Origin of the sequence: Roseovarius sp. MS2, from assembly GCF_051447875.1 — a bacterium.
Lineage (GTDB): Bacteria > Pseudomonadota > Alphaproteobacteria > Rhodobacterales > Rhodobacteraceae > Roseovarius > Roseovarius mucosus_A.
On record NZ_JBKHVF010000001.1, the window covers coordinates 2976668 to 3033198 of the forward strand.

Genomic DNA, 56531 nt, shown 5'->3' on the forward strand with positions numbered 1-56531 from the left:
GTTCCACAGCTGCAGTCGCAGAAATCGATTTCAGCTCAGCTTCCGAGGTCGAAGGTGGCATTTGATCCAAAACCCAGCGCCGATAGCCGGAAAAAAGTTGATCAACGGGCACGAGTTGTCCAAGCTGCATCGCGAGGTGATCCGTAAGCATCCAGTTGATGCGCGAGGTCTTTTGCCTTCCGCGCGAGGCGGTCTGCTGCCAAAAAGGTCTATCCAGCGGCAACCAATGTTGCTTGTAGAGCTTATCAACGTTGAGGCTCGCGTCTTGCTGCCCCAAACCAGTGGCGCGCTGAAAGATGAAATTGCGCATCAGATCAGCGGGTGTCAGTTCGATACCGCGGCTATTCAGGGTCTCGAAGATCGTTTGCGGATCATCCCCTGCCTCAAGTTCTATCGAAACAATGGCAAGACCGTCTTTCAGAGCTTCGTAAAGAATGTCGAACTTAAACTCTATGGTTTCAGGGTCGTCGGCTTGTACATGATCTGCAATCTTTGAGCGGAAAAAGTCATAGGCGCTTTGAGCAAGTGTGACTGGGTCCACCGCCTCGTCAACAAGATCAGGGATATCGGTGACGTCCGCCTCAGGTTCAATTATCGCGATAAAGGCCCGACGATCAGTCAGGGTTGGCCATAGCTTGTACCGTTCGACGGCATGCCGCTCCATAACACCTTCATTTAAAAGAAACTTCGTCGCCTCATTCTCGTATTTCGACTTATGCTTTTTTGCTACATCCCGCAACGCGGCCAGAAGTAATTGAAAAGTGGTCAGGCGCTGCTGGCCGTCGATGACTTCATACGCCTGCACTTGCATTCCATAGGTTTTCACCTGATTGATGACCATCGCCCCCATGAAGTGAGGCGTCAGCGATGATCGATCAACGTGCAACTTGCCAACTGCCCTGATGATGTCATCCCACAGCAGTTCAAGATTGGCCTGTCGCCACGCATATTTTCGCTGATAAAGAGGGATCAGATAGCGTCTTTTGCTGTCGAAAAGGTCAATGATTGATCGTGTAAAGGGCTTCACTGCATACCTCCGTTCCTTGTATCTCGTTCGCTCTTGTCAGCCTTGCGATTTCATCTGCAATTAAGCCTCTCGCCGCCGTCTACGCCGAGCGGCTGGTTGACCCAGTCTATCTTCGCGGATGCGGGCGAGTAGGGTTTCGGCGGATTCGTCATTCGGGTCTTGGGGGACGAGGTCGCCTGCGAAGGCTTTGGCTAGAATGCGCTGGTCGAGGTGGCCCAGCAGTTTCACGGCCTTTGCGGCCTCGGCTTTGAGCCGGTCGATCTTGGCGAAGGCGGTTTCGATGCGGCGGACGATTTCGCGTTGTTCTTCGAGAGGGGGTAGCGGAACTGGCACCCTCCGTACATCTCTGAGGTTGAGCCCCGGCATGTCAATTCCACGATACTTGGCGTGCAACCACGACTGAGCAGTCTTGCTTGATAGCCAATGAGCTAGGAACTCCGTAGAAATCACACAAGAGGGCCTAAACCGCGCCGTTCCCTGAGTAATGTTTGCTCCCTCAATCTCAGGCGGCACGATTGCAACTTTGGTGGCTCTGATGATCCCAAGCAGAATATCGTTGCCGTTCAAAGAGGCCCGTTCGTACTTTTGGGCAATCTCGGGGCTTGTTTTCAAGAGTTGGCCAGTTTGAATAACACCGTTCACAATATCCATCCCGCGAACATATGGGATACCGTTTTCTAGTTTCGGTCCAGGTTGAACGATACCATAGACGATCTCTGCGCCTGGCTCGACTATCTCTTCGGCAGCCGCCCAAGTCCAAGTTTGCGGAACTCCATGGGGCTGATCGGTTTCGGCGAGCCGCTCTGGCGCTTGGTATTTCTTCAGCAGTGTCGCATCTGACGAAGTCGGGCGACCGGCGGGCATCTTTTCCCGCAGCATCTGCAACCAATAAGTCTTGTGAAGATGTCTCACGCGATCAAGCAGAACTGAGCCGTCTTCATCATGCTTTGCGTGCTCACGCCAACTCTCTGATATCACACCAACAAAAGCTTGTTGTCGCACACTTTCCTTATACCGCTCCACCAGCTTTTCGATGGCGGTGAGGTGGGTGCGGGCGGTGGTGCTGCGGGCGCTGAGGGTGTCGAGCTTGCGCACAATCCGCCGCTGTTCGGGGAGTGGCGGGAGGGGTATCTCGTGCTGCTCAAGATACGGCTTTGGAACGCGGCGCTGTCCGACAGCCCCTGACATATGTGCTTCGGCATCACGGCGGAAACTGTCTTGGCGCATGAAGCGCCAAACGTATTCGGGCAGAACCGCGCCCTTGGAACGAAGGACATGAAACTCAGTCGATCCGCATGCAATCCCGTTCGTGAGGCCCCGAGCCACTGCCGCTTTTCCGTTTTCCATGCAGGGTGTGATCTTGGCGAAAATCACATCGCTATCGGCAAAGTGCGTGTAACCCTTCCAAATCTCAGACAAGGGACGGTCCACTGCGCCATCAATCGCCCCGGAATGTTCCGATACGGCGGGCATAGGCACGAAAGAAGCCAATTGGCTTTGGTCCGCATCGCTACTGTGCTTCGGGTTAAAATCGCAGACCTCTTCCAGCTTTGGCGCAGCCCACCCCTGCGGCAGCCCCATCATTCCGCCGCCTCCACCATGGGCGCGGTGTCCAGTTCCTCGGCCAGCCCTTCGATCTCTTCCAATGCAGCCCGCAGATGGCCCATGATCGCTGCGGCGATCTCATCGGGTTCGGTCATCTCGTCTTCGGGATCGCCGCTTTCATCTCGCAGCCATGTCCAATCAAGGTTGTCGCCCCGCGCTGTGATCTGATCGCGGGTCAGCTTGCGCCAGCGGCTGGCCTCACCGCCCTCCTCGCGTTCTGATCCGCCCTTGGGGTCGGGGCCAAACAGCCGCTCAAACTCCTCGAAATGCTGTGCCGTCAGGGCGTTGGTCTTGCCAAAAGACGGCATGTTGGTGCGCAGGTCATAGAGCCAGACGGCTTCGGTCGCCTGCACCTTGTGGTTGGCGGGATAGACCTTGTCGGTCACGCGGGTGAAAAACATGACGTTGGTTTTCACGCCCTGGGCATAGAAGATGCCCGTGGGCAGGCGCAGGATGGTGTGCAGGTTGCAGTTCACCATCAGGAAGCGGCGCAATTCGGTGCCCAAGCCATCGCCGAACAGGATGTTGTCAGGCATGACAATGGCGCAGCGCCCACCGGGTTTCAGGCTGCGGATAGCATGTTCAAGGAAGGGCATGGGGCCGACGCGCTCGCCAGCAGTCAGGGTGAAGTCAGGCCGGTTGGTGTTGGATGGCATCTTGTTGAAGGGCGGATTGGTAAGGATCACATGCGCCTTACCCAACATCTCACCCTGCGGGGCGCAGCTGTCTTCGCAGCCGACAAGGCTCTCAATCCCGTGCAGCAGCATGTTCATCACGCAAAGGCGGCGAGTGTCTGGCACCCATTCGTGGCCACGGAATGCCATGCGGCGTTGGAATCGGCCCTGATCCTCGGACAGTTTGAACAGATCGTCGGTAGCATCCTTGATGTAGCGGTCAGCAGCGATGAGGAAGCCACCCGTTCCGGTCGCGGGGTCTTGGATCACCTCGCCCGCCTGCGGCTGGATAAGGCGTATAATGCTGTCGATCAGGGCGCGAGGGGTAAAGTACTGGCCCGCCTTGGACTTGGTGTCCGACATGACCTTTTGCATCAGGCCTTCGTACATGTCGCCAAGGCCGTCTTCGCGGGCTGTGAACCAGTCGATCTTGTCGATGTTGGTGGTCAGCGTTTTCAGGTCTTTGGGTTCGCGCAGATGGGTGATGGCGTCGGTGAAGATAGCCTGCACCATAGGGTTATGCACGATTTCCGGATCGCCCAGATCAAGCAGCAGCTTCTTGTAATAGCGCAGCTGGTCGCCGCCTTCGGCCTTGGATAGCTCAGACCAGCTGTATGCAGGCGGGATCATCGCGGTCTGACCCGTTTCCTCCAGCATCTTGAGGAACAAGAGGTAGGTCAGTTCGTTGACGTAATGCATGATCGAGATGCCAGCGCCTTGAAGCGTCTTGGCCTCGCGCCAGAGTTTGGCAACGATTTCAGCGGTATTCGGGTTCATGCGCTCACTTTCCAGAGTTCTTCGTTGAAGTCGTGTAGAATGGTTTCCAGCTGACCGTTAAACACCTTGTTCAGCCGGTTGAAGCCGCCATGGGCCGCGAAGTTGCCATGGTCAATGCTGTCGCGGTCAAGCACGATTTCCTTGGTGATTTGTTCTGCGATTCGGCGCAGCCATTGCTTTTGCGGATCGGTCCATTTGGATTTGAGTAGGATGGCTTTGGTCGCTTGCTGGACGCGGGCCTCAAATGGGATCAGCGGATCGCCAAGCGCGGCCTGACGGACAAAGCCAATGATTGAGGCGGCGATATCCTCGTTTGAGGCGTCGTTCCATGCCCGTCGCAGGCTGGTTTCCGAAAAGCCCATCTTGTCCAGTTCCAGACGCAAGGACCGCAGTTCGGCCCGCGTCAGGTCGCGCGGGCGCTGCACGACGACTGTCAGCGCGGCGATCTGGTTCTGGTTGTTCTTCACGAAGGACCGGAAGGTGTCGAGGAAGTCTTCGGGCTTTTCATACTGGCCATAGCCCGTGGTGACGGCGTGCATGCTATCTTCGTGGTGCGAGATTGGGATCAGGTTCGGCCCCGTGCCGTCCGGGTTCCAGTCGAGGATTTTGCCAAGACCCGCGTATTTCTTGGCATGGGCTGCGGCATCGCTGGGCGAGCCTTGGCGCAGCCTGTCGCGGAGTTGTTCGACCGTTTCGCCGGTCAGGTCTTCGACCATCTGGGCGACCTTGCTCGGCAGCTTGCGCAGCTTGCGGTGCAGCTTGGCCAAAACCTGATCGCGGACAAGCTCGCGCTGGTCTTCCTCGGTCACGGTGGCCAGTTCATCGAAGAGCTGTTCGAAGGTCAGCTTCGGATTGCTGGCAACCGGCTTCATCTGCGTGAGGTCCTGCAACTTGGCGTAAAGATCCACCGCATCGAAGATGCGGAAGACTTCCTTGCCGATGTCATCGCATCGGCGAGTCGCCCGACCAATCATCTGCTCATAAAGGATGCGACTGTTCACGCGGCGAATGAAGACGAGGTTCGTAATCTTCGGCACGTCAATGCCGGTGGTCAGCAGGTCCACGGTCACGGCAATCTGCGGGAAGGCATCGTTGCGGAAGGACCGGATCAGGGTGCCGACCTTGTCGACGCTGCCGGTGATCTTGCGGATGGCGGCATCTTCAATCGACCCATATTGCGCGGCGAAGGCCTTTTTCAGTTCATTGACAACAATGTCGGCATGCGCATCGGTCGCAGCAAAAACGAGGGTCTTTCCCTCAAGGCTCGGGTCAATGTGCTTGGCCAGTTCTTCCGCGATGATCTGATTGAAAGGTTGGGTGATGACCTTGCGGTTGAACGCTTCAACTTGAAAGCTCAGATCATCCGGGGCCGTCGCGTTCTGCACCTCGCCCGTCTGACTATCTAGAAGCTCAACGTCTTCACCAGCCTCAAACGTAATACCGGCCTTGGCAAGCGCGGTCTGGAAGCGGATCGGGGGTTCGTGGTCAATCAGCCAACCGTCAACCACGGCTTCGCGGTAGGTGTAGGTATAGATGGGGTCGCCGAAAATCTGGGCTGTGTGCAGTGCGGGGGTGGCCGTGAGGCCGATCTTGACCGCGTCGAAGTGTTCCAGAACGCGGCGGTATTTTGAAACGTAATCCTCTTGTCCCCGGAAACTCAGCTCAGCGTCTGACATCTCCCGGTCTAGAAGATAGCCACGGTGACATTCGTCGATCACCATCAGGTCGTATTGACCGATGGGCGGCACTTCTGTGGGTTCGGCGTTGTAGAGCACCCGCTTCACAAGCCCTTGGATCGTGCAGATGTGAACGCGGATCTCGGGGTCAGGCTTGATGTCCTCAAGCCCTTTGATGCCGAACAACTGGCCAAAGGTCTTTGGCCCTTCGATGGCCGTACTCATGAATTCGTCGGTGGTTTGCGTTCCCAGGGCGGAACGGTCAACTACGAAGCAAATGCGCCGGAAACGTTTGGTGGCCAGCAGGCGATACATCATCGCGATGGCCAACTTGGTTTTGCCAGTTCCTGTAGCCATCGCCACAAGCATTTCACGCTTTTCAGTGGCGAGTGTCTTCTCGACCTCCCGGATCGCCGCTTCCTGATAGGGGCGCAGATCGAACCCGAAATCAAAAGATCGGGCCTGCAAAGCGGCTTGCGCCTTTTCCTTCTCCACTTCGAGCATGGAGATGAGTTCTTCGGGCCGGAACCACCCGACCAAGGCGCGACGCAGATTATTGGGCAGCCGCACATCTCGGAACCAGATGCCGCTCTCAGTTTCAACCTGTTTCAGATAGGGGCGTCCATTCGTGGCAAAGACAAATGGAACCACAAAGCCGTCACTCCAAGTCTCTGAATTACCAGACCAGGAAAAACCCTTCGAATAGCGCTCTGCCTGATCCACTGCCGCAGAAATGTTCTTTCGGTAACGCTTGGCCTCAACGATCCCGACGCAAGTTTCGCTCACGAAAAGCGCATAGTCGGCTGGGCCGGACTGCGTCGGCCATTCCGCAATAGCAATATGGCGGCCCTTCACAGGCCGCGTGCCTTTGGCATAACGAAAGTCAACACTGTGGGCTTCCCAGCCCCGATCTCGCAGTTGCTGGTCAATCAGGGCGCGGGTGGCCTGTTCGTCGAGGTCTATCACACCAGCCGCTTCGTTGGCGGCTGTCACGAAGGACATCTTAGCGGCAGGCGCTTGTCTCTGAGCTTGTTCGACGAAATCACGCAGTTGACGATCTGCATCCTGCGCAAGGGCTTCCCAAGTTTTCCTTTCTTCTTGCTCCCTTTGATGCCGCATCTCAGCGGTTTCCGCGGCCAAGCGTGCTTCTCGATGAGCTTCCTCAGCCCTTTGGGCTGCGCTCAATGCCTCGTTGCGCTCGACACGAAGGCGTTCGAGTTCTTGCTGTAGTTCTACATTCGGGTTCTGCGGCGAGGAAGGCGGCAGGAACGGCGTTTTAGCAAAGTCTTTCTCGGCTGTGCTAGTGCGGACGTGCCAGACCCCGAGTTGGACGGCCATTTTCAAGCACGCCAACGCCTCCCGATGATTGCCTGCGCCATCGTGGACTGCAGCGTTGCCTAGTTTCCGAATGTGGTGCAGAACATCAAGAACCCGATCCGGGGCTGACCGTTCGTATTGAAGGCGGCGCAATACATCGGCTTGGGTTTCAGCCTCATGCACAGTGCTGCCGACGAGAGCAGAATGTCGACGGGTCAATCTCTCAGCGAATTGCCGCAACTTAATCAAGCTGGTGCTGGGGTCGTCTTGAAAATAGCTCTCAGCGAGCCTGCCAAGGTTGGCAAGGTCACGATCTAAACGGTCGAGGAACTCGAAATTACTATGGTGCTGATCCATAAACTATTTCTGCGCGAACCTCGCCAAAGATGCAACTTAGCATCGCCGAGAACAGCGCCTCAGCAGTATTATCGTTGAACGTTGTCGCATCCCGCGCATAGTGGGCGCGCAAAAGGTCTGAGGCATATCCAGTCTGTACTCTTTCCTTATGGGCGCTAGATAGCCCCGTAGTCGCAACCGTTGGCTTTGTGAAACTCAGCGAGCGCGGCAACTGTGCAGCGGTGAGTTTGACCAATAGGGAAGCCGATGTTCCGGCATTGGCAGGTATGGTCGGTCTTGGACTGTCACAATTTAAGTATAAACTCCTCACACACTTTTCCGACATCTGATCCCTCCAGCGCGACCAGTTCCGACGCCTGTGAGCTGTGAAACGCTTAATCACCTGAATTTTAAATTTCCTATAAGATTTAAACTCCATGTCACTTTCATGACTGGGAGAATAATATGAACGAAAATAGGAAGTTGGCTGGCAAGAAACGTCAGGAATACGACGCCAAGGTAAAAAAACAGGTCGCAGGCTACGCCCTCGTAGGACTTCGAAGATCTGATTACGCGGGCGTGTTTCAGAAAATCAACGATCACGACCAAATTGCATGGCTTGCAGAGATCAAACTGGATGGCTTTCAGCGCAGCCTCTTTGTCAAGCTGTGCAGCGCACGTGACAAGGATGGCAACATCCGCCGCCGTGGGATGTTGCAAGGATTGCACGTGAAACCAGAGAGGCGCTCGTTCGATCTGATTGACATCCCCGACGGTGGCGAACGGTTTCAAGGGATCATTGAGCTGCAAGACGCCCGTTTGATTATCAATGTGATTCCTGCATCAACAGGCAGAGACCGCAGAATTTATTTGTGCCACTTGGAAGTGGTCCGAAGTGACGCATGATCGGGTCGCTGGGTGCGCGCCCAAGTTTCAACAAATCTGTTACTATTCTTTACATTTTTGCGACTTGGTTCTGAGTTTTCATTACCGCGCCGTCATCTGCATAGGTCGGGTGAAGGGTCAATTTCCAGACAGCACAAAGGCTTGGCATAACAATCCTCCCCGCGACGTTGAGGGGGAACAATGCGGGCACCTCTGGGATGTTCAGTTTCGAACCCGCTAGACGCAATTGGTATCAGAGCACAAATTTTTTCAAAAAGGAGATTTCTAAAATGACATACTTTGAAGGCAGCTTTTTCAGACCAGACCAGGAAGACCGATTTACAGAACTGCCAAGGATATCTGATCAGGACAGGTCAGAGATCGACCTTTTTCAGAAGAGTATCGAAGCGTATCATCTGGCCCTGCTCTCGAATAAAAAGTGTTCGGTTGAAAAGCTATATCGATCGGGCACCTTTCAAAAGTATGAGCAGCGGGCTGCAGCTTTGGCCCGCAAGCATCCCTCCCGCGATCCATTTCGGGCGTATCTATCTCGAACCGAACATCACGACTGGAAGGGTTCAAACAGTCGTCAAAGTTATCGGTCAGCAGTTGTACGTTTAGCCGCCCAAACGGTCCTCGAGTTGGCGCCAGGGTATTGGCGGCGCGTGCACGCGAAGACCAACGACAGCGAGGCTCGCGGGGAGCTTGTCCGTCATCTTAAGCGCTATCTTGATCGGGAGACGCTGGATCAGATCAAATTGGCCACGTCGACACTTTCGCGTGCTGACCTCAAGATGTTCGAGCGCGCTGTCGCGTTCTTGCTTCAAGTGCCGCCGGATCCTGAGCATAGGGCAGTGCGGCAAGCGTCGAACAACGGGCAAAATAATTCGCCTCGGGCAGAAACGTCAAAGAAAAAAGCGCTTTACGCGCTCAATCAACATCAACGACGCCGCACGAAAGAAAACCCGGGGTACGACTGGCGCACTCACTTTTGGCAACGTGCGGTGCTGCTAGATCAACATATAGATGATCACCGGCGGGCCTGTATCGCTGCACTGATGCTGACGGGATGCCGCTCTGCGGAACTTGCCGATAACTTGGGCGTTGTAATCCGGGCATTTGAGCGCGACGGTGAAAACCACCTAGCATTTGAGATTTCTGGGGCGAAACTTGAGAACGCAGAGATCGGAGGATACGGAAAGGGGCAGGATCTGCGCAGGATCGAGGTTTGCTGTCAAACCCATGAAGCCCACTGGCTCTTCGCGCGTGTCTCAGATCGGTACGATTGTCAAACAGTCCTGAGGCTGGCTGTACCGAGGTACAGCCAGACGGGCATAGCGCTAATGCCGACCGAGCGGCAACGTCGCGTGACGAACAGTATTGGGAAACTGGTGGAGAGGCTTGGCAGGGTCGCGTTTCCACGGCTGCAGCAGCGGTTATCGCCATACGTATTTCGGCATGCGCTCTCGTCTGACCTGCGATCTGGGGGAGCCCGGTGGAGCAAAGAGGAAATCGCGACCGTCCTCGGTCATCAAAGCACGCGCACGCAGTCCAACTATGGAAGTGCGAACACGTCTCGAGGTCTCTCAGGCAACCGGGCGGACCAGATCGTGCAGGTGTCAGCACTGAATCCGGTGCGCAGACCAGAGCGCGGTCATCCGGGAGCGCTCGATAGGCCGCACCCGGCATGAGGGTTTGGGGGACTTCCAAACTTGGTCCTATTGCACCACGCTTATTGGAAAATTGATCGCGCCAGCTCATTGCAAGAATGGCCCCCCGAGCAGGTGGGCCGCCAGTTCATGTGAGGGGAGGCCAAGATTCCGCGCTATCAAAATCAGCCGCTCCCAGTCATTGGCGTTTACCAACAAGCCGCGAGGGAGGAGCCTTTGGCTTCCGAGCCACTTGGGAGCGGTGGCAATTTTCGGCGCGCGGAAATCTGTGCCCCCAAAATCTGTGGCCCTTGGTTTCAACCGTCGAAGAGACAATTCTATCTTTGGGCTTGCGCTTGCTGTTCTAGCCACGTCGCAAGAATGCGGCGGATCATTTCTTGACGCGTTGGAATATCGCCTTGGCACCTGCGTTCGCTGTCTATTTGTTCAAGCATATCGTTTGATAAGCGTAAAGTAACCGCGCTTGTATCGGTTTTTGGACGCCCGATCTTTTTCATTGCAGAATTCCAGAATCAGTTATTGACTTTAAGAATTAATAATGTCATAAATTACCAAGCGAGGCAAGAGGTGGTGCTCTTACCTCGCTCTAACACAAAGATCTAAAGAGGAGATCATCATGTCTAAAAGTACTACTATCACTCGATCCCGCGCGGCGAAAGCCGCGGCAAAACAAGAAGACAATTTGTTCGATCATTTTTGCGAACTTATGCTCCGATTGCTTCAAGCGATTGAAGAAGAGGAACTCGCTGCAGATGCAGGCTGGGATATGATTTCTCAGCAGCTTTATTGTCCAGAAGTCGACGCGGCTTGGAAGCTAGTCGCCATCCAAGCGGATATGATCGCGGCTCTAAAACCGCGCTCTGCAGATGACAAGTTGCTGCATCGAATGGCGGTGCTTATGTCTTGCGCCGTGTCGGCCACCACCGTTAGCACGCTCGAGGCTGCGCGGTCCCATGCGATGCGTTGCGTGCTCAAAGCGCATAAGGACATTTCACCGGCTGTGTTGGACCTCGCACAGGAAGCGCGCTTGGGCATCGAACAGATGATCGAGCATGCAAGCGCGCGTTCGGGTGACGAGAAGCCCACGCGGCACTTGCCGCTCGCGGCCTGATTTTCAGAGATTTTCAGAAAATTCATTTTCTCCGGTCGGCGCGCCTGCGCCGATCGATCTAAAACATACTCAAAAAGGAATTGAACATGAGTAAACAACCGCTATTGAGCGGATTTGAGACGCTTTTCGCCTCTCAAAATGACCGCATCACAACCAACGATATTCGTGACTTCCCAAATCTGTCGCGAGATGCGCTGACACGCCATGGAAAATGGTTTGGCCTGTCTGGCGAATACCTTGTCGACAGTATTCTGTTACGTTTTGGCATTTACACATCGCAGTTACCGGAGATGCTCCCTGCTGATCGCATCGTCTATCACCCGACATGTGAACTGCGGCTGCAGATCAAGACTTGCTGCCGTGCCCGGGACGGATACTTCCACTTTAATTTGACCAAAGGCTATCATCGTTCGCCGACGGGAGTGAAGCGCTATGAAACGGATGATTTCGATCTTGTGGCAATGGTCGCATTGTCCGAAAACGCAGTTAAATTCTCTGCGAGTAGGCAGGGGTCCCAGAGGATTGCTATCTCAGAAATTCAAGCTCTGCGCACGGACCCCTGCGCCAGTCTCGAACGGGCTATAGATGATCTGAGGCTTACTAGACCCAGTGTCACCGGTCTAATGCCAGCATCAATGCTGAACGGTGGAGGCGATTATGAGCAATAAACCTATTTCAAACGCATCCACCACACATAACTTTGCCCTGGATCTGGCACGCGCTACCGCGCGCAACCTGTTTAAAACAAACTGGTACGGAGTGCACGAAATTCGCGAGGATCCTGAGGAGCCGGATGAAGCTGACTTCGTCGCAAGTTTGCCAGAAGATTTGCTTCAAGATGCAGCAAAGCCAAGCTGGGAGGCGTCGGAAACGCCAATGGCCAACTCCATGAGCGACCTTGACATCGCCACGGCGATCCGTGCTGGCCGAGATCCCTGGGCACAGCACTCTGAAGCGGAGGGTCGGGTGTTGCGGCGGGGCAACCCACCACCTTCTTTAATTGCCGCGGCCTTCGCTGCGGCGCGACTTGTGGATAGCGAGGAGCATCTGCGGGATATTTTCCTATCAGGGCAAGTGACACATGTTCGCTGCCACTCAGTGGCGCTTCTGTGCATGCTCGAACAGATCCTGCCGAATTTCGTCGCGCATTGGCAAGGTCTGCTCTCGTCACAACAGGCGGCGAATCTGCATTGCATTTTCGGGGGTGAGGAAGAGGGGCTTGCACGCAGAACCACGCTGCGAACGCAGAGCTTGCTGGATGCAAAGGTCGAACGTAGCTTGTCCCAAGGAGCCGCAATTCTGCTGGTGACGACAGCGGAGATACAGCTGCCGGATGCAACGGCGGCGCTGATCACGCGCCGGGTCGATTGGCCGGGATTTACCACGGATATCGTGATCGAGACCCTGCGCTTAAGTCATAGTAGCACGGGGCTGCTGGCCGAGACAGACATCCGCAACCGCTTGCCTGCTGCGGAGCTTCTGAAAACCTTCACGCCGGGCCAGATCGATTCAGCGTTTGCCGCCCAAACTACGCTGAAAGTTGCAGATCGGCTTGCTGAAATTGACCGAAAAATGGCGCGTCCGCAGCCAGTCCTTTCTCTAGACAACGTGCACGGCATAGGAAAGGTGCGCGGATATTTGGATCGGATGTTGAATGATCTGGCCGCTTGGCAGGCGGGATCGCTATCTTGGGCGGACGTGACCTCAAGCGCTGTGTTTCACGGCGCTCCGGGGACCGGAAAAACCACACTGGCGAGAGCGTTCGCTCGCTCGGCGGGTATCGCGCTCATTGAAACGTCATATTCTGATTGTCAGAAATTTGGGCATCAAGGGGATATGCTTGCTGCCCTGGACAGGGCCTTTTCTGCCGCGAAAGAAGCTGCCCCAGCTGTACTATTCATTGATGAACTCGACAGTTTCTCGCAACGAGACGCCGCACAATACAACTCGAGCTATATGCGCGGGGTCGTCAATGGCCTGCTCGAGCAGATCAACCGGGCGAAAGATGTCGAAGGGCTAATTCTCTTTGGAGCGACGAATGCGCTGGAAACAGTTGACCCTGCCGTGATCCGCAGCGGCCGTTTCGATCTCAAGCTGCATGTTCCGTACCCTGATAAGAAGGGTCTTGAGGCTATACTTGCCGAGAAACTTGGGGCTGCGACTGCCAAAAATCTCAATCTCGCCAATCTTGCCGCCAGACTATTGGGACAGTCCGGAGCCGTCGCGGAGGCCATCGTTCGTGATGCTTTGGGGCGAGCACGGGAGGACCGAATGACCGTTCGACAAAACCACCTCGAGATCGCAGCCGACCAAATTGTGCCTAAATTGGACCAGGAGATTCTGCGTCGGGCCGCAGTTCATGAGGCCGGTCACGTGGTGGCAATGTTGCATTTGGGTTGGCCCCTGCCAAAGCGGGTTTGTCTAACGGCACAAGGTGGGCAAGTCGAGCACATGCCGTTTCACATGCTGACACCAAAAACCGCAAGAGAGCGTCTTCATATCCTACTTGCGGGGAGAGCCGCCGAAATTTGCATCTTTGGCGACCCTAGTTCTGGAGCGGGAAGCGGTGCAGAAAGTGATCTGGCACAGGCGACAAATTTGGCCCTCGCCATCGAGCGACAGTGGGGGTTCGGCGAGAGTGGTCTCACTTGGGATGCCGGGACCGCGCACGAGATTTGGCGCTTGCCGCAAAAAGAAAGACGCCGAGTTGAACTGCATTTGCAGGAAGCGTCTAGGAGCGCCCGTGCCTTGGTTACAGAGAAAAAAGCGCAGATTGTCGATCTGGCGGAGCATCTCTTACGTGTCAGAGAGATGTCGACGCGCGACATTAGGACGTTTGCAAAGCACATTGCTGGCGAAAGGACTGTCGACAAAGCCTCGTGAGAAGACGTGCGCGCGATCTAGTGGTGTTTGACTGGGTTCAGTTTTCCAAAAAAATGGTCACACCACTCCGCTGCAAAAGCCCGCCGGTTGCGAACCACAACTGGCGGGCTTTTGAAATGGTCTGATTGAAGTTCAGACTTCTGGCCGGTTCGCCAGCCATTCGAAGATTATGCTGGCCCGCCATCCAATGAGACGATCGGTCAGTTTTATCGGGGTCGGAAATGTCCCTGCAATTACATGTCTGTAAATTGTCGAGCGGCTCAGGCCGGTAATAATTTGCACATCCCTCTGTCTTAAAATCTTGTCTGTCATTTATATCCTCTTATTGTGCGGCACGACAAATCTAACAGAAGAATGTTAAAGCCACGTTTACGTTTTGTTCATGATTTTCCGCTCACATAAACGGCCCAGTCATTCATATACGGAACGCGCTGCATCAGATAGCTCGTGCGATTGTAAGCGTCGATAGCTGCATCACCCTTGCGCACATGGCCAATGCAGGCCTCCGCGACCTCGAACGGGCATTGCGCCTGATCTGAAAGCCACGTTCTCAGCGAAGATCGGAAGCCATGCGGACGCGCTGGCACTTTATTGTCGACGAGGTAGTTGCGCATCGCCATTTTATTCAACGGACCCCCGGTTGAGTTGGGGAAGAGATACCCGTTCCGCGCGTCTTTCTTTGCCAGTTCAATCACGTGCAGCGCCTCGGCACTCAAAGGCACGTCGAAGCCGGTCGTGTTAGACAGTCGCCCTTTGACAAACAGTGCAGGAATATTCCAAATGGATCCGTTGATCTGACTGAGCTGCATATTGATGACCGAGTCTGCCCGAACACCAGTCAGGATCAACATGCGTAGCGCAAGTTGCGTTAGGTCGTTGTCTGAGAGTGTTGCATAGAATGCAGGCACGTCTGACCATGGCAGGGCAAGACTGGGTTTTGCAGGTTTCTTGTTTTCACCAAGGATTATGACGGCTTCTTCAATCACTTCGCGATTTACGAGAAAGCCTTTTGCTCTGGCATATTTGAACACGATGCGAAGCCGAGAGATCGCTTTCTTTGCCGTCACGGTTTTCTCGTGCCAGATTGTCGAGAGGGCTCGTGCGATGTCATCTTGATCAATTTTGACGATCGGCATCTGACCCAGCTTTGGCAAAACATGCACACGAAGAGGCCCCAGCCATGCGCCGTTTGCGTTCGCACCCTTAAGGCTTGGCTTTTGAGCCTCGAAGGCTGCCATGGCCAAGGCTTCGAGGCGACCATCGCGCGCATTGGCTTGCTGACGCTGGAGGCGGCGCTCTTTGACGGGATCGATCCCCTCGTGGACTTGTTTGCGCGCCACGTCAGCTTTTCGGCGAGCATCAGCAAGGCTGACAGTTTTCAGCGAGCCAAGGCCCATTTCTCTTTGTCGTCCCCAGAGATGAAAGCGAAAGATCCATTGCGCCCCGCCGTCTGCGCGCTTGTGAAGCCACAACCCTTGTCCATCGCAATACTTGCCCGAGGGCAAGGATTTGAGTTTTGCAACCGTAAATTCATTCGATTTTGCCATAAGAATATCCTCCAAATTATCTACATTCTGGCGCAACACTGCCCGAGCCGCCCCGGGATGCCTTGACACAGTAACGCATTGTGATTTAAGGAAGATTAAACCCCGTGACACGCAGTGAAGACGCCTGACACGATAACAATACTCCTCCGGCGGGAGTATTTTTGCCAAAAAGAAGCCGCGGGTCAGCGTGATGCCACCTGCGCGATCTGATGAGGACAAACCCATGTCGTTCAATGCGACCGATTATCTGCCCTATGATTTCGCAAATCGCCGCCATATCGGCCCCTCACCCGAGGAAATGACCGAGATGTTCAAGGTGCTGGGCGTCCGGTCTCTCGAGGCCCTGATTGACGAGACGGTGCCGAAATCCATCCGTCAGGAAAAGCCGCTCGATTTCGGCAAGCCGAAGTCCGAGCAGGAATTGCAATTCCACATGTGGCAGACCGCGTCCAAGAACAAGGTCCTGACCTCGCTCATTGGGCAGGGCTATCACGGTACGGTGACGCCGCCCGCGATCCAGCGGAACATCTTTGAAAACCCCGCGTGGTATACCGCCTATACCCCCTATCAGCCGGAAATCAGCCAAGGGCGTCTTGAGGCGCTGTTGAACTTTCAGACCATGGTCAGCGATCTGACCGGGCTTGAGATTGCCAATGCCTCGCTTCTGGACGAGGCGACGGCGGCCGCCGAGGCGATGACTATGGCGCAGCGCGTGGCCAAATCCAAGGCCAAGGCGTTTTTCGTCGATGAGAATTGTCATCCGCAGAATATCGCCGTTATCCAGACCCGCGCCGCGCCCTTGGATATCGAGGTGATCGTGGGCAGCCCGGATGATCTGGAGGCGGACAAGGTCTTTGCCGCGATTTTCCAGTATCCCGGCACCTATGGCACCCTGCGCGATTTCACCCCCGAGATTGCAGCGCTGCACGCGCGCGGCGCGCTTGGGATCGTGATTGCCGATCCTCTGGCACTGACGCTGCTCAAAGAGCCGGGGGCCATGGGCGCGGATATCGCTGTTGGCTCGACGCAGCGCTTTGGCGTGCCGGTGGGCTATGGCGGGCCGCATGCCGCCTATATGGCGACCAAGGATGCCTATAAACGCGCCATGCCGGGGCGGATCGTGGGTGTGTCGATCGACAGCCACGGCAACCGCGCCTATCGCCTGAGCCTGCAAACCCGCGAGCAGCATATCCGCCGCGAAAAGGCCACGTCGAATGTCTGCACCGCGCAGGCGCTTTTGGCGGTCATGGCGTCGATGTATGCGGTGTTTCACGGCCCCAAGGGGCTGCGCGCCATCGCACAGCGCATCCACCGCAAGACGGTGCGTCTGGCCAAGGGTCTGGAGGCGGCAGGGTTCCATGTGGAACCGGGCGATTTCTTTGACACGATCACGGTCGATGTTGGTCTTTTGCAGCGCGGCGTGCTGCAATCGGCGGTCCGCGAGGGGATCAACCTGCGCCGCGTGGGCGAGACACGGATCGGGATCACGCTCGATGAGCGCAGCCGCACCGCGACGATTGAATCGGTCTGGCGCGCCTTTGGCATCATCATGGAGGATGCCGATTTCACACCCGAATACCGCATCCCCGATGTGTTGCAGCGCGAGAGCGACTATCTGACCCATCCGATTTTCCACATGAACCGCGCCGAGACGGAGATGATGCGCTATATGCGGCGGCTGGCGGATCGTGATCTGGCGCTGGATCGGGCGATGATCCCGCTGGGGTCCTGCACGATGAAGCTGAATTCCGCAGCCGAGATGATGCCGGTCAGTTGGCGCGAGTTTTCGCTTTTGCATCCCTTTGTGCCCGCTGATCAGGCGCTGGGCTACAAAGAGATGATCGACGATCTGAGCGCCAAGCTCTGCGATATCACCGGCTATGCCGCGATTTCGATGCAGCCCAATTCCGGCGCGCAGGGGGAATATGCGGGGCTTTTGACCATTGCCGCCTATCACCGGGCGCAGGGGCAGGGGCATCGCCGCGTCTGTCTGATCCCGGTCAGCGCGCATGGCACCAATCCGGCGAGCGCGCAGATGGTGGGCTGGGATGTGGTCGTTGTCAAATCCGCCGAGAATGGCGATATTGATGTCGAGGATTTCCGCGCCAAGGCGGAAAAACATGCGGATAACCTTGCCGGCTGCATGATTACCTATCCGTCCACCCATGGTGTGTTCGAGGAAACGGTGCGCGAGGTCTGTGAGATCACTCACGCCCATGGCGGCCAAGTCTATATCGACGGGGCCAATATGAATGCCATGGTCGGTCTCTCGCGCCCCGGTGATTTGGGGGGCGATGTGAGCCACCTTAACCTGCACAAGACGTTCTGCATCCCGCATGGTGGTGGCGGGCCCGGCATGGGGCCAATTGGGGTTAAGGCGCATCTTGTGCCGCATCTGCCGGGGCATCCCGAAACGGGCGGTTCTCAGGGGCCGGTCAGTGCTGCGCCTTTTGGGTCGCCCTCGCTCTTGCCGATTTCATGGGCCTATTGCCTGATGATGGGGGGTGCCGGGCTGACGCAGGCGACGCGGGTGGCGATCCTCAACGCCAATTACATCGCCAAGCGGCTCGAAGGGGCGTTTCCGGTGCTCTACAAGGGCCGGGGTGGTCGGGTGGCGCATGAGTGCATTCTTGATGTGCGCCCCTTTGCCGAGAGCGCGGGCGTGACCGTGGATGACATCGCCAAGCGGCTGATCGACTGTGGTTTCCATGCGCCGACGATGAGCTGGCCGGTGGCGGGCACCTTGATGGTGGAACCGACTGAATCCGAAACCAAGGCCGAGTTGGATCGGTTCTGCGACGCGATGCTGGCCATCCGCGAAGAGATCCGCGACATCGAGGAGGGTCGGATTGATGCGGAAAACAACCCGCTCAAGAACGCCCCGCACACGATGGAGGATCTCGTCAAGGACTGGGACCGTCCCTATAGCCGCGAACAGGGCTGTTTCCCGCCGGGGGCCTTTCGGGTGGATAAATATTGGCCGCCGGTCAACCGGGTGGACAATGTTTATGGTGACCGACATCTGATCTGCACCTGTCCACCGCTGGAGGACTACGCCGAGGCCGCAGAATAACCGCCTTTGGCAGCAAGAAGAAAAAGACGGCCTGTAAAGGCCGCCTTTTGTCCTGCTAAAATTACTCTTTTTAAATTATCCGCCCCTAAGAAAGGAAAGCGGACAAGCGACAGAAACGGATGCGCCATCACTCACACGAGCCGCCCTTATCACTTAACTTCACGCTAATGTGAGTGCCTTGAGTCTGTCATACCCCAAATGGGGTAAAGGCCGCGATTAATCGGCCAGCAATTAATCGGCGAGCAGTAATGTGAGCCGATCCAGAACCGGGCGCCAATGCCGGAAAAACGCCAGTTGCCCCGCATCCTCAAGCAGATGGAATTCGATCCAAGGGTAATCCCGGCGAAATTCCTCGAATGTGGCCAGCGGCACCTGCGGGTCTTGCCCGCCGTTCATGAACACGAGCGGCAGCTCGCCACGCAAAGCCTCGACGTCTGCGCTCCAATCATCGAGTTGGCCAGACACAAGCTGTCGCGCGAAGGCCTCGTGCGCGGAATGTTTGTCGGAGAGGGCCACTTCTGATCCCGTGGCGAGCGCTTCGAAGGCTTCCGGGTCTTCGATCACCGCCACATCGGCGGCAGAGTTGCCATAGACAGCGTGCAGAAAGTTGCGCTTGCCGATCTTGCGCGCGAGCAGAAAGCCCGCCTTGACCATGAAGGGCAAGAGATGCGGCGTGTATTTGGCACCGGCGAGGATGAACCTGTGCCATTTGTGCATCCGCTCGAACTGTTCGCGGCGGGTGAGGGGCAACATGCCGGAACAGGCCACGATCCCGCTGAAGGCAAAGGGATTGAGCCGGGCCAGCTTGACCGCATAAAAGGCATCGCCGCTGAGGCAGAGGATGGGACAGCGCGTCACGCCCTCGGCGCGCAGGATGCGCATCGTATCATCGCAGAGCGCCGCATCATAATCCGCGCCCCGCGTCACCATATCCGACAGGCCATAGCCGGGGCGCAGGGGCACAATGATTTTGAGGCCACGTAACGTGGCGCAGGCTTCGGCCGAAGCTGGCCACCGGACCAACCCAAAATCCAAGGGCAGGTAAAGCACTGGCCGCCCCCGTGGTGCCCCAAGGATGAGATAGTCCACGCGCCGCCCGTCGGGCATGACCAGTGATTTGAAATCCCGCTCTGAAAGCGCTGCATAACCTCGGCTGACCACGCGTGGGCCCGGTGCCGCGCGCACGGTCATGGCGGTCATGTCGATCATCGAGAGCGCGAGACGCACCAGTTCTAATTGTGAGTGGGTCTCAGTCTTGGCGAGCAGCGACTTGATTTGCGCCCGGATCGTATCCACCGAGCGTCCGCGCTCGGCGGCAATCTCATTGACGCCGCGACAATCCACCAAATGGCAGAGGATATCCGCCTCGGTCTGGGTCAGATCGAAGGCTTCGATCAAAATCTCACAAAACCCGGGGGGCATGCTTATTTCATTCGAGGCGGCGAGAACCAGAACCGCGCCATCGGGGGCAACACAGCGCTGCAACCGGAATACGATCAGATGACCCGCCTGCACCGAACGCACCCGAAGCACGGCGGTATCTTTTTCCCGGCTGTCGAAAAGAATGTCGAGGGCACCCGCGAGCGCGTCCATATCGGCCTCATGGATCGGCAGATCGAAGAGGCGCGCGTTTTCAGGCAGGGCCATGGCCTGATGCGCGGCGGGATTTGCGGCTCGGATGTGACGGCAGCGATCCAGCAAGAGGGCAGGCACACGGTCAAACGGGGCCAGCATGGCGTCGAGGCCATCATGATCCGCGTCTTCAGGCGCAAGGCGATCAAGAAATGCGGTGGCGCGGCGAAAATGTTCTGAAATCTGGGGTTCGTCCAACAGACGCGGCGCATCCAAATCGACTTGCGCACGAAGAGGGCCAATCGCGCTTTCCCAATGGTCGAGAAGCGCCTCGTAGCGCACGGGATCGAGCGCGACATCATAAAGACGGTCGAGGGTCGCCGCCCGGTCCGCGTCGGACAGGGTGACAACGTCGACTTTATCCGCCGTGTGCCGGTTCGATGTCATGCCTGAAATCCGATGAGATTAAAACTGGCCGAAGCCACCATTAAGTCATGCAGAAATGGCGTATCAAAGGCAAATGAAAAGATTTTCTGGCTTCAGCTTTCCAAAAGACAGGCGAAATGATCCTTTAAACTGAGCCAAGTTGCCTCATTTGCAGCACTCAGGAGAGTTCCCTGGGTGATTGAAGTATTGTAATCGCGCCCATCCAGCATCCGCGCCACGCCGCCGGCCTGCTGACAGATGAGCACGCCCGCCGCATGATCCCAGGGGTTGAGAACCTCTGACATGACGAAATCGACGGCCCCTTGCGCCAAAAGACGGTATTCATGGCAAGAACAGCGCAGGGCGTTACACCGCCCGAGCGCGGGTAACAGGGGGGCCAGCTTTTCTTGCCGGTCCTTCGGCATAAGAGAGAAGTGCATATAGCCTTGCAATTCTGCCAAAGCCCCGCCGCCTGACACGCGCACAAGACGCTCTGCACCCTGAACCGTCGCCATTCTCGCAGGCGCAGCCTCATCGGCGATAACCCAGTCATCCGAGACAGGGTCATACAGCAGGCCCAGTACCGGGCGGCCAAAGCGGGTGACGGCGATGATCACACCAAAGAGCGGCAGGCCGTGCACAAAGTTCCAGGTGCCGTCCACCGGGTCGATGATAAAGGCCAGTTCCGCCTCGGACACATCCTCGCGCAGGGTCGGCTTGGCTGCCACCGCCTCTTCGCCCACGATCAGCGCATGGGGAAACATCCGTTGCAGCCCCCGCGCCAGCATCGCCTCGGCCTGATGATCGGCCTCGGTCACCAGATCATGCGGCCCGGATTTGGTGCTGGCGTCGGCCCGTGTCACCGTGCGAAACCGTGGCATGATTTCGGCCCGCGCGGCGCGGCGCACGAGATTGACCAGCATGGTCTGTTGCGCTGGCGTGAGCGGAGCAGAGAGCGGGATAGGCAGCGAATCGGTCATGTCATCTCCTGTCGGGGCTCTGGTGGAGTGCCAGCCTTGGGAACTGAAATCAACGCGGCATTGGCCTTAAAGACCGGGGGTTTCACCCCCAGACCCCCAGAGTATTTCAGCCAAAAAGAAACCGGCTCGGCGCGGGCTTATTCGCGCGCGCGCAGGGTCCGTGCCGGACGCGCGCGCAGCGGGCCCAAGGCAAAGACAAGCCCCGCCAATAGTGTGACCAACATGCCGCCAAAGATGATCCCAATGGCAGAGGGCCAGATTACGGTAAATGAGGTGTCCATCACGAAATGGCTGACAGCCCAACCACCACCGATGCCAGCGCCCAAGGCCACCCCCCCGGCGGCACCCCCAAGGATAAGGGCTCGCAAAACGAGGCTGGTGAGGATCCGGCCGCGCGTGGCCCCGAGGGTTTTGAGGATGGCTGCCTCATAGGTGCGCGCGCGCTGATCGGCCGCTGCCGCGCCAATGAGCACCAGAAAACCGGTAAGCAGTGTGATTGACGCCCCCCATGAGGTGGCCGAGGCCAGACCCGCCAAGAGGTCGGTCACTTGGCTTAGCGCATCGCGAACGTTGATCGCGGTCACATTGGCGAACCGGTCGGTCACGTCGCGCAGGATGTTTTCCTCGGTTTCTTGGTCATCGGCATAGACTGTGGCGATGAAGGTATGTGGCGCGCCGGCCACCGCCGCCGGGTTCATCAAAAGGACAAAGCCCATCCCGACGCTGGAAAAATCCACCTCTCGCAGCGAGGTGATGGGGGCTGTGATATCGCGGCCCAGAATGTTGACGGTGATTTCATCACCAATGCCGATGCCCATTTCCATCGCCTCTTCAGCGGCAAAACTGAGTTGCGGTGCACCGCTATAGCCTTCACCCCACCACGTGCCGGCGGTGATTGTGGTGCGGGCGGGCAGGGCATCGGCGTAGCTCACGGCGCGGTCGCCCTCGACCACCCAATGCCCCGGTGCCACCTCTGTTGCGGGGCGGCCATTGATACGGCTGATGATGCCTCGCAGCATCGGCGCATTGTCGATGCGGCTGACGGCTTGGTCGGTCTCTAGCCGGTCCAGGAACCAGTCCATCTGATCCTTTTGCAGGTCGACAAAGAAAAAGGAGGGCGCGCGCTCTGGCAGGTCGGCGGCGATGGCGCGGCGCAGGTTGCCGTCGATTTGCCCCACGGCTGCCAGAACAGCCAGACCGAGGCCAAGCGAGAGCATCACTGGCCCTGCAGTTGTACCCGGCCCGCCAATTGCGCCAAGCGCCCAGCCAAGGGCAGGTCGACCGCGCAGGCGCGGGCGCAGGCTGCGGGCCAGCCGTTGGACAAGCATGGCCGCCAAGGTGAGAACCAAGAGCGCAGCACCGATACCGCCCGCTGTCCATAGGGTGAGCGGGGTGTTGCCAGAAAAGAGCATTGCAGCCAAAAGAAGCAGCGCGATCAGCCCAAGGGTTGTCGCGATCCAAGGCCAACCGGGCCAGCGACGTGTTGCGCCCGCCGCTTCACGATAGAGGGCGGCCGCGCGGATGTTTCGCGCGCGCGCAAGGGGCCAGAGTGTAAAGATCAGCACGCTGAGCACGCTGTAGAGCGCGGCCTCTGCCATGGGGGCGGCATAGGGGGCGAAGATGGCAGGCACGGGTAGCCGCGCCGCGATCACAGGCCCGAGGAGTACCGGCAGCCCCACGCCGAGGATCAGGCCGCCAATAATGCCAAGCAGCGCCAGCACGCCGACCTGAATGAAATAGGTCAGGAAAATCGTCCGTTGATCGGCCCCAAGGGTGCGCAATGTGGCGATGACCTGCACTTTGCCTGCAAGATAGGCGCGCAGCGCTGCCGAGATGCCAACCCCCCGACCGCAAGCCCGGAGAGCCCGACAAGAACCAGGAACGCCCCAAGGCGGGTCACGAATTCTGCGACACGCGGGCTGGCGTTTCGGGCATCCGACCAGCGAAAGCCGGAGCCATCAAGCTCTTGCAGCGCGCGCGCTTCAAATGCCGCCAGATCAGTGCCCTCTGGAAGATCGAGGCGATATTTGGTGGTGAACAACGAGCCTGCGCTGAGCAGGCCAGAGCCGTCCAAATTGGCGCGGCTGACAATAGTCCGGGGGCCAAGGCCAAATCCTGCGCGTGTTTGATCCGGCTCTTTCACAAGTTCAGCCATCAGTCGAAACTCGCGTTCGCCCAAGCGAAAGGTGTCGCCCACCGTAATGCCCAACCGGGCCGCCAAAATCGGCTGCATCACTGCGCCGGGCACACCGCCCGCGCCACCAAATGCCACATCCAGTGGCATGTCGGGGGATAGAACCACAGTGCCCACCAATGGATACGCGTGATCCACGGCTTTCAACTGTGTCAGTTCGCGGCGTCCGTCAGGGGCAATCGCCATAGAGCGAAAATCCGCAATTTCCGAGACGGCATCGGCGTTGCGGGCCATCCACGCGAATTCGTCTTCGCTGGCAAAACGGTAGGTCAGTTCCAGTTCCGCATCACCGCCGAGAATGGCTGCGCCCTGTTCGCTCATGCCTGCGCGGATGCTCTCGCGCAGGGTGCCCACTGCGGCGATTGCCGCCACGCCCAAGATCACGCACGCCAGAAAGATGCGAAAGCCACGCAGGCCGCCGCGCAATTCGCGCCGGGCAAGGCGGGCCGCTATGCGCAGGCTCATGCGGCGGCCTCGACGCGGCCATCGCGCAGGCTGATCACGCGGTCACACCGTGCCGCAAGCTCGGGGTCATGGGTGACAAGCACCAGTGTCGCCCCATGCCGGTCACGCAGGCCAAAGAGCAGGTCGATGATGCTCGCCCCTGTCGTGCTGTCGAGATTGCCGGTCGGCTCATCCGCGAGGATGATGGCCGGGCGGGGTGCTGCGGCGCGGGCAAGGGCCACGCGCTGTTGCTCGCCACCCGATAGCTGCGAGGGGTAATGGCCTGCGCGCGCCGCAAGCCCTACGGTTGACAGTTCCTCTTGCGCGCGGCCATGGGCATCTGCAACGCCCGCAAGTTCGAGGGGAGTTGCTACATTTTCGAGCGCTGTCATCGTTGGAATAAGGTGAAAAGACTGGAACACCACGCCAAAATTCTCACGCCGCAAGCGCGCCAGTTGATCTTCGTTCATCGCCGAAAGGTCTTGGCCCAAGGCCGTGATGCGCCCAGAGGTGGCGCGCTCCAATCCGCCCATGAGCATCAACAGCGAAGATTTGCCAGAGCCGGAGGGCCCGATCAGGCCCAAGGTCTCGCCCTTGTGGACATCGAGTGAAATCCCGTGAAGTATGCGCACGAGACCGGCATTCCCCTCCAGTGACAGCGTGACGTCGGTGAGGGACAGGATAGGAGAACTCATGCGTTTGCGCCTGATTTACAAAGGTTTTCTGACATATGGGGCCGCGCGGCCCTTGGGCAAGGTGGTAGCGGCGTTTCTCTGCCTTGTCAGCCCCGTGATGGCGGCAGAGCCGGTCACGGTTCTGGCCCTTGGCGACAGTTTGACCCAAGGTTACGGCCTGCCAGAGCAGGATGGGTTGGTTCCGCAGATGCGGAAATGGTTGGAGGATCAAGGGGTTGAGGCGGAATTGATCAATGCGGGCGTGTCCGGCGATACCACGGCGGGCGGGGCGGCTCGGGTGGAGTGGAGCCTAACGCCCGAGGTGGATGCGATGATTGTTACTTTGGGTGGCAATGATCTTTTGCGTGGCATTGATCCGGCGGTCAGTCGCCGCAATCTCGAGAGTATCCTGAGAATAGCGCAGGCGAATGAGGTCGAGGTTTTGCTGGTTGGCCTCTCGGCTCCGGGCAATTATGGGGCCGAGTATAAATCTTCTTTCGATGCGATTTATCCAGAACTGTCAGAGGCTTATGGCGCGTTCTATGCGCCGGATTTCTTCGCGGGGCTGGGCGGCGGCGATCCTGCGGCTTTGCAGCAATGGTTTCAGGCGGATGGCATTCATCCCAATGCCGAAGGTGTGGCGCGCATCGTCGAGGGCTTGGGGCCGCACCTGCGCGCCTTGATCGAGGCGGCGCAGGCGGAGTAACGCCGACGCCCCTAGCTCCAGGGTTCGCGCAGGCCAAAGCGCTGCGCCATATCGGGCAGCGCGTCGCAGAGCACGTCGATGAAGGCAGCCGCTACCGGGCTGGGTGTGCGTCCGTCGCGCACCAGCAGGCTGACGCGCCGCAGACAGGCGGCATCGGCCAGCGGTCGCGTTACAACGCCGTCGGGCAAGGCGCGGGTGGCCAGCCCGGGCAGGATCGTGTCGCCCGCGTCGGCCTGCACCATCGCCAAAAGCGATGTCAGGTTGCGCACCGAGAGGCGCGCACGCGCCGCGAGGGTTTTGAACTCGGGCGTCGATAGCGCGCTGAGGGTTTCGTTCAAAATCAAGCGCTCGCCGCTCAGTTGATGCCACGCAAGCGGTCGCGTCTCGGCTGCCAGCGGATGTGCCGCGTTGCACACAAAGACCAAGGCATCGGTGAAAAGAGGAATCGCGCGCAGCCCGTCGGGCTCTGCTGCGGGGCTGGCCAGACCAAGATCGGTGTCCCCGCGCAAGAGCATTTCGCGAACGCTGGCGCTGTCGGTGTCGTAAAGATCAATTTCGGCCTCGGGGCGGGCCTCTACAAAGGTCTTGAGAATGGCGGGCAGGATCAGCGCCGCCACCGAGGGGACCGCCGCAATCCGCAGACGGCCCGAGTACCCCCGCGCATAGCCGGTGATCAGCTCTAGCGCACGGTCATGGTCGCGCAACAAGGGCCCCACAACATCGAGCACGAAGGTTCCGAGGTCTGTCAGTTTGCTTTTGCGGTCGCTTTCAAACAGCGGCCCCCCTAATTCCGCCTCAAGCTGCTTGAGGGTCATCGAGACCGCCGACTGCGTTCGGCAAAGGATTTCCGCAGCATCGCGGATATTGCCATGTTCGGTGACGGTGACAAAGGCGCGCAGGGCTTCGGTCCGGATCATGGCTGGCCTGTTGGATGTTTCAGGGAAACTGAAGTTGGATGCAGTTATATTTGTTTGCCTTAATTCGGTCAATCGCGGATCGTCTGCCGAGGCGGGCGAAGCCCCGCAAAGTGACGGATCGACGGAAAGGGACGAGCGTATGACGGTGCCACAGACCGGAAATTTCATTGCAGGCGATTGGCGCGGGTCAGACACGCGGATCGAGAACCGCAACCCGTCGGACGTATCGGATTTGATCGGCACCTATGCACAGGCCGACCGCGCCGATCTGGACGAGGCGATTGCAGCGGCGCGGGCGGCGCAGCCTGCCTGGTGGGCGGCTGGCATACAAAAGCGGCATGATGTGTTGATGGCCATTGGCACCGAGTTGATGGCCCGCAGCCCTGAGATTGGTGGCATGGTCGCCCGAGAAGAGGGCAAGCCGCGTACCGAGGGTGCGGGCGAGGTCTATCGTGCCGGGCAGTTCTTTTGCTACTACGCCGCCGAAGTGCTGCGCCAGATGGGGGATTTCGCCCAGAGTGTGCGCCCCGAGATTGATATTGATGTGCGCCGCGAACCTGTGGGCGTCGTGGCGATTGTCAGCCCGTGGAATTTCCCGGTGGCGACGCCTGCGTGGAAAATCGCGCCCGCTTTGGCCTTTGGCAATGCGGTGGTGTGGAAACCGGCCAATCTGACGCCGGCAAGCGCGGTGGCGCTGGCCGAGATCATTGCGCGACAGGATATGCCACGCGGTCTTTTCAACCTTGTGATGGGGCCGGGGCGCGCGGTGGGCGAAGCGCTGGTATCGCATCCCGGCATTGATGCCATCAGCTTTACCGGTTCGGTCAACGTCGGGCGGGGCATTGCCGCGGCTGCGGTGCCCAACATGACCAAGCTGCAGATGGAGATGGGATCAAAGAACCCGATGCTGATCCTCGACGATGCCGATCTCGATATGGCGGTTGCCCATGCGGCGGGGGCGGCCTTTGGCGGCACGGGGCAGAAATGCACCGCCGCCTCAAGATTGATCGTGCATGCGGCGGTGCATGATGAATTCGTGGCGCGGCTGGCGGATGCGGCGCGGGCGCTTCAGGTTGGGCATGCGTTGGACGCAGGCACACAGATCGGACCAGTTGTCAGCGCCGACCAACTCGCGCAAAATCTGGCCTATATCGAAAAGGGTAAGGCAGAGGGGTCAGAGCTTTTGTGTGGCGGAGAACGGTTGGAACGCGCGACCGATGGATATTACATGGCACCGGCGGTCTTTGCGGGCACGCGCAACGATATGGCGATTAACCGCGAAGAAATGTTCGCGCCAATCACCTGTGTGATCAAAGCCGCCAGTTATGACGAGGCGCTGAGCATCGCCAATGACAGCGAATTCGGTCTGACCGCTGGAATCATGACCCGCAGCTTGGCGCGCGCCAACCACTTTCGCGCCAATATGCGGGCGGGCACGGTGATGGTGAACTTGCCCACGGCGGGCACGGATTACCACGTGCCCTTTGGCGGGCGCGGCGCGTCCAGTTTTGGATCGCGCGAACAGGGGCAATATGCCGCCGAGTTCTACACGACCGTCAAAACTGCCTATGTGGCACGGGGGCTGCCGGAATGAGCGTGGTGATCGACGGGCTGCAATATGCCAATTGGTCGGAAAAGATATTCCGCCAGATGCGCGCGGGTGGCGTGGATGCGGTGCATGTCACCATCACCTATCATGAGAGTTTTCGCGAAACAGTCCTGAACATCGAGGCGTGGAACCGGCAGTTCGAGCGGTTTCCGGATCTGATCTTTCAGGGGTTTGGGGCCGAGGACGTGACCCGTGCAAAAGAGACCGGGCGCACGGCGATTTTCTTTGGTGCTCAGAATCCAAGCTGTATCGAGGATGATATCGGGCTGGTCGAGGTTCTGCACCGGCTGGGACTTCGCTTCATGCAATTGACCTATAACAATCAGTCCCTGCTGGCGACGGGTTGCTATGAGGCAGAGGATACGGGTTTGACCCGGATGGGGCGCGAGGTGGTGGCAGAGATGAACCGCGTCGGGCTGGTGGTCGATATGAGCCATTCGAGCGAGCGCTCTACACTTGAGGCGATTGCCCACTCAACCCGCCCGATTGCGATCACCCATGCCAATCCCGCGACGTGGCATGCTGCGCGGCGCAACAAATCTGACCGCGTGCTGGGTGCCTTGGCGGAATCGGGTGGCATGCTGGGCTTCTCGCTCTATCCACATCACTTGCAGGGTGGCGGGGGCTGCACCGTGTCATCCTTTTGCGAGATGATGGCGCGCACGGCCGAGCGGATGGGGGTCGAGCGGCTCGGAATCGGGAGCGACCTCTGTCAGGATCAGCCCGACTCGGTGGTGGACTGGATGCGGTCGGGGCGTTGGACCAAGGCGGTCGATTACGGCGAGGGCAGCGCTGACGCCCCCGGATTTCCGCCGATGCCAGAGTGGTTTCAGGATAACCGGCATTTCGGCGCGATCTCTGACGGATTGCGCGCCGTGGGAATGAGCATTGCAGAAGTCGAGGCCATCATGGGTGGCAATTGGCTGCGGTTCTTTCGCGAGAGTTTCGGGCCGAACGAGGCCGCGCTGTGACCTGCGGCGCGCTCAATCCGATGCCCGAGGCGGCGCAGTATCGGCGAAGCCCGGATGTTGTGATGCGTCTGGCACGGATGGGGGCTGCGCATCCGACGCGGCTGTCCTTTCTGCGCCAGATGTTGCGGCGCGTGCAGCAAGAGGGCTGGCAGTTTGACCGCCCGGTCTGGGAATTTGACGCGCGTGGGCAGGGGCGGGCGGTTTACCGCGCCATTGGTCCTGAGAGGACCTATAGTCTTGTGGCCTTTGGGCATGACTTGCCGGACGAGATGCGCTCGGATCGGGTAATAGCGACGGCGTGGGACGCGACCTTCACACTCTTTGATGGAACGCCTGATGCCGAGGATTTGGAGCGGCTGGCGTTGAATGTGCCTGTGCAAGAGGCGGGGCGCGTCAGTCCGCGTGAGTTAAGCCTGAGCCGTGCAAACAAGTCTGTTCGCCTCTTTGACCATGTGGTCGCACGGTTGGCGGCGGGGCAGCAGCCTGATGCAGCAGAGCTGACCGAGACCGGTTATTTGATGCGCACAACTGCGGTCTATGGCTCGGGCAAGTTCGGCGCTGCGGATCGCGCACGGATTGCCGGGCGCCCCGAAATGCGCGCACCGTTTCAGGCCGAAATGCTGTCGGTCTGGCTGACGCGGGCCTACACGGTTGATCTGGTCGAGCATCTGGCTCGGGTGCGGGGCGGCGCGCTTGCGGTGCCATTGGCCCCGGAGCTGCGGCGCATGCTGGGCGTGGGTAATTCTACCGGCCTTGGCATGGCCCCCTTTTTGGTGCGGCATCCGGTCTTGCTCAACAACTGGATGATGGCGCGGGAAGAAGCGTTGGCGCGGGTGCGCGCCCAAGCGACGGCCACACCCGAGACTTTGGCGGGATTCGAGGTGGCGCTGCAGGCCGCGCAGGTGAATGCGCAAGGTTGGCAGAGCGGACACCCGGTGCAACAGGCGCGGCTGCTGGAGTTGCGCGACGGATTGGCTGCGGTCTGCGCGCATCTGTGCGCGGGTTGGGACCCCCACGGCGATCATCCGTGGGATGCGCTCTGGCGCTGGGCCGAGGGGCTGCTACCGCTTGAGGCGCAAGAGGCGCTGGCCGCCGCGATGATAGAACCGCATGGTGATCTGGTGGATGGTCTGGCCGACTGCATGGCCGCCGACGAAGACAGCGCCTTTGGCATCGACGGTGCGATGACGGTGGCGCGGGCGCGGGCGATTTTGTCTGAGCGGTATGGCTGGGCAATGGCGCTGGATCACGACACGCCCGAAGGCTGCGCGCGGTTCTGGTATGTCTCCGAGGAAAAGCTCGAGCCGCGTTTGGGCGAACGGGCGGCAGAGCCGGGCGCAGAGCGCGAATTGCCACTGGATATCTCGCGGCAGGCGGCGGCCTTGGCGCGGGCACTCTTGGAGTGGCCCGAGGACGCGCCGATTGCAAAGGTCTTGCTGGCCGCGCCAGAGCATAGGCTTATGCTGCGCCGCGTGCAGATGGCGGCGACACGCCCCTTGGCCGAGGTGCGCGACAATCTGATTGCCGCCGATGTGCTGCCGATTGATCTTTTGCGCTGCAAGCTGGCGTTCTTTGGCGCGACGCGGTTCGATCCCCGCTCGGATCGCTGGGTGCGGATCAGTCTCTTTCAGGGTGCGCCCTATCCGCAGGATATGGCGATGGGGGCAAACCTATGACCGAGTGCGCCCAAGACCCGACGCGCGCGGGCTCAGAGCCGCCAGACTGGGCAAGGGAGGTGATGCAACTCTCCCTGTCCGAAATTACGGCACTCGCGACCAAGGCGGCGCGCGGTGCGGGGCTAAGCTGGGGTGAGGCGGAAGAGGCGGGCTGGGCCTGCGGCTGGCTTGCGCGGGCTGGCTTGCCGGGGACAGCGATGCTGTTGCGGGTTCTGGAACGGCGCGATGCCACCTGTCCCTTGCTGAAGGGCATCGTACTGATGGACCACGCCGGATTGCCAGAGGGGCCATGTGCGCTGCCGGTAACGCTTCAGGATGTGGTCGAGCCATTGCTGCTTGTGCCCTTCTTGGCACGGGTGGCCGAGCGATTGGGTGCGCCGCTGGATTTGGACCTTGGGTCACAAACGATCTGTCTGACTGGGTCAGAGCCGGTGCCGGATTTGTCCGCGATGCGCGGGATGGGCGACCGCTCTGGGGTAGAGGTGACGATCAGTTTGGCAAAATCCAGTGCAGCGGCTGCGCCGGGCCAGTTCGACGGGCGCATTGACCGGGATGTGTGGACAACACTGGATGGTTTGGCGCTTTTGACGACCGTTCCCGCATCGGATGTGTCCCGGCAACGTGCTGGGGCGCAATCGAGCGACAATGATTGAGGGCCGGCCTTAGATCAGCCGGTTTGATCTGCGTCGCGCAGCGCCTCTGGCAGGGTTTTGGCCAAAACCTCCATCTCCTCTGCCCGACCGCAACTGATGCGGATGCAGCGATCCTGTGGCGCGACAAAGGGCATGCGCACAAACACACCACGTGCCACCAGTCCGGCCAGAACACGGCGGGCATAGGCCCCGTCGCGGCCACAATCGACCGTGACGAAATTGGTGGCAGAGGGCAGCGCGCTTAGCCCGTTTTCTTTGGCGACCTGCGCAATACTGTCCCGAGAGCGCCGCACCTCGGCCTGCACATGCGCAAGCCAGCCGGTGTCGTGGAGAGCGGCCAGTGCCCCGACCTGAGCCATACGGTTCATGCCGAAATGATTGCGGATCTTATCAAAGCTTTTGATCAGCGCAGCCGCCCCTACCGCATAGCCGATGCGGGCCCCGGCCATGCCATAGGCCTTGGAGAATGTCCGCATGCGGATGACGCGGGGATCATCGGGGGCAATATCGGCTGCCGTGCCCTCGGGTGCGAATTCAACATAGGCCTCGTCCAGGCACAGAATGCACCCGTCGGGCAGGGTGTCGAGCGCTGCGGTCACATCCGCACCCGGCACCCAAGTGCCCATCGGATTGTCGGGATTGGCGAAATAGATCAATTTCGCTCCGACCTCATGCGCGCGGGCGATCAACGCGGGTAAATCTTCGTGATCATCGCGGTAGGGCACTTTGTGTAGCGCCCCGCCAAACCCAGTCACATGGTAGTTGAAGGTGGGATAGAAGTGACGACCGCATCGCCGGGGCCAATCAGCAGGCGCACGAGATTGCCCAAAAGACCGTCTATGCCCTCACCCACCAGCACATTCTCAAGCGCTACGCCCATGTGATCGGCAAGCGCTGCGCGCAGATCATGGCTGGTGGGGTCGCCATATTTCCAAACATTCTCGGCCTCGGCCCGGATCGCGGCGAGCGCGTGGGGTGAGGGGCCAAAGAGATTTTCATTGGCCCCGAGGCGCGCGGCAAAAGGCGCGCCGCGTTGGCGTTCCTGTTCCTCTGGCCCGACAAAGGGGACAGATGCGGGCAGGCTCTCGATCAAGGGGGTATAGCGCGGATATGTCATGGCGCGCAGTTAAAGGGATGCCGCGCCGCCTTGCAAGGGTGTGCCGCGACGTAGTGCTGGTCTGAGCAAGGGGAGTGGTGTTTCATGGCGCAAAAGGGAGGAATGGCCATGGTCCGAGTCACGACCGAGATCAGGGATCACATCGCACATGTGACGCTGACCCGCGCGGATAAACGCAATGCGCTTGATCCTACTATGGCCGAGGCCATCGTGGCCGCAGGGCAGGCGCTGATTGAGGCAGATATTCGTGCCGTGGTGTTGTCCGGCGAGGGCAAGGCATTTTGTGCCGGTCTTGATGTGATGAGCTTTGCGCAATTGGCGGCGGGGGATCCAGAGGGGCTGATCCTGCAGCGCAGCCATGGCACGGGCAATCTCTTTCAAGCGGTGGCGATGGTCTGGCGGCAGGTGCCAGTGCCGGTTATCGCGGCGTTGCATGGGGTTGTTTTTGGCGCGGGCTTTCAGCTTGCGCTTGGGGCGGATATCCGGATTGCGGCACCCGATACAGAGCTTGCGATCATGGAGATGAAATGGGGACTGATCCCCGATATGGGCGGCATGGCGCTCCTTCCGCACTTGACCGGCTCTGATGTGATCCGGCGCATGACCTATACGGCGCGGCCGATTTCGGCGACGCAGGCTTTGGCCTGGGGGCTGGTCACGGAACTGGCGGATGATCCGCTGGCGGCGGCGCAAGATCTGGCAACTGAGATTGCGGGCCGCAGCCCCTCGGCTATTCGCGCCGCAAAGCGCCTGATCGGTGTGGCCGAGAGCGGGGCCGATGAGGCCGCAATTCTGATGGCTGAGAGCCGCGAGCAGGCGGCCCTGATTGGCAAGCCGGATCAGATGGAGCAGATTTCGGCCAATCTGGCGGGGCGCGCGCCGGTGTTTCGGGGGTAGCGCTCAGCGCTTCTTCACGAACTCGGTCAGGATCACGATACGCTGCCCCTCGACCCGGCCTTCGATATGGGCCGGGTTGTCAAGAACAAGGGAAATGCCGCGCACCGCCGTGCCGCGTTTGGCCGTGAAATTAGCCCCTTTGACCGGCAAATCCTTGATCAGAACAACGGTATCGCCCTGCGCCAATGGCACGCCGTTACTGTCGCGGTGGCCGCTATCTTGGGGCAGGTTGTCCACCCATACGCGGGTGTCCTCATCAAGCCAAAGTTGATCGACCAAATCCCGCGCCCAATCGTGATCAGAGAGGCGGGCCAAGATGCGCGCCGCGAGAACTTGAACCGGGGTATCCTCGGACCACATCGACGAGGCAAGACAGCGCCAATGCTCGGGCTCAAGCGTGCCGTCGATCTGATCGGCGCAAAGAGCGCAGAGATCGACACTGGCCGCCTCAGGCCCGCCCGACACGGCATAAGGACTAAGCGGGGCATCGGCGGCACAAAGGGCGCAAGGCATAACGGGAAACTCCGGTTCAAGAGAGGGCTGTGATCCCTTAGACCCCGAACGGACGGGAAAAAAGCCTAGACTGCACCGTCGCTGTTGCGGGGCTGCATTTGCGCGTGTTTGGGCACATCATCCCACCTTGACCAAACGCCTATTCCCATACATATGCCAAAGCTATGACAGACCTTGCTCACATCCGCAATTTTTCGATCGTGGCTCATATCGACCACGGCAAATCCACCCTTGCTGACCGGTTGATCCAATCGACCGGCACGGTGCAGGACCGTGATATGAAGGCGCAGATGCTGGATGCCATGGACATCGAGCGCGAGCGGGGGATCACGATCAAGGCCAATACGGTGCGCATCGACTACAAGGCGCAGAATGGCGAGCTTTATGTGCTCAATCTGATCGACACGCCCGGACATGTGGATTTCGCCTACGAGGTCAGCCGCAGCATGCGCGCGGTCGAGGGCAGTCTTTTGGTGGTGGACAGCACACAAGGCGTCGAGGCGCAGACGCTGGCCAATGTCTATCAGGCGATTGACGCAGGTCACGAAATTGTTCCCATTCTCAACAAGATCGACTTGCCCGCGTCCGAGTGCGACCGGGTGGCCGAGCAGATCGAGGATGTGATTGGCATTGATGCAAGCGGCGCCATTCGCGTGTCGGCAAAAACTGGTGTCGGCATCGCTGAAACGCTCGAGGCTATCGTCAAACATCTGCCCGCGCCGAAAGGCGATGAGAATGCACCGTTGAAGGCGATGCTGGTGGATAGCTGGTATGATGCCTATCTGGGCGTGGTCGTTCTGGTGCGGATCATGGACGGACGCATGAAACGCGGCGACCGTATCCATATGATACAGACCGAGGCCACCTATAATGTCGAGCGGATCGGCGTCTTCCGCCCGCAGATGGAAAAGGTCGAGAGTCTTGGACCCGGCGAAATCGGCTTTATCACCGCGTCGATCAAGCAGGTGCGCGATACCAAGGTGGGCGATACCATCACCCATGAAAAACGCCCGTGCGACAAGGCCTTGCCGGGGTTCAAACCCTCTGTGCCGGTGGTGTTCTGCGGGCTTTTCCCTGTAGATTCCAACGAGTTCGAGGATCTGCGCGACGCAATCGAGAAGCTGGCACTGAATGACGCCTCGTTCAGCTATGAGATGGAAACATCGGCGGCGCTTGGCTTTGGGTTTCGCTGTGGCTTTCTCGGGCTCTTGCACCTCGAAGTGATCCGCGACCGGATCGAGCGGGAATACAATATCGAGTTGATCACCACGGCCCCGTCGGTGATCTATCACCTCTACATGAAGGACGGATCGCGGCGCGATCTGCACAATCCTGCCGATATGCCCGATCTGACCTATGTGGGTCATATCGAAGAGCCGCGCATCAAGGCGACGATTCTGGTGCCGGATGAATACCTTGGCGATGTGCTCAAACTTTGTCAGGACCGGCGCGGCATCCAGATGGATCTGACCTATGCCGGGGCGCGGGCGATGGTTGTCTATGACTTGCCGCTCAACGAGGTGGTGTTCGATTTTTACGACCGGCTGAAATCCGTGACCAAGGGCTATGCATCCTTTGACTATCACCTTGAAGGGTATCGTGAGGATAGTCTGGTCAAGATGCAGGTTCTCGTGAATGACGAACCTGTGGATGCCCTCTCGATGATGGTCCACCGTGACCGCGCTGAAATGCGCGGGCGGGCGATGTGCGAAAAGCTCAAGGATCTGATCCCGCGCCACATGTTCAAGATCCCCATACAGGCGGCCATCGGTGGCAAGGTGATCGCCCGCGAGACGCTCTCGGCGTTGCGCAAGGATGTGACCGCCAAATGCTATGGTGGCGACGCCACGCGGAAAAAGAAGCTCTTGGAAAAGCAGAAGGCCGGCAAAAAGAAGATGCGCCAATTCGGCAAGGTGGACATCCCGCAAGAGGCGTTCATTTCCGCACTCAAGATGGACAGCTAAGCAGCTTGTCTGCGACGCGGTGCAACTCTTACTGGCGTTACGCCGCGCCGCGCGCTAGCGTGTTTCCAGCAGCGAAACAATAGAGGCGCATCATGACGACCAAGGCCAAAACCAAGAGCCCGCGCAAGACGACGACCCGAACCACCACCAAGACTGGTACGGCCAAACCCCGGACTACCCGAAAGGTCGCCCCACCTCAGGAGGCTGCACCCGAGGCGGAGATCGCGGTTGTGGCCGAGACTGTGAGCGCCGAGACCGACACCGGAAATGTCATCACTTTGGCCGTCGCCGAGGCTATCCCGGCAGACAGCGGGCCGGAGTTGAAAAAGCAGGAACTGATCGACAAGGTTCTGGCCAAGGGTGACATCAAGAAAAAGAATGCCAAGCCCGTGGTCGAGGCGGTGCTAGAAGTCTTGGGCGAAGTTCTGGCGGAGGGCCGCGAAATCAACCTGCCGCCCCTGGGCAAGATCAAAATCAACCGGGTGCGTGACATGGCCAATGCCCGCATCATCATCGCCAAAATCCGACAAGCGAAACCCGGTGCCGGACCCGACACCGAAGCTGACGACGACGACAGTGACGAAGATATGAAAGAGGGTGTTGCACAGGGCGAAGAGTGACGCTAAAAGCCCCCACGGCGGGTGATTAGCTCAGTGGTAGAGCGCTTCGTTCACATCGAAGATGTCAGGGGTTCAAATCCCTTATCACCCACCATTATCTCCTATTTTGTGATGTAAAACAGGGTGTTGGCGGTGATCCCCAGCCCTATTGCGTAGGGATCGACAAGGGATCAACGCGCGCCTCGCCAGAGGTCATTCCTGCCGCCGCCCGGTCGAGGCGTAGATAAGCGATGCCGCGACCGCCCGACTGCGTATAAAGCGTGCCTGCAGCCTTGCCTTCAGGGGTGAAAATTTCGCTCCCAACAGGGGCCGCGCCATGCACCGCCACAAGTGTCAGACCCTTGCGCAATTCTGTCTTGTGTTTCATCCGGGCTGTCACCTCTTGACCGACGTAACAGCCCTTGCGGAAATCCACACCATTGAGGCGTTCAAACCCGGCCTCGAGAATAAAGGTGTCGGGGGTCAGCTCGATCCCGGTTTCGGGAATACAATGCGCCACGCGAATTCTGTCGAAATCGCTGCCATCGTCGCCGCCGGTTTCGCCATAAAGACGCCACCCCAAATCGGCATGGCGCGGGTCTACGAGTGCGCCAAGCGGAGCCGGGCCTGTGCCCCGCCGCACCTTGAGATCGGTTTCTTTAATCGTCACGTCGGCGCGCAGTTTATACATCGTCAACCGCTGCAAAAGCATCGGGGCAAGGCTTGCGTCAACATCAAGCCGGATCGCATCGTCGTGACGCGACAGCAAAAAATCCGCCAGATATTTGCCCTGCGGTGTCAGGATCGCAGCATAGACGAGCCCATGATCCAATTTTTGCAGGTCGTTGGTGACAAGGCCCTGCAAAAATTGCAGGGCGTCTTTGCCGGTGATCTCCAGAATACGGCGCGTCATGCCTCTTCCCCCGTGTTGTACGCCTGTAATATAGGTCACGAGAACAGACACAACAGGGGTCATCATGCGCGCAGCACTCTCGGTGGTGATTCCGACACTCAACGCTGCTTCGGTTCTACCTGCGTGCCTTGCCGCGCTGATGGAGGGGCTTGAGGCGGGCTTGATCCGAGAGTTGATTATCAGTGATGGCGGATCGGACGATGCCACGTTGCAAATCGCCGAGGCCACCGGGGCGGTTGTCGTGAAGGGGGCCGCATCCCGTGGCGGCCAATTGCGCCGCGGGGCGCACCTAGCGGGTGGGGGATGGTTGCTGTTCTTGCATGCCGATACGGTCTTGCCTGCCGGATGGGCAAATGCCGTCAGCGCGCAATTTGAACAAGGCGGGCCTGCTGCCTTTCGGCTGTCGTTTGATGCAACCGGGCCTATGCCTCAGCTGGTTGCTGGCTGGGCCAATCTGCGCAGCCGGGTGTTGGGCCTGCCCTACGGGGATCAGGCGCTGTTAATCCCGCGCGCGACCTATGACGTGGCAGGCGGATACGCAGATATACCGCTGATGGAGGATGTGGCCATGGCGCGCGCTCTGAAAGGGCGCATCTCGGTGATGCCCTTGGCTGTGACAACCTCTTCGGCGCGGTATCGGCGCGAGGGATGGGTGCGGCGGGGCGCGCGCAATCTCTGGACGCTGATCCGCTATCTCTGCGGGACGGACCCCGTGCAGCTGGCCAAGGCGTATCGGCGCAAGCGCTAGACGCGCAGGAAATCTATAGTTTCCCACATACAAGAAATTTTGGATTTTCTTGCTGAGGTGCGGCGTTGAAACGCCGCCGCCGCACAGGGCCAAGCAAGCGTTGCCGCGATTGACGCCGCGTGCCAAGGGCGTAAGGTGCGGCGCGAAGAAGCAGGAGATCCCCCAAATGAGCCTCGCCCACGGTCGCGCCTATCTGGCCATTCCCGGTCCCTCGGTCATGCCCGAAGAGGTGTTGCGGGCCATGCATCGTGCTGCCCCGAATATCTATGAGGGCGATCTGATTGAGATGACGGCGGGGCTTATTCCGGATCTGCGTGCCGTGGCGCGGACGCGCCAACATGCGACGATCTATATCTCAAACGGGCATGGGGCGTGGGAGGCGGCATTGGCCAATACGCTCCACCCCGGCGACCGCGTGCTGGTGCCGGCCACGGGGCGGTTTGGGCATGGCTGGGCTGAGGTGGCGCAGGGGCAGGGGATCATCGTCGACATGCTCGATTTCGGCAAGCGCTCGCCGATTGATCTTAACCGTCTGGAAGAGGTGCTGCGCACCGATGCGCGTCACGACATCAAGGCGGTTCTGGCGACCCATGTCGATACCTCGACCTCGGTGCTCAATGACATCGCCGGAGTGCGGGCGGCCCTGGATGCGGCGGGGCATCCTGCGCTCCTCATGGCTGATTGTATTGCCTCGCTCGCCTGTGACCGGTTCGAGATGGACGCATGGGGCGTCGACGTGATGGTAGCAGGCAGCCAAAAGGGGCTGATGGTGCCGCCCGGTCTGGCGTTTGTGTTCTTCTCGGACAAGGCGGCGGAGGCGCGCAAGCGGTTGCCGCTGGTCAGTCGCTATTGGGATTGGACCCATCGCGCCGATCCGCAGATGTTCTATCAATACTTCGGCGGCACAGCCCCGACGCATCATCTTTACGGCCTGCGCGCGGCGCTTGACTTGATCGCGGCTGAGGGCGGCATCGAGGCGGTTTGGGTCCGCCATGAAACGCTGGCCCGTGCCATCTGGGCCGCCTGTGAGACATGGGGGCAGAGCGGGCCGCTTGAGCTTAACATCAGTGATCCCGCTCTGCGCAGCCGCGCCGTGACAGCGCTTCGGATCGGGGCACCGCATGGGTCACGCCTGCGGTCTTGGGTACAAGACTATGCAGGCGTAACGCTTGGGATTGGCCTTGGAATGGCAGAACCGGGTGATCCGGCGTGGCATGGATTTTTTCGCATAGGCCATATGGGACACGTGAACGCCCATATGGTTTTGGGTGCGTTGGGTTCAATCGAGGCAGGATTGACTGCGCTTGATATTCCGCATGGCGCGGGCGGACTTGAGGCGGCAGCACGGGTGATTTCAGGGAAGAGCTAGGGGGCGGTTCGCAGCGGCAGGTCTTGCGCTGAGTTTGGCCCCAAACGATGAGCCGCGCAGCGCCCGCCCGAGGGGGCGGATGGGCGTTGCGCGGCGGCGCGTGCCGCGCCCTCAATCCCTCAGATTTGTTTCCAGCCAATGTTCCAGCCAATGGATATTGTAATTTCCGGACTGGATATCATCCTCTTGCAGTAGCGCGTGAAAGAGCGGAATGGTAGTGTCGACGCCATCCACGATCAACTCGCCAAGCGCCCGGGCCAGACGGCGCAAGGCGCTGTGCCGGTCCTTGCCATGCACGATCAGCTTGGCAATCAAGCTGTCGTAATAGGGCGGTATCTTGTAGCCATCGTAGAGCGCCGAATCCATCCGCACGCCCAAACCGCCGGGCGCGTGAAATTGTGTGATCCGGCCCGGACGCGGTGCGAAATCAGGTAGCTTCTCAGCGTTGATACGCACCTCTATGGCGTGGCCGTTGATGATCAGATCATCCTGAGTAAAGGACATCGGCATGCCTTCGGCCACGCGAATTTGTTCCTGCACAAGGTCCACGCCAAAAATCGCCTCGGTCACGGGATGTTCGACCTGCAACCGCGTATTCATTTCGATGAAGAAGAACTCACCCTTTTCATAGAGAAACTCGATGGTGCCTGCACCGCGATACTGGATATTCGCGCAGGCATCGGCACAGATCTTGCCGATACGGGCGCGCTCCTCGGCGGTGATACAGGGGCCGGGGGCTTCTTCCAGCACCTTTTGGTGCCGACGCTGCAACGAGCAGTCGCGCTCTCCCAGATGCACTGCGCCGCCCTTGCCATCGCCGAACACCTGAATTTCGATATGGCGCGGCGTGGTCAGGTATTTCTCGATATAGACCTCGTCATTGCCAAAGGCTGCCTTGGCCTCGGAACGCGCTGTGAGAAAGGCCTTTTCCAACTCGGCGGCGCTTTGCGCCACCTTCATGCCACGCCCGCCGCCACCGGCTGTGGCCTTGACGATGACCGGAAAACCGATCTCGGCGCAGAGCGCCTGCGCTTGCTTGAGATTGGCAACACCGCCCTCAGAGCCGGGCACGCAGGGCACGCCAAGCGCCTTCATCGTATCCTTGGCGGTGATCTTGTCGCCCATGATGCGGATATGTTCGGCAGACGGGCCGATAAAGGTCAGGCCGTGATCCTCGACGATCTGCACGAAATTGGCGTTCTCTGACAAAAAGCCATAGCCCGGATGGATCGCTTGCGCCCCCGTCACCTCACAGGCGGCAATAATCGACGGAATCGACAAATAACTTTCGGAAGAGGAGGGCGGGCCGATGCAGACGGATTCATCTGCCATGCGCACATGCATGGCGTCGGCGTCGGCGGTGGAATGCACGGCGACGGTCTTGATCCCCATCTCACGGGCAGCGCGGATCACGCGAAGGGCAATTTCGCCCCGGTTGGCGATCAGGATTTTCTCGAACATTGCACGCGGCCTTATTCGATGATCATCAGAGGTGCGCCATATTCGACCGCTGCGCCGTCTTCGATGAGAATGCGTTTGACGGTGCCGCCGCGCGGGGCGGGAATATGGTTCATCGTCTTCATCGCCTCGATGATCAAGAGCGTGTCGCCCTCGGACACCTGCGTGCCTACGCTGACAAAGGCGGGGGCACCCGGTTCAGCCTGCATATAGACCGTCCCAACCATCGGCGAAGTGACTGCGCCGGGGTGGCTTGCCGGGTCTTCGGCGGCGGGGGCGGCCGCGGCCGGGGCGGCAGCCGGGGGTTGGGCATAAGCAGTCGCAGGCGGGGGCGCGTAGTGGGTGGTAACTGTTTCACCCCGGCGGCTGACGCGAACCTGAAGCGTGTCGTCCTCGCCATATTCCCGCTTGACCGACAATTCAGTCAGATCGTTGTCATTCAGCAGTTCCGCCAATGCCTTGATAAAGGCCACGTCCGATTCATGGGATTTGTTCGACATATCTTCCTCGACCACAGCGCGATGATGTCCCGTTCCGGGCTCATGGCATTTTGTTTTGGCCGCTTATAGGGCAAGGCGGAGGCTGAGAAAAGCGGCCATTACCCTATAATCTGGGGGCAGGGGGGCAATTTTACGAGAGCTGCACGCCATCAGAGCGGCATCCCAGAAAGTTTTGCCACCAGTTCCGCCAGTTTGCGGGCCTGAAATTTCTCTAGCAGGCGCGCACGATAAACCTCGACGGTGCGATAGCTGAGACCCAGATCAAGGCCGATTTCCTTGGATGTCATCCCCCGACAGGTGAGAATCGCCACCTCGCGTTCGCGTTGGGTCAGCTCGACAAGGGGGCGTTCGTCCGAGAGATCGGAGAACGACCAGATGCCGCGCTGAAACGGGGCCTCGGGCGTTAGCGACTGGCCGCGCACCCGGCACCAAAAGAGCGTGCCATTGCGGCGCTTCATCACCCGTTCATCCGCATAACGCCCGGTTTTGCGCATGATGGCGAGCGCATCCGCCCCGATGCGGCGATAATCCTCGATGGAGGGGTAATAGCGGGCCAGCGGGATGTTGGTATAATCGGCGGGGGTATCGCCAAAGATCGCGGCAAATTTCTGATTGCACTGCCGGATGATGCGGTGTTCCAGCAGAGCAAGGCCCACAGGGGCATGATCGAAGGCGAGTTCCTTGATGTCCATGGCCCGTTATGGCGCGCGGGACGCGGTGCGCCAAGAGGTTTGCGTGTTTCTACGGAATTGTGCCGGGGCCGCGTCGGTGCTTTGGTAGCGACGCGGAGGATTGGGCGATGAATATCGGGATTTGGCTGGAGCGGGCAGCGCAGGCTTGGCCCAGGCGGGCGGCGCTCTTCACCGGCGTTGATCTGGTGGCGGATTATGCCGGGTTTGACCGCGCCGCGCGCGAGGTGGCGGGCGGGTTGACGGCGCAAGGCGTGGCGGCTGGCGACCGGGTGGCGATTTTCATGGGCAATGCGCCCGAGTATCTCTTGGCGCTTTACGGTATCTGGTATGCCGGGGCCGCTGCCGTGCCGATCAATGCCAAGCTGCACGGGGCAGAGGCGGCGTGGATCATCGCAGATGCAGGCGCGCAGGTGGTTTTGGCGGATGTGGTTCGGCGCGATGCCTTGGCCGAGCAGGGGGTCGTGGCACAGGCGGGCACGCGGGGCGCGGCGGTGGCCGAGGTTGCCGCGCGCGCGCCCGGCGATCTGGCGTGGTTGTTTTACACCTCTGGCACCACTGGGCGGCCCAAGGGGGTGCGGATCACGCATCGGATGCTGGTCGCGATGTCGCTCAGCTATCTGGCGGATGTCGATGAGGTGACCGGCGACGATGCCACGCTCTACGCCGCGCCGATGAGCCATGGCGCCGGGCTTTATGCGATGGTGCATGTGCTGCGCGGGGCGCGTCATGTCTGCCCGGCGTCGGGCGGGTTTGACGAGGGGGAAATTCTTGATCTCGCGCGGCATCATGGCCGGGTGCATATGTTCGCCGCGCCGACGATGGTCAAGCGGCTGACCGCACAGGTGCAGGCGCGCGGCGAGACCGGGGAGGGGCTGCGCAGCGTGGTCTATGCCGGGGGGCCGATGTATCTGGCAGATATTCTCGAGGCGGTCGAGGTGTTCGGGCCAATCTTCCTGCAAATCTACGGGCAGGGGGAATGCCCGATGGCGATCACCGCGCTGAGCCGCGCCGATGTGGCGGATCGCAGCCATCCGCGTTGGCGCGAACGGCTGGCCTCGGTAGGTCGCGCGCAATCGGTGGTCGAGGTGCGGATTGCGGATGACACGGGGGCAGAGGTACCGCCGGGGGAGGTGGGCGAAATCCTCGTGCGCGGCGATGCGGTGATGCCGGGCTATTGGCAGAACGCGGCGGCGAGCGAAAAGGCGCTGCGCGACGGCTGGCTCTGGACGGGTGATCTGGGCCGGATGGACGATGACGGCTATGTGACCTTGCAGGACCGATCCAAGGATATGATCATCTCGGGCGGGTCCAACATCTATCCGCGCGAGGTGGAAGAGGTGCTCTTGACCCATTCTGACGTGATCGAGGCGGCGGTGGTGGGCATGGCCGATGCCGAATGGGGCGAGGTGGTGGTGGCCTTTGTGGTCTGTGACGGGACGCTCGATGAGGCAGCGCTTGACGCGCATTGCCTGCGCCAGATCGCCCGGTTCAAGCGGCCCAAACGCTATATCACGGTCGCCGAGTTGCCCAAGAACAATTACGGCAAAGTGCTCAAGACCGAATTGCGGGCGCGTCTGACCACCTAGCGCAGCCTTGTTTTCACCCGCCAAAGGCGCTAGATGCGCGGGGTCGAGCGGTCGCAGCCTACCCGCTTTAAAAAACAAGGATAAAAGATGAGGACGATTGTTATCTGCTCGGGCGGACTCGATTCCGTATCGCTCGCCCATAAGGTGGCCGCTGAGCATGAATTGGCGGGGCTTCTGAGCTTTGATTACGGGCAACGCCATGTGAAAGAGGTGGAATATGCCGCAGCTTGCGCGCGCCGTCTGGGTGTGCCGCATAAGGTGGTGGATATTCGCCAGATCGGGGCGGCGCTGTCGGGTTCCGCGCTGACCGATGATGTGGCAGTGCCGGATGGGCATTACGCCGAAGAGACCATGAAAATCACCATCGTGCCCAACCGCAATGCGATCATGCTGGCCATCGCCTTTGGCATGGCGGCGGCGGAAAAGGCCGATGCCGTGGCCGCGGCGGTGCATGGCGGCGATCATTTCATCTACCCCGATTGCCGCCCCGGCTTCATCAACGCGTTTCAGGCGATGCAGGATGCGGCGCTGGAGGGGTATGCCGAGGTGAAGCTCTATACGCCCTATTTGCAGGGGTCCAAGGGCGATATCGTCACCGATGGGGCCAAGCACGGCACGCCCTTTGCCGAAACATGGTCGTGCTACAAGGGCGGGGCCAAACATTGCGGGCGCTGTGGCACCTGTGTCGAGCGGCGCGAGGCGTTTCATCTGGCGGGGGTTGTTGATCCGACCGACTATGAAGACCGGGATTTCTGGCTGGCGGCTGTGGCCGGGCGGGGGGTGTGATGTATCGGATCACCAAGGAATTTCATTTTTCCGCCTCACATCAGCTTTTTGGCCTGCCTGCGACGCATCAATGCGCGCGGCTGCACGGGCATAATTACATCGTGGTGGTCGAACTGACCGCCGCCGAGTTGAACGCGCATGGCTTTGTGCGCGATTACCTCGATCTGGGGGATCTGAAGCGGTATATTGATGACACGCTCGATCACCGGCATCTGAATGATGTGCTGGGGGATGATTGCGTGACCGCTGAACGGATGGCCAAACATCTTTTTGACTGGTGCCATGCGCGCTGGCCCGAGGTGACGGCGGTCAAGGTCAGCGAGACGCCGAAAACATGGGCGGAGTATCGCCCGTGACCGAGGCGATCCGGGTCTCGGAAATCTTTGGCCCGACCATTCAGGGCGAGGGCGCGCTGATCGGTCAGCCGACAGTGTTTGTGCGCACCGGGGGCTGCGATTACCGCTGTGTCTGGTGTGACAGCCTGCACGCGGTCGAGTCGGCCTATCGCGAGACTTGGGTGCCGATGAGTGCTGACGCGGTGTTGGCCGAGGTCGCGCGCCTCTCGGGCGGTCGGCCCATCATGGTGACGCTCTCGGGCGGCAATCCGGCGATTCAGCCGTTGGGGGCGTTGATTGATCTGGGCCATGCGTGCGGCTATCGCTTTGCGATGGAAACCCAAGGCTCTGTCGCCCGCGACTGGTTCGCGGCGCTCGATATGCTGGTGCTCAGCCCTAAGCCGCCGTCGTCGGGCATGGAGGTGGACTGGGCGCTCTTTGACGATTGCGTTGCAGCGGCCAAGGGTGCTGCGAGCGTCCTCAAGATCGTCGTATTTGACGAGGCGGATTATGAATGGGCGCGGGCGGTGGCGGGGCGCTATCCGCAATTGCCCCTCTATTTGCAGCCGGGCAATCACACGCCGCCCCCGCCCGAGGATGATGCCGCCACGGTCGATCAGGCGGGCATCGACGCGCGCATGCGCTGGTTGGTAGAGCGGGTGACGGGTGACGGATGGTTTGACGCAAAGGTTTTGCCGCAGTTGCATGTGATGCTCTGGGGCAACAAGCGCGGGGTGTGAAGGAGAAAGCGATGAGCGAGAATATTTACAAAGACCTCAAGCAGTTGGGCGGCGCGGCGCAGATACCGCAGAGCCCCGAAGAGGCGCTGTTGGAGCGTGTGGCCAATCCGCAGGCGGATGTCCAGTATAACGTGCGGTTCACCGCGCCTGAGTTTACCTCGCTCTGCCCCATGACCGGACAGCCGGATTTCGCGCATTTGGTGATTGATTATGTGCCGGGCCAATGGCTGGTCGAGAGCAAATCGCTCAAGCTTTACCTGACCAGTTTCCGCAATCATGGAGCCTTCCACGAGGATTGCACGATTTCCATTGCGCGGCGGCTGGTGGGCTTTCTGGAGCCGGAGTGGCTGCGCATTGGTGGTTATTGGTATCCGCGCGGCGGTATCCCGATTGATGTGTTCTGGCAGACGGGCCCGATGCCAGAGGGCGTGTGGATTCCCGACCAGGGCGTGCCGCCCTATCGCGGGCGCGGCTAAGCCGCTTTTGGGCATCTTGCCCGCCCGTTGATCGGGCGGGCGCATGCCCCCTCAGACACCCAGCCAGCGATGCTGCGCCTCGGTATCGGCGCGGATATCGTCGGCGGTGCCGGTCCAGACCACTTGGCCCTTGCTGACCACCACCACATCATCCGCAAGCGAAGTGGCAAAGCCGAAATTCTGCTCGACCAGAACCATCGACAGCCCCTCGCGCTTGAGCTCCATCAGCTTGTCATGGATCAGCTTGACGATGATCGGGGCCAGCCCCTCGGTGGGTTCGTCCAGGATCAAGAGGCGTGGATTCATCAGAAGCGCGCGGGCAATCGCCAGCATTTGCTGTTCGCCCCCCGACAGCTGCGTGCCGCCATTCTCAAGGCGTTCGCCAAGGCGCGGGAAGAGGTCCAGCACCCGGTCCATTGTCCATGCCCCGTCAAACCGCTTTGACGCGATTTCAAGGTTCTCACGCACCGTCAGAGAAGGGAAGATATCCCGCGTTTCCGGCACATAGGCGATGCCCGCCTTGGCGATATCATAGGGCCGTTTGGGCATGGCCCGCCCATCAAAGGTGATCTGCCCCTCGCGCAGCGGCAGTAGCCCCATCACTGTCTTCAGCGTGGTGGATTTGCCCGCGCCATTGCGCCCCAGAATGGCCAGAACCCGGCCTGCCTCGGCGCGCAAACCCATGCCATAAAGCACTTGGGTTTCGCCATAGCCGGAATTGACGGCATTCAGTTCAAGCATCTTCCCAACTCCCCAGATAGATTTCCTTGAGCAGCTTGGAGCCGCGCGCGGCCTCGGGCAGCCCGTCAAACACCACCTCACCATAGTTCAGCACGGTGATCGTATCGGCCACGTCAAAGGCGAGGTCCATGTCATGCTCGATGATCAGAAGTGTCAGATCCCGCGGCAGGTTGTTCAGAAGGTCGTGAAACCCCTTGGCCATCTCGGGGCCCACGCCGCTTGTTGGTTCGTCCATCAAGAGAACGAGAGGGCGGGTGGCCAGCGCCACGCCCACCTCCAGCTGCCGCCGCACGCCATAGCTGACCTCAGACACACGCGCATGCAGATAGGGCATGAGATTGACCTGTTCGGCCACCTCGGCCACGATTTCGCGCACTTCGGGACGTGCGAGGCTGTCGGTATAAAGCCGGGTTGCGTTGCCGGTGTGGATCGCCGCCGCCAGCCCCAGATTTTCCTCGACGGTCAAGCCGTCAAATAGTGTGTTCTTCTGATAGCTGCGCGACAGACCTTGCCGCGCGCGCCGGGCCACGGGCAGGGCGGTTACATTCTCGCCCGCCAGATGTACCGATCCGCTATCGGGGCTAAGTTCGCCCACCAGCAGGTTGAAGAGTGTCGTCTTGCCCGCGCCGTTGGGGCCAAGGATCACCCGCCGCTCGCCCCGCTCCAGCTTGAGCGAGACCCCGCGCGTGACATGCACCGCGCCAAAGCTCTTATCGAGATTGCGTGTCTCAAGCATCGGTCTTGACCTCCCTTGGGTCGATATCGCGCGCCGCATCCGCCGCACGCCGTTCTATCCGCGCGCCAAACCGCGCCTCGATCCAGCCAAAGATGCCATTGGCGCGGCTCATCACCACGGCAATCAGGATGACCCCGACCACCAGATGCCAATAGCTTGTGAGCGCGCCTACCTCATGCTTGAGCAGCACAAAGACCGCAGCGCCCAGCAAGGGGCCGACCAGCGTTCCAAGCCCGCCAAGGATCACAACCACCAACGCCTCGCCCGAGACTGTCCAAGACAGAAGGCCGGGCGAGACAAACATCACATGCTGTGCTGCCATCACGCCCGCCAAGCCGGAAATCAGACCAGAAAGGCCAAAGACATCCGCCTTGACCCGCCAGACCGTGAGGCCAAGCGCGCGCATCCGCTGTTCGTTGTGCATGACGCCCGACAGTGACCGGCCTAGTCCAGAACGCAGGATCAGCACGGCCGCGCCATAGATCGCGGCCAGCATGGCAAGGCAGAAGAGAGCAAAGCTGCGCCCGTCATTCAGGTCTAGCCCGATCAGCGCAAGATCGAGCCGTTCAATCCCGCCGAGCCCGTCATCGCCGCCAAAAAGCGGCGCTTCGAACACATATGAATAGCTCATCTGCCCAAAGGCCAGCGTCGCCATGATGAAATAGATTCCATGGCTGCGGGCGCAGATGGCTCCGATGACCCAAGCGATGGCCCCGGTTATTGCCACCGCGCCACCCATAGCGGCCACTGGCGTCAACCCAACCTTGGTGGACAGGATCGCATAGCCATAGGCCCCGACGCCAAGCAATGCGCCGTGGCAGAGCGAGACCATGCCGCCAAAGCCTGCGACCATATCGAGCGCGATCACCAGCATGGCGAGGATGAGAATCTCGGTCAGGATTTCCAGCCCGAAATATTCCGCCGTAAAGGCCTGGAAGAGGGCCGCCGATGCCAAGAGCACGAGCGCGCCGTATCGCAGAGGTGTGTGTCGGAACATCGCCTTATCCTTTCGCCGGAAAGAGGCCCACAGGCCGGATCACCAGCACCGCCGCCAAGAGCGCGTAAATCAGAACCGAGGCCAGTTGCGGTGCCAGCACCGCGCCAAAGGTCTGCACGAACCCAAAGATGAGAGAGCCCGCGATGGCCCCTTTGAGCGAACCCAAGCCCCCGATCACGATCACGATCAGCGTGGGGATAAGGATTTGCAGACCCATGTCGGGTGTGACGCTCAAGAGCGGTGCCGCCACCGCGCCCGCCAGCCCTGCAAGCGCGCAGCCCACACAAAAGACGATAAAGAACAGCCGCTCGACATTGATCCCAAGGCAGGCCGCCATCGCGTCATTGTCAACGCCCGCGCGGATCATTGCGCCAATCTGTGTGCGGCTGAGGACAAAGGCCAATGCGCCAAAGATTGCCAACCCCAAAGCGATGATAAACAGCCGGTAGGCGGGATATTCGACACCCAAGAGCGCCACGCGCCCGGCAAGAAGCTCTGGCACTTCCAGCCCGAGCGCCAGATCGCCCCAGACGATCCGGGTGATATCGAGCAGGGCAAAGATCAGCCCGAAGGTCACCAGAACCTGTGCCATCGGACCCGATTTGCGCATCCGCTGGATGAGGCCGGAATAAAGCAGCACGCCCACCCCCGCGACCGCCACCGGGGCCAGAAAGAACCCGGCCCAATAGCCGCCAACCGCTGCCACCGAGGCCGCGAAATAGGCCCCAAGCGCGTAGAGCGCGCCATGCGCCAAGTTGACGAAATGCATCAGGCCAAAGATCACGGTCAGGCCGATAGACAAGAGAAACAACAGCATGGACAGTTGCAACGCATTGAGCGCCTGTAGTGTCCAGAAACCAAGATCGAGTGACATTGCGGAACCTCCTCCCGAAAGGGCCCGGCCAAGGATATGGCCGGGCCGCCTGTCTTAGTTGCTGACGGGGGCCGCCATCTCGCAGCCGTTGACCGGATCGGCCTCGGCGGGCAGCTCTGCCAGCACCTTTTGGGTCAGCCCATCGGTGCCTGCGATAGTCTCGTAGACATAGATCGGCTGCACGATGTTGTTGGTCGCGGGATCAATCGACAATGCGCCGCGCGGCCCGTCGAACCGCACTTGGCGCAGGGCGTTGGCAAGGCTCTCGCGATCCGTGGCACCTGCCTTGACCGCCTCGATCAAGGCGCGGCCTGCGTCATAGCCATGTACGGCGAATTCCGACGGCACGCGGCCTGTCTTGGCCGTGAAAGCCTCGACGAATTGCGCGTTGGCGGGGCTGTCGATGGTGGGCACGTAATGCAAGGCGGTAATCACACCCTCTGCCGCCGGACCTTGGGCATTGACATAGAGCGACGAGGTCAGGAACCCCGAACCATAGAGCGGCAACTCGGCCTTGAGACCAAAGCTATCGTATTGCTTGACAAAGGAAATCGCCTCGCCGCCTGCATAGAACACGAACACCGCTTCGGCACCGCTTGACTTGGCCTGTGCCATATAGGGGCCAAAATCCTGCGTCTTCTGGAAGGGGGTGAAATCCTGTCCGACGATCTCGCCGCCCGCAGCGGTAAAGGTCTGGACAAACCCGTCGATCATCTGGCGACCGGCGGCATAGTCGGGGGCCAGCGTATAGACCTTGCGGATGCCCTGATCATACATCCACTGACCCATCGGGCGGTTGACCTGCCCGTTAGAGAAAGACATGCGCGTGATATAGGGCGAGCAGGCCTCGCCTGTGGCCTCGTCATTGCCTGCGTTGGCAACGATCAGCGGCACGCCCGCGCCATGCACCATGTCGCGCACAGCCCCCAAGACGCCAGAGCTGACGATGCCCGAAATCACATCGACCCTGTCCTGCAGGATCAGCTTTTTGGCCTTGGCCAAGGCCACTGGCGGTTTCACTTCGGTATCTTCGCGGACGATCTCGAATGTCGCCGCAGTCTCAGACCCGAATTGCTCAAGCGCTGTGGTGAAACCGGCCTCGATATCATTGCCAAGGGCGGCGTAAACGCCGGAAAAGGGCAAGAGCAGGCCAACTTTGATGTCCTGGGCTGTTGCGGGCATAGCAAAGCCAGTGGCAAGCCCGAGGGCCGCCAGAAATGCGCGTTTCATAGGGTAGTTCCTCCAGTTGGTGTTGAGACCCCTCCTCAGGGCCTATCCAAGATCGCCCCCGCCCACCGGCACTGTGACGCCGGTGATGTAAGAGGCCTCATCCGACGCCAGAAACAGGATCGGGCCTGCCTGTTCGTCGAGTGTTCCGTAGCGTTTCATCAGGCTCGATTGGATCGTCTGATCGACGATGGTCTGATACCAGTCTTCGCGCTGTTCTTCGGCGGCATTGGGGTTGCGCGGCACCACCCGTGGCGGGGCCTCTGTGCCCCCCGGCGCGGTGGCGACCACGCGAATGCCGCGTTCCCCCACTTCCCAGGCAAGGCTGGCGGTGATCGCATTCACCCCACCCTTGGCCGCCGCATAGGGCACGCGGTTGAGGCCACGTGTGGCAATCGACGAGACATTGACGATCACGCCAGATCCCTGCGGCAACATCCGCTCGATCGCTGCCCGGCAGCAATAGAGCGTCGGAAAGAGCGAGCGGCGCACCTCGGCGTCAATCTCATGGGGCGCATAATGCTCATAGGGTTTCGCCCAGATGGTGCCGCCCACGTTGTTGATCAGAATGTCGATCCGACCCCAGATATCAATCGCCGCCGCCATGGCCGCGTCGCAGCCTTCCCATGTTTCCAGATCGACGTTGAGCGCTTGGGCTTCGCCGCCTGCGTCACGGATCGCTGTAACCACCGTGTCGCGATGCTCTGAGCGGTCCACGACCAGCACCTTTGCCCCCTCGGCAGCGGCGCGTTCGGCTACCCGGCGACCGATCCCTTGGGCCGCGCCGGTGACGACCATCACCTTATCTGCAAAACGCGGTGTCATGCGGCGGCCGCCTCTGTCTCGGTCGGGTTGAATTTTTCGAAATGGAACGCGGCGGGTGTGACACCCAGTTGTGCGAAATGCGCGCGCACCGCGTCCACCATCGGGGGCGGACCGCAAAGGTAGACATCGCAATCGCCGCCATTCAGATCCTCAGCCGTCACGTGATCGGTGACAAATCCCTTGCGCGCGTGCTCTTCGTTTTGATCGGCCAGCACCGTGATCACGGTCACGTTGCCAATAGCCTCGGCCAAGGCCATGACACGATCGAGTTCAACCAGATCGGCGGCGCGGGTTACGGCGTAGTAGAGCGTGATCGGCTGATCCGCGCCGTGCGTTGCCACCTGTTCCAGCATCGACAGGAAGGGGGCCAAGCCAGTGCCACCCGCCAACCACAGCTGCGGGCGCTCAACGGGCCGCAGGTAAAACGCCCCCATCGGCCCGGTCAGCGTGACGGCATCGCCAGCCGTGGCGCGTTCGCCCAAATAGCGGCTCATCAGCCCGCCCGGAATGTTACGAATGAGGAATGTGGCCTCGTCCGCGCCGGGGGCAGAGGAAAAGGAATACGAGCGGTGCGCCTCGGTGCCGGGCACGGAGATATTGACATATTGACCGGGCAGAAAGCCCATCGGCTTGGCCAGTTTGACGCGCAGGCCAAAGGACGTCTCGGACAAGCGGTCAACGCCCAACACCTCTGCCGATATCGCCTCGGGCGCGGCCTTGCACATGGCAGAGGATGCAGGCACCCGGATCACGCAATCGCTCTGCGGCATCATCTGACAGGTCAGCACATAGCCCTCAGCCGCCTCATCCTCGGTCATCGCCTCGTCGAGGTAGAATTCCAGCTCATATTTGCCCTTTTCGGCAAAGCATTTGCAGGTGCCACACACCCCGTCACGGCAATCCATCGGAATGTTGATCTTTTGCCGAAACGCGGCTTCGGTGACTTTCTCGTCATCCTCGCATTGAATGACACGGGTCACGCCATCCTCGAAATTCAGGGCGATATTATAGCTGGTCATGGCGGGCTCCTCCCCTCTTGTAGCGCGTCCCCATCGGGCACGCGCCGGTCTTGGCCTCAGATGTGGTAAACGTCGATCACATGGTGGATCTGGTCGTTCTTGAGCACGACCTTCTTATCGGTGATCAGCGGGTTTTTCCCCGTCACATCAATCGTGTAATAGGACGTGCCCCAGTGTTGATCGGTCTTGCCATAGCGATAGGTCAGCGTGTGCCAGTTAAAGCGTAGCGTGATCGTGCCCGCATCCCGGCTCAGCACCTCGATATTGGCAAGGTTGTGATTGGTGCGCGGCTCTGGCAGCGAGGTGGCCGAAGACCGATCTGTCTGAATGCGGAACACGCGATCCTCGATGCCCGAGCGGTCGGGATAATAGATCAGCGACATCTCGTTTTGCGGGTCTTCGGTCAGGAGATCCTCATCATCCCAGGCGGGCATCCAGAACGGGCAATCGGCATGGTAGAACGTGAGCCAATTGTCCCAGTCGCGATCGTCAAGCGCGCGCGCCTCGGCGTAGAGAAAGGCTTGGATTTCCTCATAGGTCATGGTGGCCTCGGTGCTCTGGCGGTCTAGCGTTGCGGTGGTCATGGTCATCTCTCCTCACTCTGCCGCGACGGCGCTGCCGGGGGCGGTTTCGCGTTCCTTGGCGATGGCCTGCGCCATGCGCTCGGACCATTGCTTGTGCTGGATCACGAACAATCCCTCATCCTCGGTGCGGGCCCCCGACAGGATCGGGTTCACACCAAGCGCCTTGGCATCCTCGTCCGGGCCGTGAATCCACTGGGTCGCGCCTCGGCAAATGTCATTCCACTTGGCATGGGCGGCACCGGCATAACCACGTTGCGTGGCGCGGAATTCCTCGGTGTCGTCGGGCGTGGCCATGCCAGAGGCGTTGAAGAAATCCTCATACTGGCGAATGCGGCGCGAGCGCGAGTCTTGGCTCTCGCCCTTGGGGGCGATGCAATAGATCGTGACTTCGGTCTTATCCACGCTGATCGGACGGAACACCCGGATCTGGCTGCTGAACTGATCCATCAGGAACACGTTGGGATAGAGGCAGAGATTGCGCAGCACGCCCACCATCCATTCGGCCTTGGTGGCCCCATATTTCTCGGTCCATTCGGCAAGGCGCGGATAGTTGGGGCGATTGGTCGAGTCGGCCCATGTGGTCCACAAGAGGAGGTGCCCATTCACATAGGAATGAAAGCCGCCCTTCTGCTTGGCCCATTTGCTGGCGTCGGTTGCTTTGATCTTGTCTTCCTTGCCATCCGCCGTGCGGTGCGAGGTGGTGGCCACGTAATTCCAATGCACCGCCGAGACGTGATAGCCATCAGCGCCATTCTCGGCCTGCAATTTCCAGTTGCCGTCAAACGTATAGGTGGACGAGCCGCGCAGCACCTCGAGCCCCTCGTCGGATTGATCGACAACCATGTCGATCATCTTGCGCGCCTCACCGAGATACTCTTCCAGCGGGGCCACATCGGCATTGAGCGAGCCAAAGAGGAAGCCACGATAATTCTCGAACCGGGCCACTTTGGTCAGATCATGGCTGCCGTCCTTGTTGAATTGCTCGGGGTAGCCCGCGCCATTCGGGTCTTTGACCTTCAAGAGCTTGCCAGTGTTGGAAAAGGTCCAGCCATGGAACGGGCAGGTAAAGGTCTTTTGGTTGCGCCGCTTGAACCGGCAAAGCTGTGCGCCGCGATGCGAGCAGGCATTGACCAACGCATTCAGATTGCCGTCCTTGTCGCGGGTGATCACGACCGGCGTGCGGCCCATGTGCAGGGTGAAATAATCGCCGGGATTGGGGATCTGGCTCTCATGCGCCATATAAATCCAGTTGCCCTCAAAGATATGCTTGATCTCAAGTTCGAACAGTTCCTCATCGGTGAACATGTCGCGCCGCGCGCGGAAAATCCCCGCCTCGGCATCCTCTTGCACGATGCCGTCAAGACGGCCTTCCAGTTCGTCGAGATTGGATTGGGTAAACATGGTCTTTCCTCCTCCGGAAATGTCTTGGGTCTTGGGCCAGTTATTCACCGGCCACGGTTTTTAGGCTCCGCGCGCGGTCGCGGCGGAAAAAGTCGATCTTGTCGGGGTCGAGCGACACGCCCAGGCCTGCGCCCTGCGGCACCTCGACGGTGAAATCCCGATAGACGATAGGGGTGGCCAGAATATCCTCGGTCAGAAGCAGGGGGCCAAAAAGCTCGGACCCCCACCGCAAGTCCTCAATCCCGGCAAAGAGTTGCAGCGCAGCGGCTGTGCCAAGCCCGGTTTCCAGCATGGTCCCGGCATACAGGCCCAGCCCCGCCGCCTGCCCAATCGCCACCACCTCGGACGCGCGTTTGATCCCGCCCGATTGCGCCACTTTGACGGCAAAGACATCCGCAGCACCCCGTGCCACGATGCTGACGGCATCCTCGGGCCCGTTCAGCGCCTCATCGGCCATCACCGCAATCTCGTGAGCGCGGGTCAATTCGCGCAGCGCATTGAGATACCGCGCGCGCACTGGCTGTTCGACCAATTCGCAGCCCACATCCTGAAGGCCCCTGAGGCCCCAGCGGGCATCCTGAAGCGACCACGCCTGATTCACATCGACGCGGATTCTGGCGGCGTCGCCCACGGCGGCCTTGATCCGTGCCACATGCGCCACATCCTCGGCGACGGCGCGCTTGCCGATCTTGAGCTTGAAGATGTTGTGGCGGCGCGCGGCGATCATCTCTTGTGCCTCGGCGATATCGGTGTCGGAATTGCCAGAGGCCAGCGTCCAGGCCACAGGCAAACGGCCATGCACCGCGCCCCCGAAAAGCTGCGCGACAGAGACGCCCAAACGCTTGCCAAGCCCGTCCCAAAGCGCGATTTCCACCGCCGCCTTGGCGATCCGATTGCCCTTGACCAGATGGTCGACCAATTGGAGGGCACCGTTTACATCATCCGCCGGCCGGCCCAAAAGCGCGGGGGTGATATAGGTATCAATCGCGGATTGGATGCTCTCTGGGCTTTCGGGGCCATAGGTCAGCCCGCCGATGGTGGTGCCTTCGCCGATCCCCTCGGAGCCATCCGAGAACCGCATCCGCACCAGAACGGCGGTCTGCACCCGCATCGTAGCCATCGACAGGACATGCCCCCGGATGGTCGGAATATCGAGGATCATCGTTTCGATCTGGTCGATCTTGGTCACGGCGTTCACCACATGTCAGTATTGCATTGAGGTGCAAATTGCCTGTGGTGGGGCATCAAGTCGATGATGCTGCGGGTCTTGGGTGATACCCGAACCGAAGGGTTGCCGTAACCTATCAGAGCGCCACGGACCTGCCAAAAAGACGAAAGGCGCGCCACTGGGGCACGCCTTCTGACTGAATCAGCGGATGGCGCGGGGTCACATCATCCCAAGCGCTTCTTTATACATCTCTAGCACGGCTTCTTCTTCGGCGATGTCGTCCTTGTCGCGTTTGCGCAGGGCGATCACCTTGCGCATGACCTTGGTGTCATAGCCGCGCCCTTTGGCCTCGGCCATCACTTCCTTTTGCTGGTCGGCGATGTCTTTTTTCTCGGCCTCTAGCCGCTCGAACCGCTCGATGAACTGGCGCAACTCATCGGCAGTAACGCGGTAGTTGCTGTCAGAATTCATATCATCCATGGCCTGATCTCCGGTCGGTTGGGGTTTCTGACTAACGCTGTGCCGGATGCGGTGCAAGGGTCATCTGCGGCGCGGCTTGCAATGGCGGAAAAATTGCTCTAGCGCCGGGGCGATATCATGCGAAGGAGGTGGCGATGGAGTATATGATCTGGTCTGGGGCCGCCCTGTCGCTGGCTGGTCTGGCCACGTTGATGTGGTGCATCGTCAAAGTTTGGCGCGCGCGCAAGGCTGGTCTTTCGGATGATGACTTGCGGGCTGTGGTGCAACGGATCGTGCCGCTCAATACCGGCGCATTGTTCTTGTCCGTGATCGGCCTGATGATGGTCGTGGTGGGCATCCTTCTGGGGTGATCGCCTCAGTCGTGACGTCGGCCAAACATTCCC

The 56531-nt window shown here is 59.8% G+C and carries 50 protein-coding genes, 1 tRNA gene and 2 pseudogenes (2 of these 53 running past the window's edge); 23 read left to right on the plus strand and 30 right to left on the minus strand.

What is annotated here, in order from left to right; genetic code table 11:
* The 4 genes in view from ACLGGT_RS14665 to hsdR are tightly spaced (at most 60 nt apart) and all read right to left on the minus strand, a layout consistent with a single transcriptional unit that may run on beyond the window.
* Nucleotides 1-1027 carry the 5' end (the start) of a DUF262 domain-containing protein gene (locus ACLGGT_RS14665; RefSeq protein ID WP_437196667.1) on the minus strand. It extends 1049 nt beyond the left edge of the window, so 1027 of the gene's 2076 nt are visible here — the first part of the coding sequence; the start codon lies at nt 1025-1027; the stop codon falls past the left edge of the window.
* 60 nt (nt 1028-1087) lie between these two features.
* Nucleotides 1088-2611, minus strand: a complete 1524-nt coding sequence (locus ACLGGT_RS14670) for a restriction endonuclease subunit S (RefSeq protein ID WP_437196668.1) — start codon at nt 2609-2611, stop codon at nt 1088-1090.
* A complete protein-coding gene (locus tag ACLGGT_RS14675) occupies nt 2608-4083 on the minus strand; it encodes an N-6 DNA methylase (RefSeq protein WP_437196669.1) in 1476 nt (491 codons plus the stop codon). Before ACLGGT_RS14675 ends, ACLGGT_RS14670 begins: the two co-directional genes overlap by 4 nt.
* Nucleotides 4080-7433 carry a type I restriction-modification system endonuclease gene (gene hsdR, locus ACLGGT_RS14680; RefSeq protein ID WP_437196671.1) on the minus strand — a complete coding sequence of 1118 codons (3354 nt, stop codon included), beginning with the start codon at nt 7431-7433 and terminating at the stop codon, nt 4080-4082. Before hsdR ends, ACLGGT_RS14675 begins: the two co-directional genes overlap by 4 nt.
* A gap of 444 nt (nt 7434-7877) precedes the next feature.
* On the opposite strand from hsdR, the gene ACLGGT_RS14685 reads away from it, so the two are divergent.
* Together ACLGGT_RS14685 and ACLGGT_RS14690 are read left to right on the plus strand one after the other, a co-directional pair.
* Entirely contained in the window at nt 7878-8318 is a 441-nt protein-coding gene (locus tag ACLGGT_RS14685) for a hypothetical protein (protein WP_437196672.1), read from the plus strand.
* Nucleotides 8319-8587: 269 nt separating this feature from the next.
* Nucleotides 8588-9988: a hypothetical protein gene (locus tag ACLGGT_RS14690; RefSeq protein WP_437196673.1), complete on the plus strand. Its 1401-nt coding sequence runs from the start codon at nt 8588-8590 to the stop codon at nt 9986-9988.
* A gap of 296 nt (nt 9989-10284) precedes the next feature.
* Here the strand turns inward: ACLGGT_RS14690 and ACLGGT_RS14695 are convergent, their stop codons facing one another.
* Complete coding sequence (locus ACLGGT_RS14695) at nt 10285-10464, minus strand: ribbon-helix-helix protein, CopG family (protein WP_437196674.1); 180 nt, start codon at nt 10462-10464, stop codon at nt 10285-10287.
* A 119-nt stretch (nt 10465-10583) separates the two neighbouring features.
* Here ACLGGT_RS14695 and ACLGGT_RS14700 point away from each other — a divergent pair, with 119 nt between their 5' ends.
* From ACLGGT_RS14700 to ACLGGT_RS14710, 3 genes are all read left to right on the plus strand, one after another.
* The gene (locus ACLGGT_RS14700; protein WP_437196675.1) at nt 10584-11078 is read left to right on the plus strand and encodes a hypothetical protein; all 495 of its coding nucleotides are present in this window, start codon (nt 10584-10586) and stop codon (nt 11076-11078) included.
* Nucleotides 11079-11164: 86 nt separating this feature from the next.
* Entirely contained in the window at nt 11165-11746 is a 582-nt protein-coding gene (locus ACLGGT_RS14705) for a hypothetical protein (RefSeq protein WP_437196676.1), read from the plus strand.
* Nucleotides 11736-13961, plus strand: coding sequence for an AAA family ATPase (locus ACLGGT_RS14710; RefSeq protein WP_437196677.1), 2226 nt, complete (start codon nt 11736-11738; stop codon nt 13959-13961). Before ACLGGT_RS14705 ends, ACLGGT_RS14710 begins: the two co-directional genes overlap by 11 nt.
* Before the next feature lie 132 nt (nt 13962-14093).
* Here ACLGGT_RS14710 and ACLGGT_RS14715 read toward each other — a convergent pair whose 3' ends face one another.
* Nucleotides 14094-14273, minus strand: a complete 180-nt coding sequence (locus ACLGGT_RS14715; RefSeq protein ID WP_437196678.1) for a helix-turn-helix transcriptional regulator — start codon at nt 14271-14273, stop codon at nt 14094-14096.
* A gap of 68 nt (nt 14274-14341) precedes the next feature.
* Nucleotides 14342-15508: a tyrosine-type recombinase/integrase gene (locus ACLGGT_RS14720; protein ID WP_437196679.1), complete on the minus strand. Its 1167-nt coding sequence runs from the start codon at nt 15506-15508 to the stop codon at nt 14342-14344.
* Between the two features lie 223 nt (nt 15509-15731).
* Here ACLGGT_RS14720 and gcvP point away from each other — a divergent pair, with 223 nt between their 5' ends.
* On the plus strand, nt 15732-18581 hold the full coding sequence (gcvP, locus tag ACLGGT_RS14725) for an aminomethyl-transferring glycine dehydrogenase (RefSeq protein WP_437196680.1): 2850 nt from the start codon (nt 15732-15734) through the stop codon (nt 18579-18581).
* Between the two features lie 231 nt (nt 18582-18812).
* On the opposite strand, the gene ACLGGT_RS14730 is transcribed toward gcvP, so the two are convergent.
* The 4 genes and pseudogenes from ACLGGT_RS14730 to ACLGGT_RS14745 form a co-directional block, all read right to left on the minus strand.
* Entirely contained in the window at nt 18813-20600 is a 1788-nt protein-coding gene (locus ACLGGT_RS14730; protein ID WP_437196681.1) for a helix-turn-helix transcriptional regulator, read from the minus strand.
* A 92-nt stretch (nt 20601-20692) separates the two neighbouring features.
* Nucleotides 20693-21559 carry an inositol monophosphatase family protein gene (locus ACLGGT_RS14735; protein WP_422001909.1) on the minus strand — a complete coding sequence of 289 codons (867 nt, stop codon included), beginning with the start codon at nt 21557-21559 and terminating at the stop codon, nt 20693-20695.
* A gap of 137 nt (nt 21560-21696) precedes the next feature.
* Nucleotides 21697-24218: pseudogene (locus ACLGGT_RS14740) on the minus strand (ABC transporter permease).
* Nucleotides 24215-24892, minus strand: a complete 678-nt coding sequence (locus ACLGGT_RS14745; RefSeq protein ID WP_081508290.1) for an ABC transporter ATP-binding protein — start codon at nt 24890-24892, stop codon at nt 24215-24217. The pseudogene ACLGGT_RS14740 and the gene ACLGGT_RS14745 overlap by 4 nt, the downstream one beginning before the upstream one ends.
* On the opposite strand from ACLGGT_RS14745, the gene ACLGGT_RS14750 reads away from it, so the two are divergent.
* Nucleotides 24891-25577 carry an arylesterase gene (locus ACLGGT_RS14750; protein ID WP_081508291.1) on the plus strand — a complete coding sequence of 229 codons (687 nt, stop codon included), beginning with the start codon at nt 24891-24893 and terminating at the stop codon, nt 25575-25577. The two genes, ACLGGT_RS14745 and ACLGGT_RS14750, sit on opposite strands and share 2 nt — an antisense overlap.
* 11 nt (nt 25578-25588) lie before the next feature.
* Here ACLGGT_RS14750 and ACLGGT_RS14755 read toward each other — a convergent pair whose 3' ends face one another.
* On the minus strand, nt 25589-26494 hold the full coding sequence (locus ACLGGT_RS14755) for a LysR family transcriptional regulator (protein WP_437196682.1): 906 nt from the start codon (nt 26492-26494) through the stop codon (nt 25589-25591).
* Nucleotides 26495-26633: 139 nt separating this feature from the next.
* On the opposite strand from ACLGGT_RS14755, the gene ACLGGT_RS14760 reads away from it, so the two are divergent.
* Genes ACLGGT_RS14760 through ACLGGT_RS14775 form a run of 4 tightly spaced genes read left to right on the plus strand, consistent with a single transcriptional unit; the run spans nt 26634 to nt 31403 of the window.
* On the plus strand, nt 26634-28088 hold the full coding sequence (locus ACLGGT_RS14760) for an aldehyde dehydrogenase family protein (RefSeq protein WP_437196683.1): 1455 nt from the start codon (nt 26634-26636) through the stop codon (nt 28086-28088).
* On the plus strand, nt 28085-29074 hold the full coding sequence (locus ACLGGT_RS14765) for a membrane dipeptidase (protein ID WP_437196684.1): 990 nt from the start codon (nt 28085-28087) through the stop codon (nt 29072-29074). Before ACLGGT_RS14760 ends, ACLGGT_RS14765 begins: the two co-directional genes overlap by 4 nt.
* 20 nt (nt 29075-29094) lie before the next feature.
* Nucleotides 29095-30750: a hypothetical protein gene (locus ACLGGT_RS14770; protein ID WP_437197424.1), complete on the plus strand. Its 1656-nt coding sequence runs from the start codon at nt 29095-29097 to the stop codon at nt 30748-30750.
* On the plus strand, nt 30747-31403 hold the full coding sequence (locus ACLGGT_RS14775) for a DUF3726 domain-containing protein (RefSeq protein ID WP_437196685.1): 657 nt from the start codon (nt 30747-30749) through the stop codon (nt 31401-31403). Before ACLGGT_RS14770 ends, ACLGGT_RS14775 begins: the two co-directional genes overlap by 4 nt.
* Before the next feature lie 14 nt (nt 31404-31417).
* Here ACLGGT_RS14775 and ACLGGT_RS14780 read toward each other — a convergent pair.
* Nucleotides 31418-32520, minus strand: a pseudogene (locus ACLGGT_RS14780) (pyridoxal phosphate-dependent aminotransferase).
* A gap of 108 nt (nt 32521-32628) precedes the next feature.
* Here ACLGGT_RS14780 and ACLGGT_RS14785 point away from each other — a divergent pair.
* Entirely contained in the window at nt 32629-33417 is a 789-nt protein-coding gene (locus tag ACLGGT_RS14785; protein WP_437196686.1) for a crotonase/enoyl-CoA hydratase family protein, read from the plus strand.
* Between the two features lie 3 nt (nt 33418-33420).
* Here ACLGGT_RS14785 and ACLGGT_RS14790 read toward each other — a convergent pair whose 3' ends face one another.
* On the minus strand, nt 33421-33930 hold the full coding sequence (locus ACLGGT_RS14790) for a PhnA domain-containing protein (protein ID WP_437196687.1): 510 nt from the start codon (nt 33928-33930) through the stop codon (nt 33421-33423).
* 164 nt (nt 33931-34094) lie between these two features.
* Here ACLGGT_RS14790 and lepA point away from each other — a divergent pair, with 164 nt between their 5' ends.
* The 3 genes from lepA (at nt 34095) to ACLGGT_RS14805 (ending at nt 36608) form a co-directional block, all read left to right on the plus strand.
* Nucleotides 34095-35894: a translation elongation factor 4 gene (lepA, locus tag ACLGGT_RS14795; RefSeq protein WP_008281952.1), complete on the plus strand. Its 1800-nt coding sequence runs from the start codon at nt 34095-34097 to the stop codon at nt 35892-35894.
* Between the two features lie 92 nt (nt 35895-35986).
* Nucleotides 35987-36514 carry an HU family DNA-binding protein gene (locus tag ACLGGT_RS14800; RefSeq protein WP_422001894.1) on the plus strand — a complete coding sequence of 176 codons (528 nt, stop codon included), beginning with the start codon at nt 35987-35989 and terminating at the stop codon, nt 36512-36514.
* Nucleotides 36515-36533: 19 nt separating this feature from the next.
* Nucleotides 36534-36608, plus strand: a tRNA-Val gene (locus tag ACLGGT_RS14805).
* Nucleotides 36609-36659: 51 nt separating this feature from the next.
* Here ACLGGT_RS14805 and ygfZ read toward each other — a convergent pair.
* The gene (gene ygfZ / locus ACLGGT_RS14810) at nt 36660-37406 is read right to left on the minus strand and encodes a CAF17-like 4Fe-4S cluster assembly/insertion protein YgfZ (protein ID WP_081508299.1); all 747 of its coding nucleotides are present in this window, start codon (nt 37404-37406) and stop codon (nt 36660-36662) included.
* A gap of 64 nt (nt 37407-37470) precedes the next feature.
* On the opposite strand from ygfZ, the gene ACLGGT_RS14815 reads away from it, so the two are divergent.
* Nucleotides 37471-38154, plus strand: a complete 684-nt coding sequence (locus tag ACLGGT_RS14815) for a TIGR04283 family arsenosugar biosynthesis glycosyltransferase (RefSeq protein WP_151978925.1) — start codon at nt 37471-37473, stop codon at nt 38152-38154.
* Between the two features lie 166 nt (nt 38155-38320).
* The gene (locus ACLGGT_RS14820; protein ID WP_437196688.1) at nt 38321-39523 is read left to right on the plus strand and encodes a pyridoxal-phosphate-dependent aminotransferase family protein; all 1203 of its coding nucleotides are present in this window, start codon (nt 38321-38323) and stop codon (nt 39521-39523) included.
* Nucleotides 39524-39634: 111 nt separating this feature from the next.
* Here the strand turns inward: ACLGGT_RS14820 and accC are convergent, their stop codons facing one another.
* From accC to ACLGGT_RS14835, 3 genes are all read right to left on the minus strand, one after another.
* Entirely contained in the window at nt 39635-40984 is a 1350-nt protein-coding gene (gene accC / locus ACLGGT_RS14825; RefSeq protein WP_008281957.1) for an acetyl-CoA carboxylase biotin carboxylase subunit, read from the minus strand.
* Nucleotides 40985-40995: 11 nt separating this feature from the next.
* Nucleotides 40996-41481 carry an acetyl-CoA carboxylase biotin carboxyl carrier protein gene (gene accB / locus ACLGGT_RS14830; protein ID WP_437196689.1) on the minus strand — a complete coding sequence of 162 codons (486 nt, stop codon included), beginning with the start codon at nt 41479-41481 and terminating at the stop codon, nt 40996-40998.
* 149 nt (nt 41482-41630) lie between these two features.
* Nucleotides 41631-42173 carry a LuxR C-terminal-related transcriptional regulator gene (locus ACLGGT_RS14835; RefSeq protein ID WP_008281960.1) on the minus strand — a complete coding sequence of 181 codons (543 nt, stop codon included), beginning with the start codon at nt 42171-42173 and terminating at the stop codon, nt 41631-41633.
* Nucleotides 42174-42280: 107 nt separating this feature from the next.
* Between ACLGGT_RS14835 and ACLGGT_RS14840 the strand changes: the two genes are divergently transcribed.
* The 5 genes from ACLGGT_RS14840 to queF all read left to right on the plus strand — a co-directional run bounded on the left by ACLGGT_RS14840 (nt 42281) and on the right by queF (nt 46096).
* Nucleotides 42281-43759: an AMP-binding protein gene (locus ACLGGT_RS14840; protein WP_437196690.1), complete on the plus strand. Its 1479-nt coding sequence runs from the start codon at nt 42281-42283 to the stop codon at nt 43757-43759.
* A gap of 87 nt (nt 43760-43846) precedes the next feature.
* Complete coding sequence (gene queC, locus ACLGGT_RS14845; protein WP_437196691.1) at nt 43847-44545, plus strand: 7-cyano-7-deazaguanine synthase QueC; 699 nt, start codon at nt 43847-43849, stop codon at nt 44543-44545.
* Nucleotides 44545-44901, plus strand: coding sequence for a 6-pyruvoyl trahydropterin synthase family protein (locus ACLGGT_RS14850; RefSeq protein ID WP_422001881.1), 357 nt, complete (start codon nt 44545-44547; stop codon nt 44899-44901). The genes queC and ACLGGT_RS14850 overlap by 1 nt, the downstream gene beginning before the upstream one ends.
* Nucleotides 44880-45620 carry a 7-carboxy-7-deazaguanine synthase QueE gene (gene queE, locus ACLGGT_RS14855; RefSeq protein ID WP_219435475.1) on the plus strand — a complete coding sequence of 247 codons (741 nt, stop codon included), beginning with the start codon at nt 44880-44882 and terminating at the stop codon, nt 45618-45620. The genes ACLGGT_RS14850 and queE overlap by 22 nt, the downstream gene beginning before the upstream one ends.
* Before the next feature lie 11 nt (nt 45621-45631).
* Complete coding sequence (gene queF / locus ACLGGT_RS14860; RefSeq protein WP_219435474.1) at nt 45632-46096, plus strand: preQ(1) synthase; 465 nt, start codon at nt 45632-45634, stop codon at nt 46094-46096.
* Nucleotides 46097-46147: 51 nt separating this feature from the next.
* Here queF and ACLGGT_RS14865 read toward each other — a convergent pair whose 3' ends face one another.
* The 11 genes from ACLGGT_RS14865 to ACLGGT_RS14915 form a co-directional block, all read right to left on the minus strand.
* Complete coding sequence (locus tag ACLGGT_RS14865) at nt 46148-46837, minus strand: ABC transporter ATP-binding protein (RefSeq protein WP_219435473.1); 690 nt, start codon at nt 46835-46837, stop codon at nt 46148-46150.
* The gene (locus tag ACLGGT_RS14870; protein WP_081508308.1) at nt 46830-47573 is read right to left on the minus strand and encodes an ABC transporter ATP-binding protein; all 744 of its coding nucleotides are present in this window, start codon (nt 47571-47573) and stop codon (nt 46830-46832) included. Before ACLGGT_RS14870 ends, ACLGGT_RS14865 begins: the two co-directional genes overlap by 8 nt.
* Nucleotides 47566-48570, minus strand: a complete 1005-nt coding sequence (locus tag ACLGGT_RS14875) for a branched-chain amino acid ABC transporter permease (RefSeq protein ID WP_219435472.1) — start codon at nt 48568-48570, stop codon at nt 47566-47568. The genes ACLGGT_RS14870 and ACLGGT_RS14875 overlap by 8 nt, the downstream gene beginning before the upstream one ends.
* A 4-nt stretch (nt 48571-48574) precedes the next feature.
* Nucleotides 48575-49444 carry a branched-chain amino acid ABC transporter permease gene (locus ACLGGT_RS14880; protein WP_008281969.1) on the minus strand — a complete coding sequence of 290 codons (870 nt, stop codon included), beginning with the start codon at nt 49442-49444 and terminating at the stop codon, nt 48575-48577.
* Between the two features lie 54 nt (nt 49445-49498).
* Complete coding sequence (locus ACLGGT_RS14885; protein WP_437196692.1) at nt 49499-50674, minus strand: ABC transporter substrate-binding protein; 1176 nt, start codon at nt 50672-50674, stop codon at nt 49499-49501.
* Nucleotides 50675-50716: 42 nt separating this feature from the next.
* Complete coding sequence (benD, locus tag ACLGGT_RS14890) at nt 50717-51496, minus strand: benzoate diol dehydrogenase BenD (RefSeq protein WP_422001873.1); 780 nt, start codon at nt 51494-51496, stop codon at nt 50717-50719.
* Nucleotides 51493-52515, minus strand: coding sequence for a benzoate 1,2-dioxygenase electron transfer component BenC (gene benC / locus ACLGGT_RS14895; protein WP_437196693.1), 1023 nt, complete (start codon nt 52513-52515; stop codon nt 51493-51495). Before benC ends, benD begins: the two co-directional genes overlap by 4 nt.
* A 56-nt stretch (nt 52516-52571) precedes the next feature.
* Entirely contained in the window at nt 52572-53099 is a 528-nt protein-coding gene (gene benB / locus ACLGGT_RS14900; RefSeq protein ID WP_219435469.1) for a benzoate 1,2-dioxygenase small subunit, read from the minus strand.
* 12 nt (nt 53100-53111) lie between these two features.
* The gene (gene benA / locus ACLGGT_RS14905; RefSeq protein WP_008281974.1) at nt 53112-54500 is read right to left on the minus strand and encodes a benzoate 1,2-dioxygenase large subunit; all 1389 of its coding nucleotides are present in this window, start codon (nt 54498-54500) and stop codon (nt 53112-53114) included.
* A 40-nt stretch (nt 54501-54540) separates the two neighbouring features.
* Nucleotides 54541-55689, minus strand: a complete 1149-nt coding sequence (locus tag ACLGGT_RS14910; protein ID WP_437196694.1) for a muconate cycloisomerase family protein — start codon at nt 55687-55689, stop codon at nt 54541-54543.
* A gap of 198 nt (nt 55690-55887) precedes the next feature.
* The gene (locus ACLGGT_RS14915) at nt 55888-56148 is read right to left on the minus strand and encodes a DUF2312 domain-containing protein (protein WP_008281976.1); all 261 of its coding nucleotides are present in this window, start codon (nt 56146-56148) and stop codon (nt 55888-55890) included.
* A gap of 134 nt (nt 56149-56282) precedes the next feature.
* Between ACLGGT_RS14915 and ACLGGT_RS14920 the strand changes: the two genes are divergently transcribed.
* Nucleotides 56283-56498, plus strand: a complete 216-nt coding sequence (locus ACLGGT_RS14920) for a hypothetical protein (protein ID WP_008281977.1) — start codon at nt 56283-56285, stop codon at nt 56496-56498.
* Between the two features lie 5 nt (nt 56499-56503).
* Here the strand turns inward: ACLGGT_RS14920 and ACLGGT_RS14925 are convergent, their stop codons facing one another.
* Nucleotides 56504-56531, minus strand: partial view of an enoyl-CoA hydratase-related protein gene (locus tag ACLGGT_RS14925; RefSeq protein WP_437196695.1) — the 3' end only. 1937 nt of this gene lie beyond the right edge of the window; only the last 28 of its 1965 coding nucleotides appear in the window; its start codon lies off the right edge, out of view; it ends in the stop codon at nt 56504-56506.

Excerpts from the sequence above, each read along its gene's own strand:
- ACLGGT_RS14670 (WP_437196668.1), bottom strand. The coding sequence starts at position 2,611 with ATGATGGGGCTGCCGCAGGGGTGGGCTGCGCCAAAGCTGGAAGAGGTC.
- ACLGGT_RS14675 (WP_437196669.1), bottom strand. The coding sequence starts at position 4,083 with ATGAACCCGAATACCGCTGAAATCGTTGCCAAACTCTGGCGCGAGGCC.
- hsdR (WP_437196671.1), bottom strand. The coding sequence starts at position 7,433 with ATGGATCAGCACCATAGTAATTTCGAGTTCCTCGACCGTTTAGATCGT.
- ACLGGT_RS14685 (WP_437196672.1), top strand. The coding sequence starts at position 7,878 with ATGAACGAAAATAGGAAGTTGGCTGGCAAGAAACGTCAGGAATACGAC.
- ACLGGT_RS14690 (WP_437196673.1), top strand. The coding sequence starts at position 8,588 with ATGACATACTTTGAAGGCAGCTTTTTCAGACCAGACCAGGAAGACCGA.
- ACLGGT_RS14695 (WP_437196674.1), bottom strand. The coding sequence starts at position 10,464 with ATGAAAAAGATCGGGCGTCCAAAAACCGATACAAGCGCGGTTACTTTA.
- ACLGGT_RS14700 (WP_437196675.1), top strand. The coding sequence starts at position 10,584 with ATGTCTAAAAGTACTACTATCACTCGATCCCGCGCGGCGAAAGCCGCG.
- ACLGGT_RS14705 (WP_437196676.1), top strand. The coding sequence starts at position 11,165 with ATGAGTAAACAACCGCTATTGAGCGGATTTGAGACGCTTTTCGCCTCT.
- ACLGGT_RS14710 (WP_437196677.1), top strand. The coding sequence starts at position 11,736 with ATGAGCAATAAACCTATTTCAAACGCATCCACCACACATAACTTTGCC.
- ACLGGT_RS14715 (WP_437196678.1), bottom strand. The coding sequence starts at position 14,273 with ATGACAGACAAGATTTTAAGACAGAGGGATGTGCAAATTATTACCGGC.
- ACLGGT_RS14720 (WP_437196679.1), bottom strand. The coding sequence starts at position 15,508 with ATGGCAAAATCGAATGAATTTACGGTTGCAAAACTCAAATCCTTGCCC.
- gcvP (WP_437196680.1), top strand. The coding sequence starts at position 15,732 with ATGTCGTTCAATGCGACCGATTATCTGCCCTATGATTTCGCAAATCGC.
- ACLGGT_RS14730 (WP_437196681.1), bottom strand. The coding sequence starts at position 20,600 with ATGACATCGAACCGGCACACGGCGGATAAAGTCGACGTTGTCACCCTG.
- ACLGGT_RS14735 (WP_422001909.1), bottom strand. The coding sequence starts at position 21,559 with ATGACCGATTCGCTGCCTATCCCGCTCTCTGCTCCGCTCACGCCAGCG.
- ACLGGT_RS14750 (WP_081508291.1), top strand. The coding sequence starts at position 24,891 with ATGCGTTTGCGCCTGATTTACAAAGGTTTTCTGACATATGGGGCCGCG.
- ACLGGT_RS14745 (WP_081508290.1), bottom strand. The coding sequence starts at position 24,892 with ATGAGTTCTCCTATCCTGTCCCTCACCGACGTCACGCTGTCACTGGAG.
- ACLGGT_RS14755 (WP_437196682.1), bottom strand. The coding sequence starts at position 26,494 with ATGATCCGGACCGAAGCCCTGCGCGCCTTTGTCACCGTCACCGAACAT.
- ACLGGT_RS14760 (WP_437196683.1), top strand. The coding sequence starts at position 26,634 with ATGACGGTGCCACAGACCGGAAATTTCATTGCAGGCGATTGGCGCGGG.
- ACLGGT_RS14765 (WP_437196684.1), top strand. The coding sequence starts at position 28,085 with ATGAGCGTGGTGATCGACGGGCTGCAATATGCCAATTGGTCGGAAAAG.
- ACLGGT_RS14770 (WP_437197424.1), top strand. The coding sequence starts at position 29,095 with ATGCCCGAGGCGGCGCAGTATCGGCGAAGCCCGGATGTTGTGATGCGT.
- ACLGGT_RS14775 (WP_437196685.1), top strand. The coding sequence starts at position 30,747 with ATGACCGAGTGCGCCCAAGACCCGACGCGCGCGGGCTCAGAGCCGCCA.
- ACLGGT_RS14785 (WP_437196686.1), top strand. The coding sequence starts at position 32,629 with ATGGTCCGAGTCACGACCGAGATCAGGGATCACATCGCACATGTGACG.
- ACLGGT_RS14790 (WP_437196687.1), bottom strand. The coding sequence starts at position 33,930 with ATGCCTTGCGCCCTTTGTGCCGCCGATGCCCCGCTTAGTCCTTATGCC.
- lepA (WP_008281952.1), top strand. The coding sequence starts at position 34,095 with ATGACAGACCTTGCTCACATCCGCAATTTTTCGATCGTGGCTCATATC.
- ACLGGT_RS14800 (WP_422001894.1), top strand. The coding sequence starts at position 35,987 with ATGACGACCAAGGCCAAAACCAAGAGCCCGCGCAAGACGACGACCCGA.
- ygfZ (WP_081508299.1), bottom strand. The coding sequence starts at position 37,406 with ATGACGCGCCGTATTCTGGAGATCACCGGCAAAGACGCCCTGCAATTT.
- ACLGGT_RS14815 (WP_151978925.1), top strand. The coding sequence starts at position 37,471 with ATGCGCGCAGCACTCTCGGTGGTGATTCCGACACTCAACGCTGCTTCG.
- ACLGGT_RS14820 (WP_437196688.1), top strand. The coding sequence starts at position 38,321 with ATGAGCCTCGCCCACGGTCGCGCCTATCTGGCCATTCCCGGTCCCTCG.
- accC (WP_008281957.1), bottom strand. The coding sequence starts at position 40,984 with ATGTTCGAGAAAATCCTGATCGCCAACCGGGGCGAAATTGCCCTTCGC.
- accB (WP_437196689.1), bottom strand. The coding sequence starts at position 41,481 with ATGTCGAACAAATCCCATGAATCGGACGTGGCCTTTATCAAGGCATTG.
- ACLGGT_RS14835 (WP_008281960.1), bottom strand. The coding sequence starts at position 42,173 with ATGGACATCAAGGAACTCGCCTTCGATCATGCCCCTGTGGGCCTTGCT.
- ACLGGT_RS14840 (WP_437196690.1), top strand. The coding sequence starts at position 42,281 with ATGAATATCGGGATTTGGCTGGAGCGGGCAGCGCAGGCTTGGCCCAGG.
- queC (WP_437196691.1), top strand. The coding sequence starts at position 43,847 with ATGAGGACGATTGTTATCTGCTCGGGCGGACTCGATTCCGTATCGCTC.
- ACLGGT_RS14850 (WP_422001881.1), top strand. The coding sequence starts at position 44,545 with ATGTATCGGATCACCAAGGAATTTCATTTTTCCGCCTCACATCAGCTT.
- queE (WP_219435475.1), top strand. The coding sequence starts at position 44,880 with ATGGGCGGAGTATCGCCCGTGACCGAGGCGATCCGGGTCTCGGAAATC.
- queF (WP_219435474.1), top strand. The coding sequence starts at position 45,632 with ATGAGCGAGAATATTTACAAAGACCTCAAGCAGTTGGGCGGCGCGGCG.
- ACLGGT_RS14865 (WP_219435473.1), bottom strand. The coding sequence starts at position 46,837 with ATGCTTGAACTGAATGCCGTCAATTCCGGCTATGGCGAAACCCAAGTG.
- ACLGGT_RS14870 (WP_081508308.1), bottom strand. The coding sequence starts at position 47,573 with ATGCTTGAGACACGCAATCTCGATAAGAGCTTTGGCGCGGTGCATGTC.
- ACLGGT_RS14875 (WP_219435472.1), bottom strand. The coding sequence starts at position 48,570 with ATGTTCCGACACACACCTCTGCGATACGGCGCGCTCGTGCTCTTGGCA.
- ACLGGT_RS14880 (WP_008281969.1), bottom strand. The coding sequence starts at position 49,444 with ATGTCACTCGATCTTGGTTTCTGGACACTACAGGCGCTCAATGCGTTG.
- ACLGGT_RS14885 (WP_437196692.1), bottom strand. The coding sequence starts at position 50,674 with ATGAAACGCGCATTTCTGGCGGCCCTCGGGCTTGCCACTGGCTTTGCT.
- benD (WP_422001873.1), bottom strand. The coding sequence starts at position 51,496 with ATGACACCGCGTTTTGCAGATAAGGTGATGGTCGTCACCGGCGCGGCC.
- benC (WP_437196693.1), bottom strand. The coding sequence starts at position 52,515 with ATGACCAGCTATAATATCGCCCTGAATTTCGAGGATGGCGTGACCCGT.
- benB (WP_219435469.1), bottom strand. The coding sequence starts at position 53,099 with ATGACCACCGCAACGCTAGACCGCCAGAGCACCGAGGCCACCATGACC.
- benA (WP_008281974.1), bottom strand. The coding sequence starts at position 54,500 with ATGTTTACCCAATCCAATCTCGACGAACTGGAAGGCCGTCTTGACGGC.
- ACLGGT_RS14915 (WP_008281976.1), bottom strand. The coding sequence starts at position 56,148 with ATGGATGATATGAATTCTGACAGCAACTACCGCGTTACTGCCGATGAG.
- ACLGGT_RS14920 (WP_008281977.1), top strand. The coding sequence starts at position 56,283 with ATGGAGTATATGATCTGGTCTGGGGCCGCCCTGTCGCTGGCTGGTCTG.